Consider the following 41,126-nt stretch of genomic DNA (forward strand, 5'->3'; position numbering starts at 1 on the left):
ACAAATTAATCTTTTTGCCGACGTTTGAAACCTCCAACATGGTTTCACGCCAAAAAAGAAAGATTCGTTCAAGAACGGCGAGAAATTTTCTGACTTGGAGTCATTATAAATTTGCTGAAAATTTAAAACAGATGGCGGCTAGAAATGGAGTAATTGTAGTTCGCTGCAATGAATCATTCACCTCCAAAACTTGCCCGAAATGTGGTCAAATCCACGAAAAACTGGGAGCCAACAAAAAATTTCAATGTCCTAAGTGTGGATATATAGCACCAAGAGATTGGAATGGCGCTCGCAATATCATGTTACGAGCTTTGCAGGCAACTGCCTTCACCATTGTTGGTGATGTCATACTATTCTCAGAGATGTTCAGTGATGAACAGGTTTGAGAAGGTTAAATGTTGCACTACATACCTAAGAACTTGTAAAATATTCCTGACTTGAGAAATTTGTTCTTCTTCTAGTGGCAATGGCAAATCTAATCACCGTCAATTCTGAGTGCTTCGGTTCTTTAGATATATCTGGGGCTGAAAAAGTGATTAAACCCTGGCAACAAGATGCTATGGCCGCTTGTTCAGCCGAGTTAAAGTTTCAAATCGATTATCCCCGGGAACCGACCGATCCTCGCGAACTGTCGGAAATCCCAGAAATTCGGATGTGGTTTATTCGCTTGGATGCCTGCTATCCTTGGTTGCCGGTTTGTCTGGACTGGAAGTCCGGAGAACTGGCTCGATATACGGCGATGCTGGTGCCCCATCAGTTTCATCGGACGGAAGGAATTCAGTACAATCCAGAAGCCTTGGAAATTTTCTTGATGCATAAAATTTTTGCGATCGCCCAATGGTTAAAATCCCAAGGTCTACCGAGCAAATCTAAACTCATGTCGATGGCCAATTTATTGGGTTACGACTTAGATGAGTCCTTGTTTGATTTTCTCGAAACTGACGCCTAAGTCTGCCGAAATTTATTTCGTTGTCTTAGGCTCATCGTAGCATTTTATCGGGGAGATTTTTGCTCGATCTTCAACGGTATCCAGCTTGGCTGTAAATTTCCCGTCAAATTTTAAGTTTCAGTTCTATGATTTTTGCTCAAATTTTTTCTCGTTGCCGTGGTGGGTTCAACTTCATTCCCCTGAGTGAGGACAAACCTCGTCGATTAATTGCCGGTTTTTTGCTGACCCTGTTGATGACTTTCACTTTTCTGGTGTTTAGTCAAATGCCCGAGGCGATCGCCGGGATCAAAGACGATCATTTTGATGGCAATATCTATGCCCTCTATGGCGGTAATGGCTCTTTAGTGCCGCCCAAAATTACTTTAGAACAAGCCCTGCAAAATCAAGACAAAGGCATTCTCCTTGTTTTTTATGTGGATGACAGCCAAGATTCTAAGCAGTATGCCAGTGTCGTCTCGCAATTGCAGTCATTCTATGGTCGCTCCACAGATATTTTGCCGATCATGGTCGATTCTATTCCGGTCAAAGACACTTATCAGCCAACCGAACCGGGCTATTACTATCAAGGAGTGGTGCCCCAAACAATCATTTTAGATCAATCTGGCCAAGTTGTCTTTAATGCCAAAGGACAAGTTCCCTTTATCCAGGTAGATAACGCTTTTCGGAAAATCTATAACCTGCCCCTTCGGTCTGAAGATCAAGACTTGAAGCAACGAACCGTGAATGAATTTAATACAGAATTAGCCTATTAAATTAGCCTACGGGTTGACCTTTATTGACTGATTCTCCGAACATCCTTCGCCGGTGAACGCTAAAAAAATAGGGCTTTCTCTGGGCAATCTATATTAGATCGGGAGGTTGGGCTAAATGTTTACCCGCCTCCCGATCCAGTGAGTTAGATTAATTTTTTTGGCTTCCTTAAATATGTTTAAATGCCAATTTTGGTTGGCCAAAAAACCAGGTTTTGGTGATTAAGCCATATTGTTGGGGCTAAGTATGCCAGTGGATGAAGAGACTATTGTTCATCATTAAGATTTAATGACAGAACACCGATCCATTGTTTGATTTTCATTTAGGTAAACCGGAAGAAAAGGTTAGACTATCGAAAAAAGCTCGGAGTCTTCTATGGAAAAGGTTTACACCACACAAGAACTGATTAAAATCTTAGAATCGGAGCGCCAAGCCTGCCTCAACGGTAAGCGTCGAAATCTGAGTGCGACTATTTCCGATCTCAATCCAGTGATTGACAAAATTATCAAACCCGACGCAGTTCAAAAGTTCACCGCTTATCAAGATTTTCAAGTCACGATCCACCGATATCAGATAGAACATCAGGTATCCGGTCTGGTCTGGCATCATCTGACTATTCACGGCAAGACCCTTAAGTATCCTGTGGTGGATGAACGGCTGATCGCCATTCCCCACGATATGAGGATTCTCAGGGAATTCAAGAGTTCGGCGATCGATTTTTGGCAACAAGTCACCGAGGGGATGGATTTATATCTGATGGTGAATTATGGTAAAGACTATCGAAAAATTCTGCCAACGGAGGTGAAGGCGATCGCCCAGACCACAGAATGGGCTAGTCTTTGCAAATGGGAGAAATCGGATTTTTTGGAAATTATCTTACAACTAGGTTGGGGTCAACCGGCACACGCTGCCGATCGCCGAGGCTGGCCTCATGCTGGCAGTGAGTATATTCATGCCGTGAAACCCAATCGGCGGCCTATTTGTTAAATGGGGAAATTTTTACGGGTGAAATGTTAAATTTTAGTAACACATCCTCTGAAGATGATGGGCTTTGATGTTGAGAAATAGGCATTGTCATTACCCCGATCAGGGTGTACGATTAGTGCAAATTCTTGAGCGATCAAGGATCAAGTTGGGGTAAACTGAATGAAAGTAGAAAATTCAATTCTCGGCTGGCTTTTAGGGAACAGGTCTGGAAGGGAAACAGTACAAGAGCCTGGGGAAGAGTCTTTCTCCAAATATAAGTGTATCCTCAAAGCGATTCCGCTTTCCCAGGGAAGCGATCGCGCATCGCACTGATGATGATTTATTTTTCCAGCAGATAAATATCTCGGCATTAAGATGCTGAAAGATGCTGAATCACCAGGATTTTTTCTTGATATCCACAACGAAATCTCCATCATACCTAGATTTGGCGCGGGGCGACTCCTTTAAAGTTCAAGTCACACGGATCTGAATATTCCCAAGTCGGAGGAGAGGAAAGTATTAGATATCTGGGGATCCGAAACTGAGTTTTGATTTTTTCGTTAATCCGCCAACAGCGAATGGTAAAAAACTGATTACCTGCGTGTACACTGGTGGAGAGTCGATCGGGGCTAATAGCAGCACCCCTAAATCCTGGTAAAAAAGCATAAAGTTGCATAAAATCGTTAGTCATCTGTTAAATTGGAAACAATCATAATGAACACTCTGATGGCAAACAAGACAACCATATTTAGAGTTACCAGAACCGATTTCGGGCTAAGGGATGGGCTTTTTTATCAGCACCCATTCGCTCATTAGTGGGAGAGGACGATAGATGCGATTAGTCCAGAAACATCTGATTAACAAAAACCACCCTTATTGGTCTTACTTTGACCAGCAAGCGTTTTTGTCTAAGAATTTATTTAATCTGGCCAATTATCACATTAGGCAGCACTTCTTTAACACAAGGACGGTGTTGTCTTTCACTTCTCTTTATCATCTAGTATCCAAGACGGATGCTTATGGGGCATTACCTAATACCAAAGTTGCCAAGCAAATTATTAGGCGTGTCCATAAAGCATGGATTGGATATAAACAGGCGCATAAAGATTGGCAGCGTCATCCAGAAAAATACCTTGGGGAACCTAAAATCCCGAAGTATAAATACAAGCAGAATGGAAGATATATCGTTGTCTTCCCCGATGAAACTGTCTCTAAACCAGCTTTGAGAAAAGGTGTGGTGAAACTGACCCCATGCCCGATAGAGTTTAATTCTGGATTGCGACAGGTCAATGAAGTTCGAGTCATCCCCAGATCTGGTTGCTATGTGGTGGAAATTGTTTATGAACAAGATCGAGTAGCATCAACCACAGGGGATGCAACTGCTGGGGTAGATATTGGATTAGTCAACCTCGTTACTCTAACAACAAATCAGTCAGGCGTTAAGCCTTTACTGATCAAGGGAGGGGCGTTAAAGGCGATTAATACCTACTACAACAAGCAAAAAGCTAAAATCCAATCTGAATTGGCAACCAAGTACCAGCGTAAATCCAGTAGAAGACTAGAATCTCTCACTTTCAAAAGAAACTGCCGTGTAGACAATTACTTGCACACAGTTAGCCTTTATAGTGATTGATTGGTGTCTTGCTAACGGGATTAACCAGTTAATTATTGGCCACAATGATGGATGGAAGAACGGAATTGAGTTGGTCAAACAGACCAACCAACAATTCGTCAGTATTCCTCACAATAAGCTGATTTCGCAACTCGTCTATAAGGCTCAAATTGTCGGGATAGATGTTGTCATAACTGAAGAAAGTTACACCAGCCAAGCATCTTTTCTCCATGGCGATCCGTTGTCTAAATACGGAGACAAAGCCCCCAAATTTAGCGGAAAGAGAACCAGTCGTGGACTATATAAATCTGACAAAGGGATTCTCAATGCCGACATCAATGGGAGCCTCAATATTATTCGTAAGGTAAAGTCAAATGCTTTTGATGGCTATGACTTAAAGGCATTGCCGTTTATGCCTTTAGTGCTTGACCCACTAAGAACTCACGATTTTCTCCAAGTTGTGTGAACGGTATATCTATATAAGAAACACAGATAAGTTCACCAAAACTATCGGCACATAAGCTCACCGATGAGCGTTTCGTGCATCTAGAAAGGCAATGTCTAAACAACAGCTTGATATACGCGCTCCGATTATTACCACCCTAACTCGCGGGACTGGCATCGGCTGGTTACGGGTGGCAGTTGTCGTCCTCTTGGATAGCTTGATGATCAGTGGTGCCTGGATTTTGGCAGATCAACTGGGAAATACTACCGAAACCTTTAATCTGCTAGGGGGTTCTGACTCACAGCCAGCATTTTTGCTACCCATCTTGGTGATTACTCTAGGAATTTGTGCATCATCAGGAATCTACGGCACTGATGATAAACAGCGTAACTATTTAAACTTGCTCAAATCCCTGACAATGGCTCAGGTTGTCTTATTAATGATCGGTTATCTTTATGAGCCTGAGGCGGTGATTGCCCGATCTACCTTTTTGTTGTCCTGGTTTTTTACCATGACTTTGGTGGTGGTCGAGCGGTTATTTTTGCAATTAGCCATTGTGTCTTTACGTTACAAAGGCTTGATTCGCCAACGCATTGGTTTAGTGGGTACACCAAAAGATATCTATCAGGCACAAAAATTTCTTCAGAAAGCGCACCAGTTTAAAATTTGCGATCGCCAAGAAATTTTTGCCAAACAAAGACAACATGATTGGTCGGCCATGATTCAACGTCTAAACCAAAAAGAAGTGAATGAAGTCTTTATTTGCTCGCAATTATCTGTCACCGATCAAATTTTTCTTTACTGGGAACTGAAATCGGCGGGGATTCATTTGCGAATCCTGCCTGTGGGTCTGGAATTACCGATTCAATGGTCGGAAATCAAAATGGTCAATGGCATCCCGACGATGCGGTTTAGTTCTCCACCGATTATTGGGGGTGATTATTGGCTCAAACGCTGGTTTGACTTGATCGCAGGCAGCATTATTCTGATGTGCCTGAGTCCGATTCTCTTAGCGATCGCTGTTGGCATTAAATTTGACTCACCGGGTCCAATCTTATACAAACAAACCCGGGTCGGACTGAAAGGGCGTCACTTCAAAGTTTGGAAGTTTCGCACAATGGTAGCAAATGCCGAAAAGCTACAGCAACAACTCGAAGCCCAAAACGAAATGCAAGGAGGGGTGATGTTTAAAATGAAAGATGACCCTAGAGTCACCCGCGTGGGTAAATTTTTGCGTCGTTATAGCTTGGATGAACTGCCGCAAATTTTTAATGTTTTGCGGGGAGAAATGAGTTTAGTTGGCCCGCGTCCCTTTCCCCTGCGAGACGTGGAACGCTTTTCTGCCCATCACTTTATTCGCCAAGAAGTTTTGCCCGGAATTACCGGATTGTGGCAAGTGTCTGGACGATCTGATGTGGTGGATTTTGATGATGTATTTCGTCTAGACCTAACTTATATTCAGAATTGGTCGATCGCCTTAGATTTTCGGATTCTGTTTCAGACCATTAAAGTAGTCGTTGCCAAAGAAGGAGCCTATTAATCAGACCGCGTAGGGGTTAAGCATTCGCGAATTAACTCTTGGTACTACAATTAACATTGCCCGAATGCTTAACCCCTACGCGGATCTGTCAGGCGATCCTCTCACCGTGGCAGTTCCGCCCCGGCATACAACACCGATCGCCGAAAAATTGTTACGATTTATCATAATGACAAGTTTTTTGTTGTAGGCCAATCTTTGGGGAGAGTTATGACCTCTTTTACGACCACAAAAGCGGATATGAATGAACTACGGCGGTTAAAAGGCTTATTACCGCCCGAATTGCAAAGCTGGGTCATGGTGGAAAAAAGTGTAGAAGTTAATCCACCCCTGATCCGCACCGAAGAAATTGGCAGCGACCAGGTAGAAATCCAAGTGGATCTGGTGCGCTGGGAAAATTTAGCGATGGATCAGCGTAATTTGTTGCTCTGGCATGAAGTGGCGCGGATTCAAAACGATACGATTCCTAGAGAAGGCTGGGAAATGGCCGCCCTGGCAATTGGTTTGGGCGGGGCTGTTGGTGAACTTTGGGTTCAAGATGGTTTGTTGCTCTTGTTGGCTTTGGCATTATGTGGAGTTTCTGGCTATCGTCTATATCAGAAAAATAACGGTGAGAAGACTTTAAAAGAAGCCATTGAAGCCGACGAACGGGCGATCGCCATTGCTACTCGCTTTGGCTATTCTCTGCCCAATGCTTACAAGAGTCTGGGCAGTGCGCTGAAAACTTTAATCGAACAAACCCCGAAAAAACGACTCCGGGCTAAATATGAAGCCCGCTTACAAGCCCTCAAACGCAGTGCGGCTAAAGCTAAAGCCAAGTCCAAATCGACTCAGGATAGTTCCAGAGCCGATTATCTCTATGATCGCCCAGCCCCGGAAACTGAAACCTCTCGCTACGATAAACTTTATTAAAAAGGTTATTTGTTATTTGCTATTTGTTGTTTATCCTAATAACAAATAACAAATAACAAATAACAAAACTATCTAGAAGATTGCTTTTCTTCTAATCGTTTGAGGGTAAATCTTAAAGTTGCGTACAATACTAGGGTTTCTCCCAACAGTTCCCCCAGTTCTTCAATGGCTACGCGAAATTTTTCGAGCAACAAGGGTAAGACAGGATGGCTTTGTAATCCAGGGGAATTCGCTAATAAAGGTGACAATACATAACTTTTAAATAGTTCTCCACCAAACCCAGCCAAGGCAAAAATAATGATGCCAGTCAGTCCGATTAAGGTTTCGCGGCGATAGGATTGCCAAAAGGCTTTAAAGTCTCGATAAAATAAGACCGGAAGTAGACAAATTAATGAGGCATAGATGGCAATCCAATATTTAGTTCCTACAATCGGCAATAGGTTATGAAAACCAAGATGGAGTTTGAAGATTTCATCTAATCCGGCATAAAAGAGTAAGCCGGTTAAGAAGAAGGAAAATTGCCGAGAAGGATAGGGAAAATTGGGTTGATAGGTGATGGCTAACCCCAGGGTGATCGCGCCAATGACCAAAATTTGTATGGCTTGTAACCAAGAAGGAATATTTCTCGCTCCATCCATATTTACACTCATCGGGGATGCCCCGGTGAAGAAAATATAGCTCAAATAAATGATCGCGATCGCCAGTTCCAATAAAATTAATCCCACAATCAAATAATTGAGTCCCTGTCGCCACGGTTTTACATTGAAGTTCATGGATGAAAATACTGATAAATTTCCTGGGCTAAAACTGGGCCAATTCCTGGCACCTCAGCCAATTGTTCGGGAGTGGCTATTCTAATATAATCAACGGAACGAAAATAAGCCAGGAGTTGTTTTTGCCGATGATGTCCCAGTCCGGGAATTTCATCCAGACGCGATCGCCGCATTCGGTTTGTGCGCTTTTGCCGGTGAAAACTAACGGCAAATCGGTGGGCTTCATCCCGGACTCGACGTAATAATTGAACTCCCGGTTGTTCCGAGTCGGTTTTCAGGGGTAAAGATTCTCCGGGTAAAAAAATTTCTTCGCGTTTTTTGGCTAAACTGACCACTCGTAAATCTGCCATTAATCCCAAATCACTTAATACTTTGACCACCGCCGATAACTGACCTTTGCCTCCATCAATCATCACTAAATCTGGCAGGTCTTCCGGGATAGAGTGGGCGGAATTTTTTCCCGCTTTCCCGTGACGAAATCGCCGCTGAATCACTTCGGCCATACTAGCAAAATCATCGGCATGACCGGCATGGACTGCGGGATTCTTGATCTGATAATGGCGATAATGTTGTTTCGCTGGTAAACCGTCAATAAATACCACGCGAGATGCCACCGCATCAGACCCTTGAATATGGGAAATATCATAGCCTTCGATCCGATGAGGTAGGTCGGCAAGGTCGAGAATTTCCGCTAAGTCTTGCAGGGCTTGCATATTGCGATCGCTCACTTTTTGCATCCGGCTGAGTTCATGGTAAGCGTTACGTTCTACCATTTCAATTAATTCCGCTTTACTTTGTCTTTGGGGCGTTAAAATTGACACTTTTCGCCCTTTGCGATCGCTTAACCAGCTTGCCAAAAAATCCTCATCTTTTAATTCATATTGTACCAAAATTTCGCTGGGAATTTCGACCGCATCCACCTGTTGATAATGTTCTTCTAAAATCCGCTGTAACACATCCCCAAATTCTCTACTTTCATCACTTTGCCTCCCCTTTTGAACGCCATCGGGTTGGGGGGGTTCCACCGGAGACAATCTCACCACAAATCCTAACCTACCCACTAACTGACCTGCCCGAATTTGAAATAACTGAATACAAGTATTTTGACCATCGGTAGCGAGGGCAACCGCATCTCGCGAAATCCTATCATCAGGCAAAGCAACTTTTTGCTGAATTCCTAACCCTTTTAAACTGGCAATTTGATCGCGAATTATAGCCGCTTGTTCAAAATTGAGTGACTCAGCCGCTTGTTCCATATAGCTGGTTAAAGTTTCGAGCAGTTCGGCGGTGCGACCTTGAAACACCATCGCGACTTTTTGCACGGTTTTATGATAATCTTCTGGGGTAATTAAGCCTTGACAAACTCCTGGACAACGCCCAATGTCATAATTTAAACAAGGACGGTCTTTAAATAAGGGCTGGGGACGCTGACGTAGGGGAAAAATGCGTTTCACCAGTTTCAAAGTATTCCGCAGTTGCTGGGAATCTACATAAGGCCCATAGTAACGGTCTTGGGGGTTGCTTTTCTGTCGTTTTCGGGTAATAAAAACTCTGGGGTAAGGTTCCGACCAAGTAATACAGAGGAACGGATATTTTTTGTCATCTTTGAGCAGTACATTAAAATAAGGTTGGTGTTGTTTAATTAAGTTCGCTTCTAAGGCTAAAGCTTCCGCTTCTGTGTCGGTGACAATGAATTCAATGTCGTAAACTTGCGTCACCATTAAAGCAATGCGGTGGCTGTGAGTTTGCCCATCCCGGAAATAAGACTGAACTCGCGATCGCAGATTTTTTGACTTACCAATATACAGAATATTATCAGCCGCATCCCGCATTAAATAAACCCCTGGTTCATTAGGAATTTCTTGGAGGCGGCGACTTTTACGGTCTGGATCTTTGATTAATGGGATATTGGTTAATGAAATATTGGAGTTGAAAGGGATCATTACCTGAACTACCGATGCTTAAAGAGATGCTAATTAAATAGGAAAGAGGAGATTTGAACCACAGAGGCACAGAGGGACACAGAGGAAAGATGTGCATAGTATGCCTTTTCTCTATTCTCTATTCTATCTCCTCTCTTCCCCCGCTTCCCCGGCTTCCCCCCTCTCCTACGAACCTCTTTCCTCTTTCAGATATGTTCGCGATCGCCCTCAATGGCCAAAATATCCGGATCCCGGATATTTTCATTTGTATGAAGAAATCGCCGAATATATTCGGCATCAAGCATTGGCAGCGGATTGGATATGTTCGCGATCGCGATCGCGTTGCGTAGCCATCTCGCCAACCCGCCATCGGTTGAGGATGCGGTTTTTTGGCTCGACCGAAATAAGTCCACCAAGGGCTGTAACCCTCACCCCTGCCTAAAAATGTCATACTAGAAAAATCTCAGCTAAATATGGTACACAACAAGACCCGATTGACACCAGACTTGGGAATCAGAATTTCCCGGAAAACAGTCTGGAATCTGACAACTTAATCGATTCCACAGTCCTGGGTATGATTGATCCAGAAAAAAAATTACTTTTTCCTCCCATCAGCACTATTGTGTTCTCCAAGTTTTTGCGGCAGATGTTGGCCAAAAAATTGCCAGACTTAACCGGGTTCGCAGTCGTGGCGATCGCGACCTTATTCACCAGTGGCGTAGTGCTGGGGGTACGGCATTTTCATGGTCTAGAACCTTTGGAACTGGCCATTTTTGATCAAATGATCCGCTTACGTCCAGAGGAAGCACCGGATCCCAGAATTGTGATTGTCGGAATTACCGAAAAAGATATCCAGCAACTGCAAAAATGGCCGGTTTCCGATCGGGTGATGGCTAAACTCTTCGCGAAAATACAATCTCATCAGCCCAAATTGATCGGGTTAGATATTTATCGGGATTTGCCCCAAGAACCGGGATATGAGGAATTCAAAGCGCAACTCCAGGCACCGAATGTGATTGGCATTCGCAATGATGCGGAGGGGGTCAATCCTCCACCGGCTTTACCATCGGAACGCATCGGATTTAATGATTTAGTCGTAGATGCCGATAACACCATCCGCCGGAATTTGATGTCATTTTCCTCCGACGAAGGCAACCAGACTTCTTTTTCTCTGAAACTAGCCTTGAATTATCTCGAAGCCCAGGGACTTTCTCCAGAACCGGGGGAAAAACCCTATCAACTCATATGGGGCAAAGCGGTGTTTGAGCGCCTGGAAAAGAATTCCGGTGGCTATACCAATGCCGATGATGGCGGTTATCAAATCCTGCTCAACTATCGCACGGCCAATCAAGTTGCCCCCAGCGTCAGCTTACACGAAGTCTTAAATGACTCCGTTGATCCGCAATTATTTAAAGACAAAATCGTCATCGTGGGCACCACCGCCTCGTCTTTAAAAGACTCTTTTTTAACTCCCTATAGTCCCGCAGAAGATCAAAATCCCACCATGCCTGGGGTGATGATTCATACCCAAATGCTGAGTCAAATTCTCAGTGCCGTTTTAGACGATCGCCCCTTATTTTGGTTTTGGCTAGAATGGGCAGAATTGATTTGGATTGTCACCTGGACAGGGATGGGGGCTACCGGGGCTTGGATCTTTCGCCATCCCTTAGCCTTAGCCATCAGTGGCACGGTGATGGTAGGGGGTTTGCTTGGCAGCAGTTGGATTTTATTTCTCCATGCCGCATGGGTGCCAGTCGGTGCGCCCCTGATCGGCTATTTGATGGCCAGTGGCGCCACGGTCGCTTATCGCGGCTATCAGTCGGGACAACAAAAACAAGTTGTGATGAAGTTACTAGGACAAAGCACTTCCCCGGCAGTGGCAGAGGCACTCTGGAACAGTCGGGATACTTTGCTTAAAGACGGCAAACTCCCCGGTCAAAAGGTGGTGGCTACGATGTTGTTTACGGATCTGAAAAACTTTAGTACCATCTCCGAACAAATGACCCCAGAGACTTTGTTTGACTGGTTAAATGAATATCTCAGCGCTATGACCGAGACGGTACAAGTCCATCATGGCATTATCAATAAGTTTACTGGGGATGGGATTATGGCGGCCTTTGGGGTGCCAATGGTGAGCGATCGCCTGGAACAAATCGGTGAAGATGCCCGCAATGCCGTGGCTTGTGCTTTGGCAATGGGCGATCGCCTCAAACAACTCAATCCCCAGTGGAAAAAACGGGGTTTACCTGTGGTGCAAATGCGCGTGGGTATTTTCACCGGCCCAATTGTCGCCGGGAGTCTAGGGGGCAAACAGCGATTAGAATATGGCATCATTGGCGACAGCGTGAATATCGCCTCGCGACTAGAAAGTTGTGAAAAAGACCGCCAAGTCAGTATTTGCCGGGTTTTGATTGCTCAAGAAACCCTTGACTATCTCCCAGACAAGGAAGAATTTACCATTGAATCTTGGGGACCATTAGCCCTTAAAGGCAAACAACAAACCGTAAATGTTTACCGGGTGACTGCTTATCGTCAACACACCGTCGCCCCAGCCTCCATAAAATCTTAGAAATTTAAGCTGATTTTTAAAGATATGGTAAATTCTTGGACCTTATATTATATTGTTGAGCGATCGGTTTTATACTAATCAATAATGCCCATCCATTCCTGGGATTTTTTTTCCTGAATTTCGGCGAATTATTCTTTACTCGTAAAGTAATATTTGATCCAGATTTCCGGCTATCTAAGATTAAATTAATTTGGGGGAATGCTGGGCAATTTCCCACAAACATCCGCGAGGACATGGGTCAATCCTGCTGATGTTCAATAAATTAGAATGTCTTATAAGGGGTCACACCCAAGATTGTACAAGCCTGACCTCGAAAGAAAGCCGTTAGAAGGACTGAAGCGTTGATATTAAAAAAAAACGCGATCGCCTCCATAAATGGCCAAAAAATATTGATTAATCTATATTTTTTATTTCAGGAATCTCACGGGGCTTTTAGCATATTTTGTTTAGTATATTTTGTTTCGCATATTTTTTATAATTTATTTAAATTTAAATGAATTTAATCACAAACATATACCATTTTAATCATCGCATATTTATTTTATTTTCAGGATAAGTGAAAAAAATTTCCACGCTATTGGAGGAAAAATTATGACAATCCAAAAAATTCAGAAACCTTTCACGACCCTGATTAGTTGTGCCCTATTGCTCAATTCTCTGGTTGTCGGATTACCCGCAGTGAATGCGGTGGAATTTTCCGCCCCCAATACCCCCCCTCCGAGTCGAAGAGTTGGTGGGGCTGTCAGAGGAGCGTCTGCATCCGCACAAACTTGTCTGAACAATAACCAAAAAGAACTTACCGCTTTAGTGCCCAAAGTAGATGTGGCGTTAACCACCCAAGAGTATCCGGTTTTCTTTTGGTATCTGCCACCGAACTCAGCCACGATGATTTCGTTTAATCTGATTGATGATAGTAGTGGCGAAATTATTTATGAAAGTACAATGAAAACCACTGGAGAAGGCGGCATTCTTAGCTTGAGTTTGCCAGAAAATTCTGGTTTACCGGCTTTGGAAATTGGCAAAGATTATTATTGGTCTTTGGCGATTATTTGCGATCGCCTTGATTTGCAGGCGAATCCTTTCGTTGAAGGGTTAATTAGACGAGTAGAACCCCCTGCCAGTTTACAACAAAAGTTAAAGCAAGCATCGGCACTAGAACGAGTTAATCTTTATGCCAATGCGGGCTTTTGGTATGACACGATCGCGGAACTGGCCAACTTGCGGCGATCAAATCCCGATGATTCCCAATTAGCTCAGGAGTGGGAAGAACTTTTGCGATCGGTGCAACTGGATCGGCTAGTCTTAGAGCCATTAAATCCTAACATTATTTCTGAGTTTAATTAAATGATTAGTCATTATTCTGTAGGGGCGAATGGCTGTTCGCCCCTACTTATTGGTTGTTAGTTATTAGTTGTTATTTGTTAGTTGTTAGTTGTTGGGTAGGAATTCTTTGGTTGTTGGTTGTTAGTTGTTGGGTAGGGATTCTTTAGTTGTTAGTTGTTGCCCCCCTTTGAAGGGGGGGTTGGAGGAGTTGTTGGCTATTGGGTAGGGATTCTTTGATTGCTGGTTGTTTGTTTTTTGAACCTTATCCCGAACCACAAATAACCAATAACTAATAACCCACAACAGTCAACAGTCAGCCCCTGTGCAGACAAAAATCAACGATTATTATTCAGGGCTTCCTGGACTTTTTCTACCCCTTCAGTGTCGTCTTGCTGTTGATAGAGTTTTTTGGCTTCTTGCCAAGCCGCGATCGCCTCTTCCATACGTCCTCGTGCTTGCAAAGCCAATCCTAACTCATAATGAGCTTCGGCATTATCTGGAGACAACTTAATCACCTGACGATAAGCGACAATTGCGGGAACATATTCGTCTCGCTTGAAATGAATTTTGCCAATTTCCAAGTGCGCTTCCAACAAATCGGGATTGAGGGAAACTGCCCGCTGATAGCCATCCAGCGCCCCATCAAGATCCCCTTGAACTTGCAGCATTTGGGCAATTTGAAAGTAAATATCTGGGTTGCGATTGTCCAGCCGCGCCGCTAATTGATAGGCGGAAATTGCGCCTTTGAGATCATTTTCTGCTTGTAAAAGTTTGCCAATTTGTAAGTGAATTAAAGCATTATTGGGATCGAGATCCGCTGCGTTTCTAAAATAGGCGATCGCCTGAGAAATCTCACCTTTTCTTAAAAAAGCATTCCCTAAACTCACATATAGACGACTTTGATTTGGCGCTATTTCCAAAGCTTCATTAAAAGCCACAATTGCGCGATCGAACTGTTCTTGCTCCATCAAAGCAGCGCCAATATATTCATACGCTTGCCAATATTCTGGGTGAGAAGTCGTCACATATTCATACATGGATAAAGCGGCTTCATAATCCCCTTTCTTCAGCAGGACTACCCCAATCCCCAAATAAGCATTCAAATTACTCGGATCCAGTTGAGCGGTACGCCGATAAGCAGCTTCAGCGGCTTCATAATCTTCTGCATTAGCCAAACTAAATGCTAAAGCATAGTGGAACTCAGCATTATTTGGGTCTAAAGCCACCGCTTTTCTATACGCTTCAACAGCAGCGGGAAAATTTTGTTGGCTGGCCTCTAAATAACCGATGCCAGAAAAAATCCGGGCATTTTCCGCATCCAAAGTCGCCGCTTGTTGATAAAGGGCTAATGCCCCCGCATAATCTCCAGCATCCACTAACTCCCGCCCTTTTTTCAGCAATTCATTCAGTTGTTTCTTATTACCTTGAGCATTATTTTGACTGACGACTTGCGCGAGAGTTTCCGGAAGGAATTGCGGGACTTGGGCTAAGGTGGGTAAAGGAGCGACAAAAATGCCTAAGAATAGGAGACTGACTCCAAAAAGCTTCTGCTTATGCACGGGTGATTTTCTCTTGTTTAGTGATAATGAGTTTTGGCTATAATAATGGCTCACGGACTAATTATAGAGCCTTGGCCAATTTTTGGTTAATACTGGTCATATCTACAATTAGCACTCTCCCATTTCTGGATATCCAGAAATGGCGAATTGGCAAGCCAGCGGCAATCGCGACAAGACAAATAAAAATAACTTATGATTTTAACGACGACAGATGTAGTTCAGGGACGAATTGTCACCGCGTATTTAGGGGTTGTCACCGCTGAGGTGGTGTACGGCAGCAATGCCCTGCGGGATTTCTTTGCCGGAATTCGGGATATTATTGGCGGACGCACCGGCAGTTATGAAAAAGTGTTTAAAAAAGCACAGGAAGAAGCCCTAGCAGAACTGGCCGAACGCGCCCAGAGTAAAGGGGCTGATGCGGTAATTGGCATTGAGATTGATACTGGAACTATTAATATTGATACTTCTGGGGCTTTGCTGTTGGTGACTGCCAGTGGCACAGCGGTGAAGTTGCAGTAATTGCGACGCCGAGGAACTTCTGAGTAGACCTCTTGCTTTCAGGACGGATCGATCCCCCCAAACCCCCCTAAAAAGAGGGACTTTTTAGGTTGGGAAAGCAAGAGGTCTAGTATTTACGGCATCGCACTCCGCAAGCTAACCAAAACTCACAATTTGAGTTTGAGGATGATATTATTCCATCGTTAACCGACGAATATCGCCGCTGATTTTTTGCTTCTAATTCCACCGGAATTTCCAGATATATTAATTATAGGTTTTATTTTCACCACAGAGACACTACACAAATGTTTAAACTCTCTATGCCCTCTGTTTTAATTGGCGATCGGTAATTTTTAAATAATCACGATAATTACTTTCTTTTTAACCAATATTATAATCTGATAATTTTCGATAAATCTTCATCTAATATCAGCTAATAATTTGAAATTATCAATGGGCAAATAATAGACATATTCAAAAAAAATGATGGCATAATCAGTCTGTGTAAACGTATAATTTTACCTGATGCAGATTATGAGCCAACTAAAAAATAAAAGAATATACAGAATAGCATCCGTCCGAGTGTCAAAGGTTACTCGGATTAGATTATGAACTAGATTATGAACAAATAATCCAGCGAATAAAAGTATCATAAAGAGAACATAATGAAAAAACCTAGCGGAAAAAAACCAGATTAATTAAAGCGGCTGGAGATAGGCAACCAAAGTTAAGTATTTGCGACCATATTATACTTATATTAGTATATCTTACTCACTTACCGACATTCCAAATCTTAGGGCTTTTGTTTGGCCTCAGTGAATCAACCACAAATTATATATATATTTCAACATTGGCTGGGGATATTCAGAGATTTACGGTAGGCTTCCCTGGTATAATAAGTAAAAAAACATGATCATCTATCTTAAAAAAAGATTAAATTCAGTTTTTATTATCTAGTAAAAACCAGCAAATAATTTTTTTTTGATTTAAATTAATTACATTAAACTCAACCAAAAAACACAGTTAATAATTATATTTTTAAGTTTTTTTAAAAAATATATTAGTAAATAAACGGGAGCAAAAGCGTTGCACATTCGTGGTATGCTAAGGATGAACATTAAAATAAAACATAGCGATGATTTGTCCTGTATGCCAATCTAAAAACATTAATAAAACCGGCCATAAAAGAGGAAAACAAAATCATTTTTGTAAAGATTGTGGTCGTCAATTTATTGATAGCTATTCTCAAGTAAGGCTATCCAGATCATGTCAAAGAACATTGCCTTCATCTTTATGTTGAAGGCAATGGTCTTCGTCGCATAGAACGATTAACTGGTGTTTGTGATAACACAGTTATTAATTGGATAAAAGCAGCCGCATTAAGCTTGCCAGAGCAACCAGATTATCAGGAAATTCCCGAAGTGACTCAAATAGATGAATTACAGACTTATATAGGTAAAAAAAATAAAATCTGGCTGTGGACTGCGGTCAACAAAGGGGTAGCCGGAATTTTAGCCTATGTAATAGGCGATCGTTCGGCGGCAACATTTAAACCATTATGGAAAATTCTTAAAGGATGGGAATCATTTTTTTATGTGACAGATGGTTATGTTGTTTATCCCCAATTTATTGACGAGGCCGCTCATATTATTAGTAAAACATACATGACTCGTGTGGAAGGGGAAAATACAAGACTAAGACATTACTTGGCTCGGTTACATAGAAAAAGTGTTATTCTAAATCTCTCTTAATGTTGCAACTCTCAGTCAGATTAGTTATTTATTATTTAAGGCATAAAAATGTACCTATTCCATTGACTTACTCTAGAGAGCCATTGCCAACCCGGTCTCTATAGCATACCACCAGTGTGCAACGCCGGAATTTTTAGAAATATCTCAACCCAGCGATTCGCGATCCGCGCCAGCGCGGAATCGCGATTTATTCCATGAATTTGAAACTAAGTTAAATATCTCTTCCCTTTCTCTCCTGCCTTCCCCTGAGAATATCCCCTGTCAAGGCTTTAGCCGCAGAGTCAGAATCGCTTTCTTTGGCTAAATGGCGAGACATACTCCCCATTTTGCCGGTTAATCTTCCTGATGCCATGCTATCTTTAATCCGTCGTTCTTTGATTACCAAAGAATCAGCACAGAAAATCACTCGGTTTACCCTTCAACTCGTAATGCGGCAGTATCTTAATCGTCCATGTAGCCAACGGCGTTTGGTTAGCCAAACCGTAAAGCATATTAGCGAAGCATATTGGCGAAGCATATTGGCGAAGCATATTGGCGATCGCTTCAGGTAAAAATGATCGAAAGCCAGAGGTCTATTCTATAAATAATTGAACGATTAAAAAAGCGTTGCTGATTTCTGGCATGATGGCGGGACAAGGATAATGTTTTTTATCGTCTAATGAACGCCAGCAATCAGCAACGCTTTGGCCGATCTAATCGCCAGGAGATAACATACTTAATTGGTTTTTAAACAAGTTCTCATTATCATCATTCTGATAAATACAGTTAATCGTTGGCGTCTGATTCAGATCCCCTGTGTAACCAAAAGTATTCATCCTATTTTTGCAATTTCGCACCTGATCGGGGCGAACTAAATTTCTTTGTTCCAAAATCGTCCAGTTATTAGTACGCAACACGCAACCCGGTTCCATTTTCGGTTGCGATATATAAACATGGAAAGGATTGTAAGTGACAAACATCCGAGTATCCATGACCACAGCGCTGGCGCCATACTGGATACAAAGTTCTGGATTTGGGGCATTCCGGTCAATGAACTCACGGGAGGCGACATTTTCGCTATTAAAGTTTGCCGTCGAACTAAAAGCGATGCCGATGCCAATTCCCAAAATAAACACCCCAGCTAAGATCGCTAGAGAAGTGTAGTTAAGTAGAGAATTCGAGGAAGACGATCCGTATTCTGAGCGATATCTACGTGCCATTATGTTTTACGTTACTCCCGCATTGAGTGATTAGGAAGAGCGATTAGGAATTATCTTCCCAGACTCTTTGTTTTGCTACGTTCTATTATGACGAATCTGAGGCCATAATGACCGCTTGCTCCTCAGATTTCCCGAAATTTGGCGGGTTCAACTCGGATCGAAGCCCTCGAATTCGCGCCGATCGCGAGATGTCAATTCAGTATTTTTAACTGATTCATCCCAAGCTTGCTCCCGGTTTGCCTAACTTTAGGTGTTGGCAGTGTATGGAGTTGAGGTTGGGGAAATAAACCTTAATTAATCAGCTTCCAGCCAGTTCTGAGTAAAGCGAGAAATGTGGCATATCCTGGATTATTTCCCGCTAAATCCGGTTTAGCATATTGGGGAAATTCTTCGTAATGTCGCCAAGGTTCGTGAGGGTTGCCCCGTAAATATAAAACTCTGTGAATCGTTCCCTCTGATTTCCAAGTCATTTGACCGCGTTGTAAATTATTCATGGTAATTTTGTCAGAGATTTTTGGCTATTTTGCAACCTTTAATTCACTAATCACTGATAGGTTAGTGGTACATCCGGTAAATTTTAGGCCGGTAAATTTTAGGATTGATTCTGGGATAATTGGCATCATTTTGTCAGAACAGCCCAGATTTTTTGTGGTATTGGTTACGAAATAAAGATGTTTGATTAATTTCTGACCCAGAAAATTTTCATAAATATCATGGTTTCTGGATGAACATCGAGTCTGGGGATTGGGGATTATGGTTAGGGGATCTACACGATCAATTTTTGTGATTTTTAAGGTTGAAGTTCCCAAGGACAGCGCGATCGCCTAGAAATGCCTGACCAGATGGGAAATCTTCGCCTAAACCGAGTGATATCCTGGTAGGCGATCGGCCAATTGTAAAAATTTTGTCACATTATCTCGCCGATTCTGGCTGGCTGTTTATGATAAAAAGAGACTCTCGCGTCGGCGATCGCTCCCCGAAGCCAAGTTTATGACTCGTGATTACCTAACAAAAATTCTGATCGTGGCCGCTAATCCCAAAAATACCGAAAAACTCCGACTAGATGAGGAAGTCCGGGAAATTCAAACAGGGCTGGAACGCTCGAAAAGTCGCCACCAGTTTCAGATTATCTCGCGAACCGCTGTGCGTCCCGATGACCTGCGCCGTGCTTTGTTGGATTATGAACCGCAAATTGTCCATTTTTCTGGACATGGGGTGGGGACTCAAGGGTTAGTCTTGCTCGATGACGCATCAGAAGCTAAGTTAGTCAGTGCCGTGGCATTGGCGAGGTTATTTAAATTATTTGCCAAACAAGTTAAATGTGTGTTGCTGAATGCCTGCTATTCCCAAGTGCAAGCCGAGGCAATTTGTCAATATATTGATTATGTGATTGGCATGGATCGAGAAATTGGCGATCGCGCAGCAATTAAATTTGCCGTAGGGTTTTATGATGCGATCGCTGCCGGTCGTTCCATTGAAGATGCGTATGAATTTGGCTGTAGTGCGATCGCCTTAGAAGGGCTTTCCGAAGCGTTAGCCCCAGTCCTGAAGAAAAAAGGAGAATCCTCTCACGATGGGTTACACTATCGGGCTGATTTTCTCGCTGAACTGAATCAAAATAGTCAGGATAGTCTGGAAAAAAACGTTGAAGAAGTTTATAGAAAAATTAATAAACCTATTGACGAAATGATTCCTGTAACCAGAAAATTTCCGCATAAAAATATCATCAATCACCCTGCCAATAGTCCCGAAAATTATTTTTCACTCAAATTATCAAAGCCCCTATCCTTAGAACAACCAGAAGGTCAGGTGCCTTTAGATTCTTTATTTTATATAGATCGTCCGCCCATTGAACAAGACTGTTATGAGACGATTCGTAAACCGGGGGCATTGATCCGCATCAAAGCGCCCCGCCAAATGGGCAAAAGTTCTTTGATGTCTCGGATTCTGCACCAAGTAAAACAGGAAGGTTATCAAACTGTCGAGTTAAATTTCCAATCCGCTGATGCTGACTTACTATCTAATTTAGATTTATTTTTACAGTGGTTTTGTGTTAGTATTAGCGAAGAATTAAATTTACCCGATCGCCTTGATAATTATTGGAAAGGCCCCCTGGGAAGTAAAAATAAATGTACAAAATACTTTCAAAAATATCTATTAACCGAAATTGCTGAACCCCTGGTCTTGGGTTTAGATGAAGTGGATCAGATTTTCCAACATCCCGAAATTGCCACGGATTTTTTTGGCTTACTCAGGGCTTGGCATGAACGAGGCAAAAATGAGGCACTGTGGAAAAATTTACGGTTAGCGATCGCGCATTCTAAAGAAGTGTATATCCCCCTGAATATTAATCAATCTCCGTTTAATGTGGGATTACCGATTTCTTTGCCCGAATTGACCCCCGCACAAGTAACAGACTTAGTGCAGCGTCACCAACTGAATTGGTCTGACAGTCAAATTCAGGATTTGATGACAATGGTGGGGGGACATCCTTATCTAGTCAGGGTTGCCCTTTATCAAATTGCCAAAGGACGCATGACTTTAGGGGAATTTCTCCAAATTGCCCCCACGGAAGCAGGCCCATACTATGACCATTTACGCCGTCATTTATTAAACTTAGAAAAAGATCCAGATTTAGTCGCCGCGACTAAACAGGTGATGGGATGCGATCGGGCGATCGAGATTAATGCTGCGGAAGCGTTTAAGTTACGCAGTATGGGCTTAGTCAAATTTCAAGGCAATGCGGTGATGCCTTTGGGGGAACTATACCGCCAATATTTCAGCGATCGCCTCCAAGGAGGTTTCGGCAGCATTCCTCCAGAGAACATCCCGGAAAAAACTTGCCCACTGGATCCGGTTTCCGGCACAAATCAAATTTCAGCAATAGCTGAGAATATGCCTCCCACCGCCCCTTTTTCTGTCGGGTCTTTGGTAGAAAGCAGTACCTTAGCGGCGATCGTTTTTACCGATGTGGTCAACTCCACCGCTCACATGGTCGCCAACCAACAGCAAATGCTCGAATTATTGAAGCGAGACTTTGAATTAATTCGAGAAATTTGTCAACGATATGGTGGACGAGTCCTCAAATCAACCGGCGATGGCTGGTTAATTTACTTTGACAGCGCCGTCAAAGCGGTGGCTTGTTCTCAACAAATTCAAAAAACCTTGAGTAAAAATGCCGCAAGTTTACCCCCTGATTTAGTGTTAGAACATCGGATTGGGGTTCATCTCGGTGATGTATTTTTCAGTGGCGATGATGTTTTTGGGGCTGGAGTGAATCTAGCCGCCCGTCTGCAAAGTCAAGCTAACCCTGGGGGAATTTGTATTTCTGATACGGTCTATGAAGTGATTAAAAATCATTTATCGATCCATGTCACCTATATCGGGCCACAGCAACTCAAAGGAATTCCTGAACCCGTGCGCTTGTATCAAATTAATCCTTAGAGATGCTTTGACAACGGCCAGGAAAGTCAATTTTTAAAGATATGATGAAGATTCGGGAGAATTTATTGACAAATCAGCAATGCTAACTGTTATATTAGTGAAACAAAAACCTGAGTAAAAGAAAACATAAAATTTCATCTACCAAAAATCATTGATAAAATATCAGATTTTTGGCAAGTTTTTATAGGAATACAAATTCACAAATACACAATTTTTTATATAAACTGGGTGCTAACGTTAACTTCGAGATTGTTCTAGAAATTGATGAGGTCATATCTAAAATGGGAGGTTTTAATGAATAAGAGCGAACTTGCTCCAGTGCAAATGCTGAAAGAGCCATCCGCTTGGTTAGGTGCGATCGCTATAGGATTAATCATCGTTAACCTAGCAATTCTCTGGAAAATTGACGATCAAGCCCACTTAGGCATGAGTGTTTTATTTTGGCTACCTGTGGGTTCACTGATTTGGGAAAAACGCCAAGAGTTAAATCTCAAAAGCGATCCAATTGGCAGTTTTATTGGTGCTGTACTGATTGGTTTCTTTTTATTCACAATCATGTCAATGCCCGCCAAACTTTCCGGTCAATTAAGTACCTACGATCCAATGTTGCGTCTGATGCCATTTTTATCTGGGCTTGGGGTAGCTTTAATCGCATCAGGCATCAAAGGCTTAAAACAGTACAAATCAGAGCTAATAATTCTCTTTTTTCTGGGAATTCCTGGGGTCATTATTACAGATTTACTCAAAATTGATATCTCGCCATTTACGGCCAAAATCTCAGCTTTTATGCTGTGGTACACTGGCCATGAACTGGTCTTAGAAGATGTTTTTATTTATTTACCGGGGGGGTCGATCAAAGTCTATGGTGGCTGTTCAGGGATGGAATCCATGACTTATCTGTTGGGACTATCGGCGGTTTGTTTAATCATGTTTCCTTTAGAACGGTTTAATCAAAAGCTTCATAAATTTTTGATCGCCAGCTTTGCCTTAACCACTGGATTTATCGTCAATGCGGTTCGGGTTGCCCTGATGGCAATTTTGGCGGCTTCCTCAAACCCAGACGCTTTTGATTACTGGCATGAAGGAGATGGTTCCCTGATCTTTGGTATGATTGCTGTCGGGATTTTCGGGCTGTTCTATATGTTCCTCCTGAAACAGGATGAACTTAAGCCACAGGATCCTGTAGAGTCATAACCGGGAGTAGTATTTTGAATAACTTACGCATTCCTTTTTTGGCGGTCGTTCTGGCTGGTATCTTGGTGGTGGCAATCAAAATCTTACTCGCTCCGGAAATCGAACCGCCAAAAAAAGAAGAGGAAACCCCCGGAGCCCTTTATCTACCACCGCTAAAAAATTATTCTTTTCCAGTTTTTTCGACAGAAAATGCTAGAATCTCAGCTTAGGAACTCCTGAAAAATCAAAATCTACCTGTAAACAATATAGTGACAAATATGAGTGACTCAAACATCAATCAATTACAAGAGTCGGTAGAAGATATTCGCCAGTTTGGTTTTAGCTTACTAAGGTCGGCAACGCTGTTTCGTTGGATTGGCTATGGTTTATTGATTTTCTCCTTGTTTGATACCATTGCCATTTTTATTCCCCCCTCTTTATTAGATCCCGTTTGGGAATTTCAGACTATTGGGCAATTAGTGGAAAGAGTTCCGGTTCCCTTGATTGGGATGGTTTTGGTATTTTACGGAGAAAAACTGGGTCGGAAAAAGTGGGAAATTACCCTGGTGAAGTTGTTGTCCTGGCTAACCGTGCTATTCGCGGTGATCTTTTTCCTTTTAGCCCCCTTGGGAATTGTGAATACTGTGCGGTTGAATAACCGCAGCAATGCTCAGATTGATACGGAAATGAAGCAGCGCACCGAACAAATTGCCCAGGTGAAAGATTTACTGGCTAAGGCAAGCAGTCCAGCGGAAATGCGAGAATTGATTAGCCGTCTAGATACCCAAGGTCGAGCTCCTAATATTACAGATTCGCAGCAATTGGATGAGATTAAAAAACAAGTCTCTGAGGTGATCGATCAAGCAGAAACGACGATGCAAACCCAAGCTCAGGAGGCTAAATCCAATCGCCAAATGAATTTATTCAAGAATTCCGTGAAATGGAACCTGGGGGCTTTAGTGGCTGGGGCTTTATTTGTGTTCCTGTTTACCGGAACAGCCTGGGCAAGAAAAATGTAGTTTTGGGCTAATTCTTAGTTCAGTTCTAAATCAATAGCTGGTTGATTTCGTTTTCATATATAAGAGCGCATCATTAGAGAAAGATCCCCCCAGCCCTCTCAAACAGGGGGCTTAAACCGGGGGGATTTTTACAATTTTGTCAGACCTTTGCCGGTCGTTGACCCCTACAGATCCGATCGCCAGAACTTTTTTGCTTCTGTGAAGGGGAAGGCGAACTGAACTTCTCGGTCTCCCCGTAATTGCCCAACGTCCGACCTTCCCCTCTTGCCGCCACGGATTACAATTGAGGATAAGAAAGAACATACTAGATTACACATTAAGGACTCATTGCCCCTAAGCCCTACCTGGGATAAATTCGCCTGCGGCGATCGCACCCCCCGGTAAACCACCCCGAAAAAGCTTTTTCTTGATCCAGGGTGCGCCGAGATCGGGAAACTGTAAATCCTGGAGGAAGTTTTGGATTGTGTATTCTACGGTTTTTTCTTTGACGACAACTCCAATGAAGACCCAAGCACAGGTTCGTTTATCTATATCTGAATATAGGTAGGGGGAAACCTGCCGTGTTGGATCCGATTTGGGGAGTGGGTCAATCCTCTGAATATTAAATATTGATTAAAGTGAACTGGAATTGCGTGAGTGTTCCCCTTAATTTGTCAGAAAATCTCAAAAATCTATTTCCCTTTGAATTAGATGATTTCCAAAAACAGGCGATCGCCGCTTTGAATGCCGGTCAATCCGTCGTGGTCTGTGCGCCTACAGGTTCAGGGAAAACCCTAATTGGTGAATATGTGATTCACCGAGCCTTATCCAGAGGGGGGCGAGTCTTTTATACCACCCCCCTCAAAGCCCTTTCTAACCAAAAACTGCGGGATTTTCGCCACCAATTTGGCGTAGAGAAAGTAGGACTTTTAACCGGCGATTTATCCCTGAATCGCGATGCCCAGATTCTGGTGATGACCACCGAAATCTTTCGGAATATGCTCTATGGCACGGAAATTGGTGCGGTGGGCACTTCCCTCGACGGGGTGGAAGCGGTGGTGCTCGATGAGTGCCACTATATGAACGATCGCCAACGCGGGACCGTGTGGGAAGAATCCGTGATCTATTGTCCGCCGGAAATCCAACTGGTAGCACTTTCGGCGACAGTGGCTAATAGTCAGCAGCTTACGGATTGGATTTGCCAAGTCCACGGGCCGACACAACTGATTTACTCCGATTTTCGCCCGGTTCCCCTGCAATTTCATTTTTGTACCACTAAAGGTCTGGTGCCTCTCCTCGACGGCAAACGAGAAAAAATCAACCCCAAGCTAAAACCCAGAGGCAGAAGCGGTAGCATCCGCCGCCAAGAACCCTCCTTACCGTTTGTCCTGTCCCAACTTTGGGAACGAGATATGCTCCCGGCGATTTATTTTATCTTTAGCCGCCGGGGGTGCGATCGCGCCGTGGAAGCGATCGGCGATCTGACCTTAGTCAACCCACAAGAAGCCAGGGAGTTAAAACAACGAGTAGAAGAGTTTTTAAGCCGCAATCCTGAAAGTAACCGAACCCATCAGTTAAGGCCGCTGTTACGCGGGGTGGCGTCTCATCACGCCGGTCTATTACCCACCTGGAAGAGCTTAGTAGAAGAACTGTTTCAAGCGGGATTAATTAAAGTCGTCTTTGCCACCGAAACCCTGGCTGCCGGAATTAATATGCCCGCCCGCACCACCTTAATTTCCAGCCTATCCAAGCGGACTGACGAAGGACATCGACTGCTGACGGCTTCAGAATTCCTGCAAATGTCCGGTCGGGCTGGTCGCCGAGGCATGGATGCCCAAGGCTATGTGGTGACATTGCAAACCCGATTTGAAGGGGCGAAAGAAGCGGCCATTTTAGCCACTAAAGGCGCGGATCCCTTGGTCAGTCAGTTTACCCCGACATATGGCATGGTACTGAATTTGCTGCAAACTCATCCCCTGGAAGTCGCCAAAGAATTAGTCGAATCCAGCTTTGGTCAGTATTTAGCTTCTCAGCGGGCAAAACCAGAACTCGCAGACATTGAAGCCCTGAAAACCCAACTAAAATTGCTCAAATCCCAAGTGGGGGAAATCGATGAAGCGCTTTACAAAGGGTATCAAAAATTGCGTGAACGCTTGAAAGTTGAGCAAAGATTGCTGAAAATTCTAGAAGAACAAGCGGATGAAACTCAAAGAGCGATCGCTGCTTTAGCCCTACAAAGCGCAAAACCCGGAAACCTTCTCAGCCTCAAAGGGCGTCACGTCAACACCAAGCATCCCATCCTCTCCTTATGGATTTCAGAAATACCTGGTGCCGGAAAATCACCCAATCTGATTTGCCTGAGTCAAGATAACCGCTGGTATGTGGTGACCAGTGCTGACGTGGTAGCGGTGCATGAAGAAAAAATTCCGTTTAATCCACAATGGGACTTATTCATTCCCAGCGCCATGATGCTCAAACCCGGAGAATCACGAAAAGGAGATGAACAGACTGCCTCCATTGCGGCACAAATTGTGGCGCAGACGAAACCCGTCATCGCCCCAGAAGTCTATGCCCAACAGCAACTAATCGCCGCATTAGAAGCCCAGTTATCCACTCATCCTCTAAATCAATTCGGTCTTCCGAGTACCTTACTCAAACGCCAAAACCGAGTCCAAGAGTTAGAAAAGGAAATCCGGCGTCAAGAACAAGAACTCCAAAAAGACCTGGGTTGTAACTGGCAAGAATTTCTGAAACTAATTGATATCTTGGTGGAAATGGAATGCTTGCTGCCAACTTACCGAGAAGAGGATGACGGCGAGGATAATTTTGCTTATGAAGTCACTCTCGTGGGAGAAAGTGCGGCGGCCATTCGTGGTGACAATGAACTGTGGTTAGGATTAGCCTTAAACTCTGGCTTTTTAGATGACCTTGACCCCCATCATTTAGCGGCAGCTTGTGCCGCTTTAGTCACGGAAGTTTCTCGTCCAGATACTTGGACAAAATATCAGCTTTCCCCAGAAGTGGAAAGAGTCTTAGGTCTGCTGCAACAAAACTGCCGACGCAACCTGTTTAAAGTCCAGCGACAGCATGGGGTGGCAGTCCCGGTGTGGCTAGAACGGGACTTAGTAGCCTTGGTGGAACAGTGGGCGTTAGGGGTGCAATGGTCTGAGCTTTATGCCCATACCAGTTTGGACGAAGGAGATATTGTCCGCATTTTACGGCGCACTTTAGATTTCTTATCCCAAATTCCTCATGTACCCCATCTTTCTGAGAGTTTGCGAGATAATGCTCGCCGTGCAATGGTCTTGATTGACCGTTTCCCGGTGAATGAGATGATTAATTGATGATTAATTAAAGTGCGAATGACTTAAACGGTTCAGAATTCAGGGCGGCGTTGCATTCGCGGATCTATCTTCACTCTTAAGCGAAAAATTATCGCCGCGAGTGCTTCCCCCCTACCAAGTTATTAAATAATTAAATAATTCAATAAATAATTCAATAAATCATTCAATAAATCATTCAATAAATGATTCAATAAATCATTCAATTAACGATTGGACGGATATGAGGTTGTGTTAAACTGACAATTCGATGTTCTATACTGTTCTCCTCATTCGACCACATCCACTCCTGCTGACGGGTAATTTCACTGGCTACCAATAAATTCCTTGCCTTCTGCTCAACTCATATTCGCTCGCTCCTGAATCAATTAATTTATCTATTTGTCTCAAGTTTCGTTTAACATATTGTAGTTGTTGCTTAACTGCGTTTCTCCTTTCTTTTTGAGATGGCTTTTTCTTTTTGGCAAATTTCAAATAGTCTTTTCGGGCTTTTTGTCGGTAGGTTCTTGGTTTTTTCTTGAGTCTAACTCTCAATAATTTATATAAGATGTCTAGGGTCAGTTCGGTCGTTTTCCTAGCTTGATTTAATAGCTCTACATCCGTGGGGTATTTGACATCCGCCAGTGCTACCGTCGCCTCAATTAATAGCTGATCTCTATTTTTTACTTCGCTTTCTTCTGACTTTTTTGGGCAAGTTTCCACCGGCTTAAATCCTCGACCTCTTTGCACAATTTTTCGATTGATTTTTTGCAGCAGCAGGCCACTTATTATTTGCCGAAAATAAACCATCATTGAGGGGTCGAATGGGGCTTCCTGGCTATACCCTTTTTCGCCGATAAAATACTGTAAGTAAGGGAAATCGCTTGATTTGTTGCACTGTTTCTCGGTTACATATGCCCAATTTTTATTTGATGATTAAGGCTCATAGTGCCATGGGAAAAGGTTTCGCTGGTGTTCCCATTTCATCGGAGAAATTTTGGGAATATTCTGCCTCAAATTCTGACCAAGGAATCAGGTTTGCCAGAATTAACCAACGATTTTCTTGAGATAATTAGCCTTCAAAGGTCAGTTCTAAGGCTTCTTCTGGTTCGGAGGATTTTGGTAGTTTTCGATACATTTTTCCCAAGGAGATGCACGATAATTGCCCATTTTACCTCTTTTTCCTGTCTTTTTTCGGGGCTTTAGACTTCTCTGAGGCTTGTCTAGTCAGCTTTTCGCTTCTTTTCAGCAAGCCCTAGTTAGGAAAAATTAAGTCTCTGTAGGCATTGGCTTTGTCTGAGATGCTCCCTTTTAAATTGGTATTAAAAGTAGAGATTTCTTACGTTCAAAATTATGCCACTAAAGTATGGGATTGATCTGAAAATGTAATTGGTCGTAAACCATACATTTAATATTGATAGGACTTACGCACTCACTCTATATATGGGGCAATTACCAACGGTAAAGCCCCTAGAAAACTATAAATATCAATACCGTGCGTAAGTCCTAATTGATGGGTAACTCCGATAAAACAGCGGTGCTGCTGGCAGCAACCCTTATCGACTCTTCACAAATGCTTCATTGCAGACACAACCTAACGGCGCAACCTTGGGAAATTCAAGCCGTTTCTGGTTGGATACATCTCCATTGCCACGATGACCAGAAATCGGACCTAAATTATTAGGGGTTGCTTGGCCTGCGGTCATGCCCTTCGTATTTTGCGGATAATTCCACAAATTCAAATCAAATCGATAAGCACCATGCCATCCTCGGGTAAAGTTCATCGTGATCACATTGCTTTTATCCATGACACCCACAACCGGGTCATAGTACCAAAAGCTTAAGATTTGATTGGCTGTACCTCCCGCCACAGTGCCATAGTTGTACTGAATATCTACACCTTCAGCCGGTCCCTGATATGTAAAACAACCCTTGCCAAACTCTGTACCATCTGCATTCAGGACACGAAACACATAAGCAGTTTCATTGACTGGCGGCGGCGGTGGCGGCGGCGGTGGTGGCGGTGGTGGTGGCGGCGGTGGCGGCGGTGGTGGCGGCGGTGGTGGCGGTGGCGGCGTTGGCGTTGGAGAAACATTCACCGGCACTAATTCCCATTGTTGATTGCTGGGATTTTCTGACAATTTGGCTGTGGTGACAGGGCTATAGTCCTCACTGCCAAAAAGTTCTAAAACCCGAGCATCAACTTTACTCTTAATGAACAGGCCTTCCACCGACCACTTTTGATTCAGGTTGCTGCTATCTGGGGGCTTTACCACTGTGGCACGATAGAGCGGTTGAGTGGGATCAAACCCTAACCACTGGGCATACTGTGCCTGCATGAACATAAGCCCTTCGAGATCATGTAATCGGCTTAAAATCTGCTGGCGTTCTGTCTCTGTCTTGGGGTTTTGCAACTTAAAGTGCAAACATTTGATCACGGCGGGCAAAATGTCTTCTTGCCCGATTTCCAGCACCCAACCATTGACTTTACTTTTGATGTACCCTTCTGGGGTAATCGTCCATTGTTGATGGTCTTTCCGAGCATCTTGGTGGGTCGCTATCACCCATAAAGGCTGAGAGATATCTCGAAAGTGAGTGCCATATACATTGTCTAGATCAATTTGGAGAACTAATCCATCGATCTTACGCTTAATCAGATAGTATTGCTCGGTCATATTTGTTCACCGAATATCCTATGTTTGAAGATAATTAGCCAAGGATTATTTTCCTTGTTATTCTCCAAGTCTGAACCTAGCATATTTTGGGATTTTGTTCCGAAAAATTATTGTTTCTTAATATATATAGCAGTCTTAAATCATTCCTGTAGGGGCAATTGATGAATTGCGCCCCTATTGTCCAGTCCGATAGCAGACTCCCGCCACAAATTCTAAAAGAAACCGGGTAACTTCGGGGAAACCCGGTTTCTCTTTCCGGCACCGGATAACCATCACAAAAGCTCATCGTAATGACATTGCTTTGATCCATGACAACCACCACAGGCTTACATAGTACCAGAAGTTAAAGATTTGATTGGCTGTATATCTGGCGACAGTGCCATAGTTGTAATGAATATCCAGACCTTCAGCCAGTACCAGATAGATAAAACAAGCTTGGCCAAATTCTGTACCAGATACATTCCAGACACGAAACACATGGGCAGTTTCATTGACTGACTGCGGGGCTGACTGCGGTTGGGAAGGCGGTGGGGAAATATTCACCGGCACTAATTCCCATTCTTGATTGCAGGGATTTTCTGAGAGTTTTGCTGTGGTGACCGGGCTATAGTCCTCACTGCCAAAAAGTTCTAAAACGCGCTCGTCAACTTTACTCTTAATGAACGGGCCTTCAACGGACCACTTTTGATTCAGGTTGCTGCTATCTGGTGGCTTCACCACTGTGGCACGATAGAGCGGTTGAGTGGGATCAAACCCTAACCACTGGGCATACTGTGCCTGCATGGTAACCAACCATTCGAGATCCCTTAATCGACTTAAAATCTGCTGCCGTTCTTCCTCTGTCTTGGGGTTTTGTAACTTAACCTTCAACGCTTTGATGATTGCGGGCAAAATGTCTTCTTGCCCGATGTCCAGTACCCAACCATTGACTTTAATTTTGATGTAGCCTTCTGGGGTAATCGTCCATTGTTGATGGTCTTTCTGAGCATCTTGTTGGGTCGCTATCACCCATAAAGGCTGAGAGATATCTCGAAAGTTAGTGCCATATACATTGTCTAGATCAATTTGGAGAACTAATCCATCGATCTTGCGTTTAATCAGATAGTATTGCTCGGCCATAGTTTTTTACCGAATATCCTAGGTTTGAGGATAGTTAGCCAAGGATGATTTTCCTTGTTAGTCTCCAAGCCTGAACCTAGCATATTTTATGATTTTATTCCCAAAAATTATTGTTTCTTAATATAGAGACTCTCCGTTTCGTTCAGAAGTGCTAGGGGCGGCATCCCTGCCTTTGTAGGGGCGAAGTATGATCCGTAGATAATTTTTTAGTTTTAGTAGAGATTTATCCGCGAATTCATCACCCCTACGGCGATATTTACAGGCATCATTTACAGGCATCGGAATGCTGCCAGTGTTAGGACAGGTGGGCTGAAGTCTTGGCTAAGACAAAAGCCCTAAACCAACTCGACGCAAATCTAAATTACAAGGAAATTCTGGACTGATTTGCACTGGGGGGACTTTGATGTGATTTGGCGTATGACCATGAGGGACAAACCGACTGGTTAAACGTCCTTGGGCTTCCCGATCATTGATCGGAAAATTTGTCCAGAGTGTGCCATTGGGATCGTGACAATAAAGCATACAACCACCAATAGAACGTTCTACCCAAGTATCCACAATGTCAAAAACTAAGGGCCAATGAGGTGCGATCGCGGGATGTAAACTCGAACCAAGTTGTCGAGCCCGATATCGGACTCCGCCCACAAATTCTCCCTGCACTCCTGTGGACTGTAATGGCACTGGATAACCATTACAAATGACAAGATGCCGTCCTTGTGTTGCCCCAGTTAATAATACTTGAATTCGTTCCATTGACGAATCCACATATCGCGCTGTTCGGCCATTATTTACCTCTTCTCCTAACACCGGCCAAAGTTCCAAAGCATGACGCAACTCTAACTGAATCCCGTCTTGATTAATTTCCCCATACCGAGGAAAGCGAAACTCAAAAAATGGTTCATACCAGGCAAATTCAAATGGATAGCCTGCCTGTTGTAATTGACTAATGACATCTTTAAAATCCTGGGCAATATAATGGGGCAGAAAAAACTTATCATGGAGCATTGTCCCCCAACGAACCAAACGGTTTTTATAAGGATGCTGCCAAAACTCAGCCACCAATGCCCGAATTAATAAATTCACCGCTAAACTCATCTGGGGATGGGGCGACATGGTGATACTGCGAAACTCCAATAATCCTAACTGAAGTCGAGGATTTTCTACGGGATATAATTTGTCAATACAAAAGGCGGAACGATGGGTGTTGCCACTAATATCAATCAGGAAATTCCGCAGGAGGCGATCGACTAACAAAGGTTCAATATTTTCACTTTGTTCTAGCTGGGTAAAAGCAATTTCTAACTCATATAAAGTATCGTTACGGGCTTCATCCACTCGCGGCGATTGACTGGTAGGTCCGACAAATTCCCCGGAAAATAAATAAGACAGACTGGGATGATTTTGCCAGAAACTAATCAAACTTTTCAGCAAATCTGGCCGACGCAATAACGGACTTTCGCTGGGGGTCGCCCCGCCTATGGTAATATGAGAACCACCCCCCGTGCTCACGGTTCGGCCATCGAAGGTATATTTTTCGGTTCCTAAGCGAGTCAGTCTGGCTTCTTCATAAAGAATGTTGGTAATATTCACCAATTCTGACCAATTTTGGGCCGGATGAATATTCACTTCAATCACCCCTGGGTCTGGGGTAATTTGAAATCCCTGTAAGCGGCGATCGCACGGGGGAGTATATCCTTCTATTTTCACTTTTAACTCAAGTTCTACCGCCGTATTTTCCACACAAGCGATTAAATCCAGATAATTTTCGGCGGCACTAATGGGCGGAATAAAGATATAAACTATCCCTTGGCGAACTTCTACCCCTAGGGCGACTTTAATACTATTCGGTTTTGCCGAAACTGTCGATTGTTTTTCGGCATATCGCCCTGTGACACGGGCAAAAATATCCCCCAAAGGTTGACTTTGTTGCTCAGGTTTCACCAACACTTCCCACTGGATATCTTCTGGATCTGCCCACTGAATTGATTGGAAGGGCAACCGTAATCCCGCTGGAGACTCTCCGCCGATTAAAGTAAACTTAGGCTCGACTTGCCACGGGCAACTAATCCATTGTTCTTCCCCCTCTTTCTCGCCCCATAATAACGGTAAAATATAAGCCTGTAACTCACCATTTCCGTCATAAGCTGGGGTAATATTCTGTGAACTCACTCCCAAATATTTAACTAAATGATGAATAAATTTTTCCGCCTCTTGGATGCCATAGCCATAATCCTGATTATCCGCCGCGCATAACTCAAAATTTCGCCAAATCGGCATTCGATCGCACCGCCAATAACAACCTAATGCCCAACGGGGTAAGGCTTCTCCCGGATACCATTTACCCATGCCATAATAAAGTAGTCCGCCCGTAGAAAAGCGATCGCGCAATCGTTGGAGCAAAATTCCTGCCAGACGGCGTTTTTCTTCCCCCAAAGCCCCGACTTGCCATTCCGTTGAATGATAGTCATCAATGGAAATAAATGTGGGTTCTCCTCCCATTGTTAAGCCCACATTTGCAAAAGTGAGTTGTTGCTCGACGGCCTCTCCTAAATTCGCGATCGCTGACCATTGTTCCTGGGTATAAGGTTTAGTCATTCTCGGCGTTTCTTTAATCCGAGAAACCGCGATCGAAAAATCCAATTGACTCTCGCAAGGTTCAATCGTACCCGCGATCGGTGCCGCCATTGCCGGAGTAGCAGAACAAGCCAGAGGAATATGCCCCTCAGCCGCCAACATTCCCGAAGTCGGGTCTAAACCGATCCAACCAGCCCCAGGGAGGTAAACTTCCGCCCAAGCGTGTAAATCCGCCATATCATTTTCTGGACCTGCTGGACCATCCAAAGGTTTTTGATCTGCCGCCAATTGGATCAAATAACCGGACACAAATCGAGCCGCTAACCCTAAATGACGGAAAACTTGCACTAACAACCAGGCGGTATCCCGACAAGACCCGGTTTTTTTCTTTAACGTAGTCTTACAGGATTGAATCCCTTCTTCTAAGCGCACGGCATAAGTAATTTCTTCGTGGATTTTCTGGGCAATGGATAAAATAAAATTGGTGGTAAACTGGGGTGATTTATCCAGTTTATTAATCCACTCCATCAATAAACGGCTACGTTCTTCGATGGGTAAATAAGCTCGTAATTCTCGGCGTAATTTCTTGGTATAGTTAAACGGATACTCCACGGCGTAATCATCAATCAAAAAATCAAAAGGATTGAGAGTTTTCAGTTCAAGTATCAAATCTACTTCAATTTTAAAAATATCAGTTTTATTAGGAAAGTTTAACTTAGAAATCAGATTATAATTAACATCTCTCCGCCAGTGAATCGAATAATCTTCGGGAGTAATTTTTAATGCATAACTTTGAATTTGAGTCCGCCCGTAGGGTATGGGGTGTAGGCGAAGAATATGCGGCCCTAAGATAATCGGACGTTCAAATCTGTATAATTTTTGATGATTGAGAGCAACTTGAATTGACATGGTGATTTCCTGATTTTTCACTCAATGGTTAACCGTTTATGTTTAAAGGTTATTCTTAAAAATTCAGGATTATGCTCAATCGGGTGGGTATCGCCCAGTAAAATCATCCAAGATACTAGGACTTACGTTACAAATTAAGTTCCAAAAAAATATCAAATTATGTAAGTGTTATGTGAAGTTTTTAACCACCGAAAAACCCGATTCCTGCAAGAAACCGGGTTATTTGGTTACACAATCCGTGTCACACCAAACGATTTCCACAACTGGCACAGAAGCGATCGCTCGGTTGTACCGGATTCCCACATTGGGTACAAAAATGCCGACCGGATCCGGATGATAAATCAGAAGATTTACCCATACTCATTTCCATGTTCCCCATCCGCATTTGCATAGGGTTCATAGACATTTCCATATCCCCCATTTTCATCGGCTGCATGGGCTGCATAGGCTGCATAGGCTGCATAGGCTGCATGGGCTGCATGGGCTGCATGGGCTGCATAGGCTGCATGGGCTGCATAGGCTGCATGGGCTGCTGACCGGATACCGAAGAAGATGTTTGCTGAACTTGTAGCTGTTGAGCGTTGGACAGAGAAGGACTCTGACTCATCACGCCCATACTACTGCCTTGAAGTTGGACAAAATGTTGCCCCGTTTCAGTATTAATCCGCAGAATTACGGCATTGTCCTTGCGGAACACCGTTGGCGGTTCAGTCCACGGACCTGTGGAGAAACCACTACTCGCTTGCTGTTGTTGACCGGGCCCACCACTCATAATTGTGACGATGGTTTGTGTTCCTTGATTTTCCAGATAAACCTGTTGCCCGGTTCCCAGGTTGCATAAATAAGCCATTTTAAATGCCTCACGGCAATTTCACCCAGGGTTTAATTTTACTCCAATCCTTTGAGAACTTAGGGCGATTTTTTCTCTTTTTTAAGAAAATTCAGAATCTTTTAATTATTCAAAATATTTGTTATTTGTTATTTGTTTATGGTTATCTGTTATTTGTTATTTTAGCCGATCGCTAATCGGGAATGCTGTTGGCAGAGCCAAAAATTACCAAAAATTAATTACAAGGGTTATCGTTGCGGATTTAGTCCGTCAATATTACATCATTACATCAATATCAAGAGAAGGAAAGCCGGTCTTATCTGCCCCGACGCTAAAAAGCTTCTAGGGGATAAAGTCTTACGAAAGAAATTCTCAAGGATATTTGTGGGACGATCCGGGCGTCGAAGTAGGATTAAAAAATCATCATACTTCGACTGATTTTAAACAACTTTTAGACAACAAATTATCAAGCAGTTAAAATAAGGCACAAGCCAAATCTTGACATTCTTGTTGCAGCAGAACCATGAGTTTTTGATCTCCTTTGGCTTGAGCGATATTCATCCGTCGTTCTAGACTCCGGCAAATATTAGCCCGGTGAATCTTCTCCATATCCTGCAAGATCGTTGCTATGTCGCGTTGGTCGTATTTGCGGTTCGACAAAACACCTGTTTTTTTTACGGTTGTGACGACGGTGGGAACCGTTGCGGGTGTGGCCTCGACTACTTTGGTTTCTGTCGGGCTATGACTCACATAAGCTAGGCCGCGATACTTGAGTAAGTTACTCGGTTGAGTCACCGGAACATGGCGAGGATAGCGAACTTGCCACTGGCAACCCCGATATAAACCTCCGGAATCTTCTATCATATCAATGCTTGGAGGATCGTCATTACTGTAATTCAGGCCACGATAGCTAAGTTTCATTTTCTTTGATCCTGATTTAAATCTAGTTACTTAAGTGATTTATGGTATTGATGACAAAAAAATTTTATGTCTGTATTGTATTATACAGTTACTTTGGCAAAATGTCAAAGAATCCATATATTTTGGGGGCGACTTGGGAGCGACTTGGGAGCGACTTGGGAGCGACTTGGGATCGACTTGGGATCAACCGTTGGCAGGGATTCGATCGCCGCAATTTCCAACTTCCCTCATTTTTAGCCTTTAGTCACCAGAAAAACTGGCTGGAAAAAAGCCGATCGCTGCCAAAGGTAAAGTTTTGTAGCAAATTGACCAAATTAGCAATATATAAGCCCGACGAAATCGAGAGTATCCCTTGATTTTGGTAATCTTCGAGCTATCTTGTAATAAAGAGTTTTGGAACTGGTCATGCGTTCATCTTCATTAACGGCATCTACAGCCATAATGATTCTTTTATTGACTGCTTGTGGGGGAGAAACCGAACCACCGGCAGCAACTACTCCTACGGATTCAAGTACACAAGCTCCAGCCACCACTGCTGCACCAGAAGCGGCCAAGGATCCAGCGGCTCAAAAGCCACCTGAAGCGCCACCCGGTGCAGATTTTAAGAGTCCGATGGTGCCCGGAAACGATCCGACGGCGATCGGGAATTTGCTTCAGCCGACCAGCCCTGAACAGAGGCTGGCACAAATTGAAAGAGAAAGAAACCAAAATCGGTCAAATCCTTTTGGGGCGCCAGGATTGAAAATACAGCCAGTCGAGCAGATGCGATTATCGCCTCCTGAACAACTGGAACAAGCGGTTAAAAACCTACAACCTCTAGCTGTCCCAGATTTGCCGGAGTTACCTTTGCTCTCACAAACAACAGTCCCAGGTGCGCCTCCCCAGGAGCCTCGATCTGTCCCTGCGTTGCCCGGTTTGCCCTTGATCTCACGAACAACAGGCGCAGGTGCGCCTCCCCAGGAGCCTCGATCTGTCCGTGCGTTGCCCGGTTTACCCTTGATCTCACGAACAACAGGCCCGGGGACACCTCCCCAGGAGCCTCGATCTGTCCCTGCGTTGCCCGGTTTACCCTTGATCTCACTAGCACCTTCCGCAACCCAAACACCTCTAGGTGTCTCTGGGGGAAATGGGACGACTCCAGGGAGCAATCAAGGGCAGCCACAGGGCGAAGGCAACGGTCAACCGATCGCCCAAATTCCGCCTTCGGCTCAAGCACCGCGAGGAGTTCCTGATTTACCGAAGTTACCCACGCCAATTGGCCCCAAGCTGCCTCCGGATCCGGTTGCACAGGCACCTCAAGCCCCGCCTTCTCCACCACCCCCACCAGATACTAAACTGGCTGATGCCACAGAAGTGACTGGGGTGATCGAAGTGGGTAATCAAATTCAAATTATTGCCAAGGCTCCCAATGAACCCAGCAGTCGATATATTAAAGTGGGGCAAAAAATTGCCAATGGTCAGGTGACTGTAAAAAGGGTGGAAAAAGAAGACGGTGAACCCATCGTTATTTTGGAACAAAATGGCGTTGAAGTCAGAAAACCCATTGGGCAAGCAGTCGCGATCGCCACTGATGATAAAAAATAGTTGCCACTTGTTTATCACCCAGTTGATTTTACCAATAATATTTAATTTCCTGAAGATTATTGGTGTAGTCAAAACAAATAATTAGTGGTTCATCATCGAGTAATGAATAAAATTTATGCTGGGAATTAGTGATGATAAATTATCATAAATTTTCTATAAATAGTTGCATATTTTTGCCTATTTTGAGGATGGGTTAGATGATGAATCACTGATTTAAATTTGATGAGAGAATAGGAGATGTTGTAACTATGAAAAAGTCAATCGCCCAACTAGGAAGCACAATTTTACTAGCTTTGGTTTGGGAATTTATGGCTTATGGAATTAATCCTTTACCTAGTGGTTCTCAAGAGCAGTCCAGACCGCCAATTTGTGAACCGAGAATCACCACAGGTCGAGCCAAATGTAATTATGAAGGTGGGGATAACTATGAAGGCAATTTAGTCAATGGCATTCCCAATGGTCAAGGCATTTATGTCTATGGCAATGGCGATCGCTATGAGGGACAGTTTAGAAATGGTCGTCCCAATGGTCAAGGAGTTTTCATATTTGCCACTGATGCCCGCTTTGAAGGCACTTTTCAAGATGGGGTGATCATCCGTGGTCGAGTGATATATGAAACTGGGGAAATCTACGAGGGACAGTTTGGTATTGTCGAACAAGTTCAAAGTGGGGAGATCAGTAGCCAACCCGATGGCCGAGGAAGATTTACTTATCCTAATGGCGATTACTATGAAGGAGAATTCTTTGCCGGTTCTCCTTTTGGCCAAGGAGTATTTGTGCGAGCCGATGGCAGCCGTTGTCAAGGACAATTTTTCAATCAAGAACTAGATGCCAGAGGCAGTTGTAGCTTTGCCAATGGGATCCGCTATGAAGGGGAGTTACGCGGCGGAGTTCCCCACGGAAAGGGGACGCTTATTTATACCGATGGCCGACGAGTTGCCGGACAGTTTCGGGAAGGTAGACCTTTTGATCCCAAAAAATAACCCACAAAATTCCTCAAAAATGACTAAATTACCCAGCGGATAGATAAGCTGTTCAATGATTACTTTGGTTTTTAGCAAAATAGGTTTTTTGCTAAATTTTTTATGGGGCAAAAAATCAGCTAAATCATCCAACATTCATCAGCGCAAAACCCTATCTGATGGGTAAAATAATCAGCCCTAATTAGTTCGGCGATCGCCTTTATATCGCCTTGATGACGGAAAATATTGATAATGAATTGATAATGATAATTGTTGGAGGCGCCTAATTTTATGACGAACTCCCCTGGATCTTCCTCTGTGGGCAGCCAGTCTCCCTTTGATTTTGTCCCTTATCCGACCCAGGACTCCGATCTGCTCAAGCAACTTGAGTTTATCCCTGGCTTAAAAGAAATCTTGATGTTGCGTCAAGTTCATGCCCTAGAACACGCAACAGTGTGGGTATTGAGTGAATCCGATCCCCGCAACTTTACCGGGGGTTCAACGGCTTCAGCACGGGATAACCAAGGCCTCGGCGGGATGTCCACGGATCAAGGATTTTATCTCTATGGTCAAGTTAGTACACAACAACTGGAACGAGCGGCCAAAATTGCCCAGACTCGTCTGACTAGCGGGGAATGGGATTTAGCGGTACATCCCCGTTGCGGGACAAATTTGTCCGTGGGAATGCTTCTAACTGCGGGTTTTGCCCTGGGGGTTCATTTGCTGTGGCCCCGTGGCCCGATTGAGCAACTGATTGGTTTGGGGGTGGCCGCTACTACTGCCGCTACCCTGGCGCCAGATTTGGGCAGCGTCGCCCAAAAATATCTCACAACTTCGATTCCGTTTAATCTGGCAATTGAAAATATCCAGGCTACACAAGACTTGTGGGGCAGGCAGGCGCACTTTGTGCGGGTCAGTTGGCGAGAATCTTAATAAAACTTAAAGGGTAGAACTGACCCAGAATCCCAAGAGCATAGTACCCTGAGAAAAAATCAACCCATAAAACATAATTCACTTAAGGGGATAAAGCACTTATGGTTCAACGTGGTTCTAAGGTTCGGATTCTGCGTAAAGAGTCTTACTGGTATCAAGATGTTGGCACTGTGGCCTCTGTCGATCAAAGCGGTATCCTCTATCCAGTGGTTGTTCGCTTTGACAAAGTGAATTACAACGGGTTTAGTGGCAGTGCTGGTGGCGTGAACACCAATAACTTCGCTTTGAATGAATTGGTTGAGGTGGAAGCCCCAGCCAAGAAGCCCGCGAAGAAGTAGGATCTCAGGAAAACGATCGGGCGAAAGCGATTTGCCAGTAATTTTCCTTCATGGTTGGTAAAACGGTAAAACATAGTCAAAGCGCCCGATTTTTTTCAGGAGGACCTGATTCTATGACCCTTTTTGGTTTCTAGGCGATATGCCAGAACTGCCAGAAGTGGAAACGGTGCGTCAGGGTTTAAATCATAAAACCCTGGCGCAAGAAATTGTGGGGGGAGATGTGTTGCTGGCTCGCACCATTGCCCCCCCGATTTCTCCTACGGATTTTTTAGCTCACCTCCAGGGTGTCAAGATTCATCTCTGGCATCGTCAAGGGAAATATTTACTCGCTGAATTACACACGACGGCAAATCCGCCCCAGTCTGCCGGTTGGTTAGGGGTTCATTTACGGATGACAGGCCAGCTTTTGTGGGTTAAACCGGAAACTCCGTTACAAAAACACACCCGCGTCCGCTTGTTTTTTGCAGGACATTCCCCAGAGGGCGATTCCGCGAAAGCGGTGCGAGAGTTGCGGTTTGTGGATCAGCGCACCTTCGGGCGGATGTGGTGGGTGCCTCCCGAAACCGATGTAGCCAAAGTTGT

The 41,126-nt window shown here is 43.8% G+C and carries 38 protein-coding genes and 1 pseudogene; 26 read left to right on the top strand and 13 right to left on the bottom strand.

Annotated features, from left to right (window positions below; all coding sequences use genetic code 11):
* From AM228_RS24020 to AM228_RS24035, 4 genes are all read left to right on the top strand, one after another.
* Positions 1–386: zinc ribbon domain-containing protein (locus tag AM228_RS24020; RefSeq protein WP_156332014.1), on the top strand; the 386-nt coding region annotated here is incomplete at its 5' end.
* Positions 387–466: 80 nt separating this feature from the next.
* Positions 467–949, top strand: coding sequence for a CRR6 family NdhI maturation factor (locus AM228_RS24025; RefSeq protein ID WP_054469470.1), 483 nt, complete (start codon positions 467–469; stop codon positions 947–949).
* 125 nt (positions 950–1,074) lie between these two features.
* On the top strand, positions 1,075–1,701 hold the full coding sequence (locus tag AM228_RS24030) for a thylakoid membrane photosystem I accumulation factor (protein ID WP_190880770.1): 627 nt from the start codon (positions 1,075–1,077) through the stop codon (positions 1,699–1,701).
* A 373-nt stretch (positions 1,702–2,074) separates the two neighbouring features.
* Entirely contained in the window at positions 2,075–2,686 is a 612-nt protein-coding gene (locus tag AM228_RS24035; protein WP_054469471.1) for a hypothetical protein, read from the top strand.
* Between the two features lie 418 nt (positions 2,687–3,104).
* On the opposite strand, the gene AM228_RS24040 is transcribed toward AM228_RS24035, so the two are convergent.
* Positions 3,105–3,356 carry a hypothetical protein gene (locus AM228_RS24040; protein ID WP_054469472.1) on the bottom strand — a complete coding sequence of 84 codons (252 nt, stop codon included), beginning with the start codon at positions 3,354–3,356 and terminating at the stop codon, positions 3,105–3,107.
* A 141-nt stretch (positions 3,357–3,497) separates the two neighbouring features.
* Between AM228_RS24040 and AM228_RS34510 the strand changes: the two genes are divergently transcribed.
* From AM228_RS34510 to AM228_RS24055, 4 genes are all read left to right on the top strand, one after another.
* Complete coding sequence (locus AM228_RS34510; protein WP_197285394.1) at positions 3,498–4,298, top strand: transposase; 801 nt, start codon at positions 3,498–3,500, stop codon at positions 4,296–4,298.
* Entirely contained in the window at positions 4,291–4,743 is a 453-nt protein-coding gene (locus AM228_RS34515) for an IS200/IS605 family accessory protein TnpB-related protein (protein ID WP_197285395.1), read from the top strand. The genes AM228_RS34510 and AM228_RS34515 overlap by 8 nt, the downstream gene beginning before the upstream one ends.
* A 91-nt stretch (positions 4,744–4,834) precedes the next feature.
* The gene (locus tag AM228_RS24050; protein WP_054469473.1) at positions 4,835–6,262 is read left to right on the top strand and encodes a sugar transferase; all 1,428 of its coding nucleotides are present in this window, start codon (positions 4,835–4,837) and stop codon (positions 6,260–6,262) included.
* Positions 6,263–6,499: 237 nt separating this feature from the next.
* Positions 6,500–7,171 carry a DUF3318 domain-containing protein gene (locus AM228_RS24055; protein ID WP_156332019.1) on the top strand — a complete coding sequence of 224 codons (672 nt, stop codon included), beginning with the start codon at positions 6,500–6,502 and terminating at the stop codon, positions 7,169–7,171.
* A 68-nt stretch (positions 7,172–7,239) separates the two neighbouring features.
* On the opposite strand, the gene AM228_RS24060 is transcribed toward AM228_RS24055, so the two are convergent.
* Positions 7,240–7,944 carry a hypothetical protein gene (locus AM228_RS24060; protein WP_054469475.1) on the bottom strand — a complete coding sequence of 235 codons (705 nt, stop codon included), beginning with the start codon at positions 7,942–7,944 and terminating at the stop codon, positions 7,240–7,242.
* The gene (gene uvrC / locus AM228_RS24065) at positions 7,941–9,887 is read right to left on the bottom strand and encodes an excinuclease ABC subunit UvrC (RefSeq protein WP_054469476.1); all 1,947 of its coding nucleotides are present in this window, start codon (positions 9,885–9,887) and stop codon (positions 7,941–7,943) included. Before uvrC ends, AM228_RS24060 begins: the two co-directional genes overlap by 4 nt.
* A 91-nt stretch (positions 9,888–9,978) precedes the next feature.
* Here uvrC and AM228_RS34520 point away from each other — a divergent pair, with 91 nt between their 5' ends.
* From AM228_RS34520 to AM228_RS24080, 3 genes are all read left to right on the top strand, one after another.
* Complete coding sequence (locus tag AM228_RS34520; RefSeq protein ID WP_197285396.1) at positions 9,979–10,308, top strand: hypothetical protein; 330 nt, start codon at positions 9,979–9,981, stop codon at positions 10,306–10,308.
* Positions 10,309–10,440: 132 nt separating this feature from the next.
* Positions 10,441–12,435 carry a CHASE2 domain-containing protein gene (locus tag AM228_RS24075; RefSeq protein WP_082349036.1) on the top strand — a complete coding sequence of 665 codons (1,995 nt, stop codon included), beginning with the start codon at positions 10,441–10,443 and terminating at the stop codon, positions 12,433–12,435.
* A 591-nt stretch (positions 12,436–13,026) separates the two neighbouring features.
* Positions 13,027–13,779 carry a DUF928 domain-containing protein gene (locus AM228_RS24080; RefSeq protein ID WP_054469478.1) on the top strand — a complete coding sequence of 251 codons (753 nt, stop codon included), beginning with the start codon at positions 13,027–13,029 and terminating at the stop codon, positions 13,777–13,779.
* A gap of 314 nt (positions 13,780–14,093) precedes the next feature.
* Here the strand turns inward: AM228_RS24080 and AM228_RS24085 are convergent, their stop codons facing one another.
* Entirely contained in the window at positions 14,094–15,317 is a 1,224-nt protein-coding gene (locus AM228_RS24085) for a tetratricopeptide repeat protein (RefSeq protein ID WP_072160904.1), read from the bottom strand.
* Positions 15,318–15,509: 192 nt separating this feature from the next.
* Between AM228_RS24085 and AM228_RS24090 the strand changes: the two genes are divergently transcribed.
* The 3 genes and pseudogenes from AM228_RS24090 to AM228_RS24095 all read left to right on the top strand — a co-directional run bounded on the left by AM228_RS24090 (position 15,510) and on the right by AM228_RS24095 (position 17,670).
* Complete coding sequence (locus AM228_RS24090) at positions 15,510–15,836, top strand: YbjQ family protein (RefSeq protein ID WP_054469480.1); 327 nt, start codon at positions 15,510–15,512, stop codon at positions 15,834–15,836.
* A 712-nt stretch (positions 15,837–16,548) separates the two neighbouring features.
* Positions 16,549–16,728, top strand: coding sequence for a transposase family protein (locus AM228_RS35670; protein ID WP_255353260.1), 180 nt, complete (start codon positions 16,549–16,551; stop codon positions 16,726–16,728).
* Positions 16,729–16,950: 222 nt separating this feature from the next.
* Positions 16,951–17,670: pseudogene (locus tag AM228_RS24095) on the top strand (IS1 family transposase).
* Between the two features lie 107 nt (positions 17,671–17,777).
* Here the strand turns inward: AM228_RS24095 and AM228_RS33425 are convergent.
* Positions 17,778–17,918: a hypothetical protein gene (locus AM228_RS33425; RefSeq protein ID WP_156332016.1), complete on the bottom strand. Its 141-nt coding sequence runs from the start codon at positions 17,916–17,918 to the stop codon at positions 17,778–17,780.
* On the opposite strand from AM228_RS33425, the gene AM228_RS33430 reads away from it, so the two are divergent.
* Positions 17,917–18,117, top strand: a complete 201-nt coding sequence (locus AM228_RS33430; protein WP_156332017.1) for a hypothetical protein — start codon at positions 17,917–17,919, stop codon at positions 18,115–18,117. The genes AM228_RS33425 and AM228_RS33430 overlap by 2 nt on opposite strands.
* A 141-nt stretch (positions 18,118–18,258) precedes the next feature.
* On the opposite strand, the gene AM228_RS24100 is transcribed toward AM228_RS33430, so the two are convergent.
* Both AM228_RS24100 and AM228_RS24105 read right to left on the bottom strand, forming a co-directional pair.
* Positions 18,259–18,765: a DUF3172 domain-containing protein gene (locus AM228_RS24100; RefSeq protein ID WP_054469481.1), complete on the bottom strand. Its 507-nt coding sequence runs from the start codon at positions 18,763–18,765 to the stop codon at positions 18,259–18,261.
* A 290-nt stretch (positions 18,766–19,055) separates the two neighbouring features.
* The gene (locus tag AM228_RS24105; protein WP_054469482.1) at positions 19,056–19,259 is read right to left on the bottom strand and encodes a hypothetical protein; all 204 of its coding nucleotides are present in this window, start codon (positions 19,257–19,259) and stop codon (positions 19,056–19,058) included.
* A gap of 436 nt (positions 19,260–19,695) precedes the next feature.
* Here AM228_RS24105 and AM228_RS24115 point away from each other — a divergent pair, with 436 nt between their 5' ends.
* From AM228_RS24115 to AM228_RS24135, 5 genes are all read left to right on the top strand, one after another.
* Complete coding sequence (locus AM228_RS24115; protein WP_255353261.1) at positions 19,696–22,209, top strand: AAA-like domain-containing protein; 2,514 nt, start codon at positions 19,696–19,698, stop codon at positions 22,207–22,209.
* 294 nt (positions 22,210–22,503) lie between these two features.
* Entirely contained in the window at positions 22,504–23,403 is a 900-nt protein-coding gene (gene crtA / locus AM228_RS24120; protein WP_054469485.1) for a cyanoexosortase A, read from the top strand.
* Positions 23,404–23,417: 14 nt separating this feature from the next.
* Positions 23,418–23,612 carry a hypothetical protein gene (locus AM228_RS24125; protein WP_054469486.1) on the top strand — a complete coding sequence of 65 codons (195 nt, stop codon included), beginning with the start codon at positions 23,418–23,420 and terminating at the stop codon, positions 23,610–23,612.
* A gap of 48 nt (positions 23,613–23,660) precedes the next feature.
* Positions 23,661–24,401 carry an HpsJ family protein gene (locus tag AM228_RS24130; protein WP_054469487.1) on the top strand — a complete coding sequence of 247 codons (741 nt, stop codon included), beginning with the start codon at positions 23,661–23,663 and terminating at the stop codon, positions 24,399–24,401.
* Positions 24,402–25,018: 617 nt separating this feature from the next.
* Entirely contained in the window at positions 25,019–27,724 is a 2,706-nt protein-coding gene (locus tag AM228_RS24135; protein ID WP_231636928.1) for an RNA helicase, read from the top strand.
* A gap of 309 nt (positions 27,725–28,033) precedes the next feature.
* On the opposite strand, the gene AM228_RS24140 is transcribed toward AM228_RS24135, so the two are convergent.
* The 6 genes from AM228_RS24140 to AM228_RS24165 form a co-directional block, all read right to left on the bottom strand.
* On the bottom strand, positions 28,034–28,423 hold the full coding sequence (locus tag AM228_RS24140) for a hypothetical protein (protein ID WP_190880272.1): 390 nt from the start codon (positions 28,421–28,423) through the stop codon (positions 28,034–28,036).
* An 833-nt stretch (positions 28,424–29,256) separates the two neighbouring features.
* Positions 29,257–30,375: a hypothetical protein gene (locus AM228_RS34530; RefSeq protein ID WP_054469489.1), complete on the bottom strand. Its 1,119-nt coding sequence runs from the start codon at positions 30,373–30,375 to the stop codon at positions 29,257–29,259.
* Between the two features lie 282 nt (positions 30,376–30,657).
* A complete protein-coding gene (locus tag AM228_RS24150) occupies positions 30,658–31,494 on the bottom strand; it encodes a hypothetical protein (protein WP_054469490.1) in 837 nt (278 codons plus the stop codon).
* A gap of 321 nt (positions 31,495–31,815) precedes the next feature.
* Positions 31,816–34,977, bottom strand: a complete 3,162-nt coding sequence (locus AM228_RS24155; RefSeq protein ID WP_054469491.1) for a DUF2126 domain-containing protein — start codon at positions 34,975–34,977, stop codon at positions 31,816–31,818.
* Between the two features lie 241 nt (positions 34,978–35,218).
* Positions 35,219–35,827, bottom strand: a complete 609-nt coding sequence (locus tag AM228_RS24160) for a zinc ribbon domain-containing protein (protein ID WP_054469492.1) — start codon at positions 35,825–35,827, stop codon at positions 35,219–35,221.
* Positions 35,828–36,280: 453 nt separating this feature from the next.
* Complete coding sequence (locus tag AM228_RS24165; RefSeq protein WP_054469493.1) at positions 36,281–36,727, bottom strand: DUF4278 domain-containing protein; 447 nt, start codon at positions 36,725–36,727, stop codon at positions 36,281–36,283.
* Between the two features lie 101 nt (positions 36,728–36,828).
* Between AM228_RS24165 and AM228_RS24170 the strand changes: the two genes are divergently transcribed.
* The 6 genes from AM228_RS24170 to AM228_RS24195 form a co-directional block, all read left to right on the top strand.
* The gene (locus tag AM228_RS24170; RefSeq protein ID WP_054469494.1) at positions 36,829–37,083 is read left to right on the top strand and encodes a hypothetical protein; all 255 of its coding nucleotides are present in this window, start codon (positions 36,829–36,831) and stop codon (positions 37,081–37,083) included.
* A gap of 49 nt (positions 37,084–37,132) precedes the next feature.
* The gene (locus AM228_RS24175; protein WP_156332018.1) at positions 37,133–38,311 is read left to right on the top strand and encodes a hypothetical protein; all 1,179 of its coding nucleotides are present in this window, start codon (positions 37,133–37,135) and stop codon (positions 38,309–38,311) included.
* A 248-nt stretch (positions 38,312–38,559) separates the two neighbouring features.
* On the top strand, positions 38,560–39,294 hold the full coding sequence (locus tag AM228_RS24180) for an MORN repeat-containing protein (protein ID WP_054469496.1): 735 nt from the start codon (positions 38,560–38,562) through the stop codon (positions 39,292–39,294).
* A gap of 270 nt (positions 39,295–39,564) precedes the next feature.
* Positions 39,565–40,206: a DUF6391 domain-containing protein gene (locus AM228_RS24185; RefSeq protein ID WP_054469497.1), complete on the top strand. Its 642-nt coding sequence runs from the start codon at positions 39,565–39,567 to the stop codon at positions 40,204–40,206.
* Between the two features lie 101 nt (positions 40,207–40,307).
* Entirely contained in the window at positions 40,308–40,544 is a 237-nt protein-coding gene (locus tag AM228_RS24190) for a photosystem I reaction center subunit IV (RefSeq protein WP_054469498.1), read from the top strand.
* A gap of 139 nt (positions 40,545–40,683) precedes the next feature.
* Positions 40,684–41,126, top strand: a 443-nt coding sequence (locus tag AM228_RS24195) for a DNA-formamidopyrimidine glycosylase family protein (RefSeq protein WP_304437850.1), incomplete at its 3' end; no start/stop codon positions are given.

Source organism: Planktothricoides sp. SR001, from assembly GCF_001276715.1.
GTDB classification, from domain to species: domain Bacteria; phylum Cyanobacteriota; class Cyanobacteriia; order Cyanobacteriales; family Laspinemataceae; genus Planktothricoides; species Planktothricoides raciborskii.

Coding starts and splice junctions, on each gene's coding strand:
- AM228_RS24030 (WP_190880770.1), top strand. CDS start 1,075: ATGATTTTTGCTCAAATTTTTTCTCGTTGCCGTGGTGGGTTCAACTTC.
- AM228_RS24090 (WP_054469480.1), top strand. CDS start 15,510: ATGATTTTAACGACGACAGATGTAGTTCAGGGACGAATTGTCACCGCG.
- AM228_RS24075 (WP_082349036.1), top strand. CDS start 10,441: ATGATTGATCCAGAAAAAAAATTACTTTTTCCTCCCATCAGCACTATT.
- AM228_RS24025 (WP_054469470.1), top strand. CDS start 467: ATGGCAAATCTAATCACCGTCAATTCTGAGTGCTTCGGTTCTTTAGAT.
- AM228_RS24175 (WP_156332018.1), top strand. CDS start 37,133: ATGCGTTCATCTTCATTAACGGCATCTACAGCCATAATGATTCTTTTA.
- AM228_RS34510 (WP_197285394.1), top strand. CDS start 3,498: ATGCGATTAGTCCAGAAACATCTGATTAACAAAAACCACCCTTATTGG.
- AM228_RS24165 (WP_054469493.1), bottom strand. CDS start 36,727: ATGAAACTTAGCTATCGTGGCCTGAATTACAGTAATGACGATCCTCCA.
- AM228_RS24170 (WP_054469494.1), top strand. CDS start 36,829: ATGTCAAAGAATCCATATATTTTGGGGGCGACTTGGGAGCGACTTGGG.
- AM228_RS24080 (WP_054469478.1), top strand. CDS start 13,027: ATGACAATCCAAAAAATTCAGAAACCTTTCACGACCCTGATTAGTTGT.
- AM228_RS33425 (WP_156332016.1), bottom strand. CDS start 17,918: ATGGCATCAGGAAGATTAACCGGCAAAATGGGGAGTATGTCTCGCCAT.
- AM228_RS24060 (WP_054469475.1), bottom strand. CDS start 7,944: ATGAACTTCAATGTAAAACCGTGGCGACAGGGACTCAATTATTTGATT.
- uvrC (WP_054469476.1), bottom strand. CDS start 9,887: ATGATCCCTTTCAACTCCAATATTTCATTAACCAATATCCCATTAATC.
- AM228_RS24050 (WP_054469473.1), top strand. CDS start 4,835: ATGTCTAAACAACAGCTTGATATACGCGCTCCGATTATTACCACCCTA.
- crtA (WP_054469485.1), top strand. CDS start 22,504: ATGAATAAGAGCGAACTTGCTCCAGTGCAAATGCTGAAAGAGCCATCC.
- AM228_RS24055 (WP_156332019.1), top strand. CDS start 6,500: ATGAATGAACTACGGCGGTTAAAAGGCTTATTACCGCCCGAATTGCAA.
- AM228_RS24155 (WP_054469491.1), bottom strand. CDS start 34,977: ATGTCAATTCAAGTTGCTCTCAATCATCAAAAATTATACAGATTTGAA.
- AM228_RS24180 (WP_054469496.1), top strand. CDS start 38,560: ATGAAAAAGTCAATCGCCCAACTAGGAAGCACAATTTTACTAGCTTTG.
- AM228_RS24100 (WP_054469481.1), bottom strand. CDS start 18,765: ATGGCACGTAGATATCGCTCAGAATACGGATCGTCTTCCTCGAATTCT.
- AM228_RS24105 (WP_054469482.1), bottom strand. CDS start 19,259: ATGAATAATTTACAACGCGGTCAAATGACTTGGAAATCAGAGGGAACG.
- AM228_RS24150 (WP_054469490.1), bottom strand. CDS start 31,494: ATGGCCGAGCAATACTATCTGATTAAACGCAAGATCGATGGATTAGTT.
- AM228_RS24035 (WP_054469471.1), top strand. CDS start 2,075: ATGGAAAAGGTTTACACCACACAAGAACTGATTAAAATCTTAGAATCG.
- AM228_RS24160 (WP_054469492.1), bottom strand. CDS start 35,827: ATGGCTTATTTATGCAACCTGGGAACCGGGCAACAGGTTTATCTGGAA.
- AM228_RS33430 (WP_156332017.1), top strand. CDS start 17,917: ATGCTATCTTTAATCCGTCGTTCTTTGATTACCAAAGAATCAGCACAG.
- AM228_RS24190 (WP_054469498.1), top strand. CDS start 40,308: ATGGTTCAACGTGGTTCTAAGGTTCGGATTCTGCGTAAAGAGTCTTAC.
- AM228_RS24040 (WP_054469472.1), bottom strand. CDS start 3,356: ATGACTAACGATTTTATGCAACTTTATGCTTTTTTACCAGGATTTAGG.
- AM228_RS24130 (WP_054469487.1), top strand. CDS start 23,661: ATGAGTGACTCAAACATCAATCAATTACAAGAGTCGGTAGAAGATATT.
- AM228_RS24185 (WP_054469497.1), top strand. CDS start 39,565: ATGACGAACTCCCCTGGATCTTCCTCTGTGGGCAGCCAGTCTCCCTTT.
- AM228_RS34530 (WP_054469489.1), bottom strand. CDS start 30,375: ATGACCGAGCAATACTATCTGATTAAGCGTAAGATCGATGGATTAGTT.